This window comes from Curtobacterium sp. VKM Ac-2887, assembly GCF_015350935.1.
Lineage (GTDB): Bacteria > Actinomycetota > Actinomycetes > Actinomycetales > Microbacteriaceae > Curtobacterium.
The window spans coordinates 1-47604 of the sequence record NZ_JADKSB010000022.1 but is presented as its reverse complement, the minus strand read 5'-3'; the positions used below and the strand labels follow the sequence as shown (position 1 = coordinate 47604).

Sequence of the window (47604 nt, the reverse complement as noted above, 5' to 3'; positions counted from 1 at the left end):
GCAAAACCACGACGCAGACCGACGCACCGATCCCGAAGAACAGCGAGCAGGTCGCTTCCAAGCTCGCCTACCTCGCCCGAGCGTTGAAGACCCCGACGATCGGACGGGTCTGGGAAGACCTCGCCGATCGCGCCAGGGACAGCAACTGGGCGCACGAGGAATACCTCGCCGCGGTCCTCGAGCGGCAGGTCGCGGACCGGGAGTCCGCTGGCACGATCATGCGGATCCGGACCGCGCACTTCCCGCAGGTGAAAACGATCGAGGACTTCAACCTCGACCACCTCCCATCGCTCCGACGCGACGTCCTCGCGCACCTGGCGACGTCGACGTTCATCGCGAAACAGGAGAACGTGATCCTGCTCGGCCCGCCCGGACTCGGGAAAACCCATCTCGCGATCGGCCTCGGCGTGAAAGCCGCCCACGCCGGCTACTCGGTCCTGTTCGACACCGCGAACAACTGGATCGCCCGTCTCGCGGCCGCGCACCACAAGGGCCAGCTCGAGGCCGAACTGAAGAAGATCCGCCGCTACAAGCTGATCATCGTCGACGAGATCGGCTACATCCCGTTCGACCAAGACGCCGCGAACCTCTTCTTCCAACTCGTCGCGTCCCGCTACGAACAGGGATCGATCATGGTCACCAGCAACCTGCCATTCAGCCGGTGGGGCGAGACCTTCGGCGACGACGTCGTCGCGTCAGCCATGATCGACCGCCTCGTCCACCATGCCGAGGTCCTCACCCTCTCCGGCGATTCCTACCGCACCCACGGCCGCCGCGACCTCATCAACCAGACCGAGAACAACTAAGCTCAACAACCCCAGAAGGGGTCCGCCCCAGTTCGGCACAAAGGGGTCCGTTCTACTTCGGCGTCAACAGCAGTAGCTTCAGCGAATGGACACCGTAAGCGCGAAGGTACTGGGCACAGGTGCGATCGTGTTCGGGCTCATCTTCATCGTGACGTCCATCGTGCGCTTGAGTCGTCCAGACCTCGACGTCCTGCTCGCGGTTCTGAACATCATCTTCGGCACCCTCTTGATCTACACCGGCTTCAGACTGTGGCGATCCGCTCTTCGCGGAACGAACCGCGACCGATAGGCGATCCTCTTCCGGGCGGTATCCGGACGGTGCTGGTGCCAGGGTGTCGTCCAGGAAACACCCGGGCGGGCGTCCCGCATTGCCGGAAGGGGGCCAGTGTGCCGTTGGCGAGCATGGTCTACCAGACGGCATCCCCACCCCACTTGCCTACGCCGTCGGTTACCCAGCTGTCACTGACGGCACCGATGGTCGGTCGTCAGATGCGGTGAAGAAGTCGCGGTAGCGGACGGGGCCGGCGATGAAGTAACCGTCACCGGGTACCGACCGCACCACACCGTCGACTATCAGTGCCCGGTACGCGTTCAGGATCGTGTGGATGCTCAACCCGGACGTTGCTGCGGCGACTCGGTACGGCGGCAACTGATCACCCTCCACAAGGACGCCATCGGCGATGGCGTCCCGGACGAGCTGCTCCACTCGTTCCTGCAACGACCACCCCGACCGACGATCAGACGACAGCACCACCCGGAACCTCCCTACCGCGCTCACGCCGGCAGGATGTTCATGGCTCATTGGGGTGTCCCTTGTCTGTGAGAAGCGCGGGGTGAGACACCGGATCAGTAGCAGCCCACCCCGCTGACAGCGGGAACCACCCAGCTGCTGTCCACAGTCTGCCTCAACCATGCCCTCGTACCGTGCAGTCGATGACGAAGCCCTCACCGCGCCGCCGGAAGCCCGCCCCGGTTCGCCGGCCGCCCGGGAGCCCGCGCATGCGTTGGTGGCAGTGGGCGCTCATCGGTGCCCTCACTACCGGTACCGCCACGCTGGTCGTCGCAGCGCTGCTGAAGTGACCCCGCTCAGTGCGGTCCGCGGGACGTTGGTGGTTCCCGGGGGCGACGCAACGTTCGGGTCATCCCGCCACCCCCGGGATAGCGCACTCCCCCACCAGCCTCAAGGCAGGAAAGGCAAGTCTCTCGAACGGGAAACGAGTGTCACGCAAGCATCACTGCCGCGGAGCGCTCCGCACAGCATAGAACCGACGTGGTGCCGGCGGCACCTTGCTGTCCGGTTCCCCGGGAGAAGTTCGGGATGTCGGCCACGCACCAAACGCCGCCGACATCCCGCACACGCCACATCCTGACCCGAACAGGGGGCGCACCACCAAGCGTGCGAGCACGCGCATGTGCGGACAAGTCGGCACTACAGAGGACCACTGCTCCGAACCGGGGTGTCTGGCTGTCACCCGAAGACAGCCAGACATTCCCCCAGCGCGACGATGTCGCGGTGTCGGATCCGGCCGCGGTGTTCCCTGTCCGCGTCCGTGAGGCCTACTCAAACACGACTGATGGAACCTAGAGAGCCCCACAACAGGGGGAATAGCCGCCTACCCCTGTCGTAGGGCCGCTCCGGGCCGGCCGGATATCCACCAAGCGCACCTGGCGAAGAAACAGGTCGCGGACAGAACAAGCGGAGCGCCATGCTGACCCGGCATACGACGGGCACCGCGACGGCGGGAGTGGGGATCCTGTGGACACGAGAGCGGAGCTCGAGGAGCTGCGGCGGGATCCCGCGGAGTGGCACCGTCGGGGTATGTACCACCCCGACGAACTCGCACAGCTCGTGCACCGGCGGATCCTGCACGGCCAGGCCGGGATCGTCTACGCCGACTTCTTCACTGCGGCCACGACCGACACCAGCGGCAGCGCAGCAGTGACTGCTCGCAGGACCGCGTAGTACCCCGTCCGACTGACGGCGCCAGGTGGCGTGTTCAGCGAGGAAGCTGATCGCGGGCTGCGCGAACAGTCTCGGACGGCGTCTCCCCGTACTGGGCACGGTAGTAGCCGGAGAACCGGCCGAAGTGCGGGACACCGACCTCAGCCGCGACTGTCATCACCGACCGATACGGGTTCGCGAGCAGCATCTGTCGAGCCCGATGCATCCGCAACAGCCGCACCACAACCGACGGCGACATCCCCAGATCCCGCTCGAACGCCCCCTGCAGACCACGCTTGCTATAGCCGCTCGCCGCCGCGATCTCGGGCGCCGTCAACCGTCCCCGATACCGCGACTCTATACATGCCAGCGCCCGGACCACCGCCGGCTTTTGCGCACCAACATCAATGCCCACTGCTGCGAACTGGCTCGTCGAGGTCGACATGCACCGACCGTAATCCCCGCATCGGGATAGCGCACGGCTACGACGAGCTCATCACGGCGCCGCACAGTTGCCTGGTCAGTCACTACTTCGGCGGCGACCAGCTGCGACCGAACGCCCGCGTGAGGACCACACCCCAATCCGGGTCAGTGATCGTTCCCGTCGACGTGACCGTGCTGAACTCGCCACGCTCATACTGCAACGGTGGCTGGCCCACCCGGTGGGAACCGAGATGCTCGGTGACCGTCCACGTCTTTCTGGACGTCTCCGACGACACCAGCTCGAGCTGCAGACGGTGACCATGCACCGAAACGGTCGACGGGAGCTTCGGGATACGAGGCGGCATGCGCACAGTCCACCCCCTCCCCGGTCCACGTCGCCGCAGACACGCACGAACTCGACCCGCTCGAGCAACTACCCTCGCCAGACCATCAACGATTGGGGATGCACCAAAATCAGCACGCCTAACATGCCCATCAGCTGATCCTCTACCGGCCAGCCTTCAGCACGCCAAACCACGTCCGTTAGCCGATCGGCTACCGGACGTTGAGGAGGACGGTGTGCTCTTCGGATGCAGAGAGGCCTGAACGGCGTGGCCGGTCCACACCCCGCGAGCGTTCGCCCGCGAGTACTTCGGTCACTGTCGCTTCGAGTGACCTCGCACGGCCGCCTGTTTCCTGGAACGCTTGTGCCGAACGGCGCGCGAACGAAGCAGCCGAGAGGGGCAGCCACAGCGGCAGCGACCGAGGTCCCGCCCAGTAGTGAACGCCCTGAGCGAGGAGCATCTCGTCTTCGACTTCCACGAGTTCACCGTCGTAGCCAGTGACATCCATCACACGGCGGAAGAACTCACTCATCGCCACCACGTCTCCGACCGCGTTCACGACCCCGGTCGATCCCGCACGGCCCGCGCCGCCGATCCAGGTCGCCAGATCGGCGACATCGATGACCTGAACGAAACGGCCTTCGCTCATAGGGACGAGAGTCGGTCCGCCACGGCTGAATCGCGCGGGCCAGTACCCAAACCGGTCACTCGGGTCGCCGGGGCCGACGATCAGGCCGGGCCGTGCGATCAGGAGACGAGACCCCACGCGTGCCGCGCTGCTGCGCTCGGCGGCGACCTTGGCGTCCGCGTACTCCGTCAGGTCCACTGGCTCCACGAGCGACGCGGACTCGTCGGCATCCGGTTCGTCGTTCGAGGCGTACACGGAAACCGTCGACACGAGCGTCCAGTGAGCGGCGCCGTCAGCAAGCACGTCGAGGGCCGGCTCGACGAGGTCGGGCTCGCACGAGAGCTCGATCACCTCGTCCCACTCACCACTGACCGGCTCGTAGGCTCCGGCTGCTCGCCGATCTACCTGGATCAGATGCGCACCCTCGGGCACGTCACCTGACTCGCCACGCGCGAGGCAAGTGACATCGGCCCCCTCCGCGACGAGATCTCGAACGATCGCATGCCCCAACCATCCAGTCCCACCCAGCACCAGTGCTCGCATGACCACAGTCAAGCGGGCAAACAACACCTCGGGTCATGTGTCCGCTGCGGGCGAAGCCGAGGCACTGCAATAGCGGATTAACTGCCGGACGAGCGCGGCGTCTGCGCGCGCCTCACCGGTAGCGGATCGGCAGACGGACGCGAGCTCGATGGGATGATCGGCTGATGATTCTTCGAAGTGCTCGCCTCTCGCTGGAGCCGATTTCACCGGACCTCGCCCGGCGGATCATTGAGCGGGATGAGTTGCCTGGAGACGACTGGCACCGCGAGTATCCCTTGGAGGATGAGCTCAACCCGCTGGAGTCCCTCTCGGCTGCTGAACCGACGAACTCACCGTTCACGATGTACTTGGTTCGGCGGGCTGAGGATGGGAGAGCAGTCGGAGGCTTCGGTTTTTTCGGTCCGCCGGATGCGACAGGCCAGGCGGAGTTCGGTTATGGCCTCGTCTCGTCGGCGCGTGGGGCAGGTCTTGCAACCGAAGCGGTTCGGTTGGCGCTCGACCATGCATCTTCGTGGGGTGCTCGCATCGCGGTCGCGGACACCGACCTCGAGAACATCGCGTCGCAACAGGTCTTGATGAAGAACGGTTTCGTCGAGGTCGACCGTGACGAATCCCTGGTCTACCACCGGCGCAGCTTCGCGTCTCGATAGTCGATCCTTGGGTTCAGCCCGTCGACGGGCAACACCTTGTCACGATGCTGCGGGAACGGCCGGGCGGTCAGTGTCGTGACAGCCCGGCCGGAGCCCCAGTGACTGAGCTCAACGCGAGCGTAACCAGAGCAGAGCAGGCGTTGCTAGTGGGCAGCGTCGTACGCGTCCTTCACGGCCTGGCTGATCCGGCCCCGCGGCGCGACGTCGTGGCCGTTCGCTGCCGCCCACTCGCGGATCTTCGCCAGCTCGTCCGGATTGCTGCGCTGCGCAGTCCCGGATCCGCGACCACCACGGCTCGAGACTTTCCGAGCCGCAGCGACGTAGTCCGAGAACACCTCGCGCAGCGCGTCCGCGTTGTCGTCGGACAGATCGATCTCGTAGTGGCTGCCATCGAACGAGAACGTGACGTTCTTGCCGCCGTGCTCGATGGTGTCGCCGGTGAGGTCGTCAATGAGGTGAGTGGTGACTTTCTGTGCCATGCCCTCTTGTGTAGCACTCCGGTGCGAAAAACACGATGTGCGCGCCAGCAACAGAACCGCCATGCTAAGACTCGCGCAAGGCCCTGCGCCCTCGAGATCTCCACCGTTTCCGGACGGTGGAGATCGTGGATATCCCATCATGAAAGGACGCGACGCGATGAGCGACGCCACGCCCTCCCATCCCAACCCCTACAACAGCAACGCGCAGCCCTACCAGCAGTCGCCGGGTCAGTCGGACCGGTACAGCGTCCTCGCGATCGTCGGATTCGTCCTCGCGTTCGTGGTCAGCATTGGCGGGCTGGTCGTGTCGATCATCGCGCTCACGCAGATCAAGCGCACCGGTGAACGTGGCCGCGGGCTCGCTCTCGCCGGCATCATCATCAGCGCCCTGTCGATCGTGCTGTCCATCGTCTTCGCGATCGTCATCTTCGCCGCCGCCGCGAACGCACCGTCCTACAGCTACTGAACCGACAACATCCGCAAGACCCCACAACAGCTCACCGCTACGCCAGGCACCCTCGGCGTGGCGGTGAGCTGTTCTGCGGGCGGATCACTTCGGCGGTGACCAGCTGCGCCCGAACGCCCGCATCAGCACGACACCCCAGTCAGCATCGGTGATCGTGCCCGTCGAGGGGTCCGTGCTGAACGCGCCGCCCTCGTAATGCAGTGGCGGCTGCCCCACCAGGTGCGCGCCGAGCTGCTCAGCGACATGCCACGTCTTCCGCGCCGTCTGCGACGGAACCAACTCAAGCTGCAGCCGGTGCCCGTGCACCGACACCATGGACGGGAGCTTCGGGACACGAGGCGGCATGCGCACAGTCCACCCCACCCTGCCCCGAACCCCCGCAGACACGCACGCGCACACGGGCCGTGCGCCGACCGCTGGGCCAATCCGGCCACATGCGACCAGCCGATCAGTTCCGATAATGGTGCTTCTCGGAACGTCTTGGCGGGGGTGGAAGCGACCAGCCGGCACCGGGTTACGGAATGTCGGCGGTTGTCGGGACGGTGAAGCATGCCTTCAGCAGACACCTCAGTTGATGAACCCGAGAGCCTCCCGATCCCCCGACGAGCCGTGTACGCCATCACTTTGAGCTTCCTGGTCGGCATCTTCTGGATTGGGGGCATGATCGCGGGCAGCCTCCCCGACCAGAGCCGATCGTCAACACCGACGTTTACGTGGATGCCGGAGTGGGGCGTCGCACTAGGCGACACCACGGTGAATGCGTTGCTCACGTACTCCACGGTCACGCTGGTGCTCTACGGCATCTCCATCGGCGGGCAAGCCGCGTTCACCGACAGTGAGCACCGCCGCAGGATCCGTCGGAGCGTCGGAGCATTCGGCGTCCTCCTTGCGGCATCAGCGCTCACACTCGGGACGTTCGCAGTCGCGGCGACCTTCGTTAATCCACACCGTCTGCCGGCGTTGGTCGTGGTGATTCCGATGGTGATCCTCTGCTGGGTGCTCGGCCTCGAGGTCGGCCGCTTCATCGTCCCCGCCCACCATGTTCAACTCGGCGCCGCACGTCAGGCAAGAGACATCACCGTTCAGCGTCTCGGTGCGCTTCCGCGACCAAGCAAAAACATCTGGACCGCCCACTTGGTCACCATCGGCTACGGCGTCGTCGCCGGGATCGTGACCGGGTGCGTCGTGCAACTCATCGTCGGGCGAGGCTTCATGGCGGGGTTCCTCGTCGGAGTGATCGGTACGTCAGCCGGACTGCTGATGCTTCTGCAGATCAACGCCGGCACCATCGAAGCCCCAACCCGTGCAAGCCGGCTCTGGACTCGCGGACTCTCGTTCGCAGGTTACGTTGCCCTTGTGCTCCTCGTGAACACCGGGCTCGCGATCGCGGCACCAGCAGCGACATACGGCTTGCTCGCCGTCACCATCGGTGAGCTACTGCTGCCGGCCCTGTTCCACCGTCCGCCCACTCGACTACCCCAGTGGGTGGTCGAACTCTCCTTGTCAGGGGCGATCGCACGCGTCGCCGCAGACGACCTCACTCGGGGCCTGAAGACCACGCAACGCCGCATCGACGACCTCGAGGCGCTGTAACACGGGAAACGCAGCATGTCTCTGCGTGCACGGGTCGCCGCAGCTCTCCGTGCACTGCGATAGAAGCCGCGAGACGTCCCCTCCCCTAACTGATCGATCGGACTTCTTCCCCGTCCCTGGAGGCGACGTCTTCGTTCGACTCCGCGCTCCGCTTCTCAGTCGTCGACTCCCGGTGGAACGAGTGGTGCCGAGGCAAGATCCGGAGGTTCGCTGACCCGACACAGACCTCGCGAGGTCTTCTGTCCAGCCCTCCGGTCCCTCGTTGCCGAGTCCCTCCCGACAGCAACTACGTCAACGGACCAGAAAGACCTCGCAGGACTGGTCACCAGCTCATCCCTCACGTTCTGTCGTGCGGCATTGCTAGAGGCGACACGGTGCAGCCCTCGCTAACTGGTGATGCTGGCGTTACCTGGAACGCCGGTACCGCTGGTGAAGCCGGTAACGCCGGTAACGCCGGTAACGCCGGAGACTGACGCCGTGGCGGCATCGCCCAGAAAGCGGAGCAGGGGTACGTGTTCCACATGGCGGGTGCTCGGAATGGCGGCTGTGTGCCGCTCTGCGCAGCGATACACCCACTTCAAGGTGATCACCTACGGACTCCCCCGTATGCCCCGCAGCGGCGAATTCGTGCAAACTGGTGACGCCGGCAGTGCAAGTTAGGGCTAACCAGCACCGCCGGTTGCACCATCGCTTCCATCTGCACTGACGCCTGCCCGCACGCCGACCGTGTCAAACTGGTGACACCGGAAACACTGGTACCGCCAGCAATCTGGCGCAGCGCCAGTTAGCGCAAACCGGCCCTGCTGGTAACGGCTTAACCGCCGGTTAAGCCAAACCGGGCACGTTGGCGACGCTGGTCACACCAGCATGCGGAGCAAACCGCTACATTGGACTACAAGCGAGTGTTGACGCGTGCCCAGCCTCGCCAGGACTACCAGCGTCACCAGTTAGCGAGGGTCCCTAACGAAGGAGAATCAGCCTGATGGCTTCCAGCATCGACCGAACCAACCTCCAACGAGTTGTCGCCGTCATCAACAACAAGGGCGGCGTAGGCAAGACGACCCTGTGCGCGAACGTCGCCGGGATCATGGGGGAGGGGAATTGGCGCGTTCTCGTCGTCGACCTTGACCCTCAGGGGAACCTGGGCCTCGACTTTGGCTACCACGGCACTGACCGTGACGACGATGGTGCGGGCCTCTCAAAGGCACTCCTGTATGGGGATCTGCTTCAGCCCATCGAGGTCCGCCCCAACGTTGAGGTCGTCCCGGGTGGACGGCTGGTGGAGTACATCAACACCAGCCTCGCGCAGCAGTTCGGGCAGTCTGGCGAAGCCGCCACTCGGGCCCGGCTCAGCCTCGCGTCGGCGTTAGCGAAGATCGGCGACCAGTACGACCTCATTCTTCTGGATTGCCCGCCCAACACTGACATCATCCAGTCGATCGCGGTGGCCGCAGCCAGATACATCCTCATCCCAGCAAAGGCCGACGAGGCGAGCTACCAGGGGCTAACCCTGACGGCCGAACGCCTCGACAAGGTCATCGACATCAACCCGGAGGTGGATCTTCTAGGTGTGGTGAACTTCGACTCGAGCGCGAGCGAGACGGTGGTCCGTCGTGACTTTGCTGAATCTGTGGTCCAAGCGCTCGGGGGAGAAGAGGCTCGCGCAAGCGTGTTCGAAACGTACGTGCGTCACTCCGGCTCGACGGCGAAGGCAACGCGTGAAAAGCGACTCCTGGTTCACGAGCTCGACAAGAAGGTGAAGACGGGGGAGAAGTGGTACGAGTCCATCAAGCGGGGTGTGAAGCACGTCGCTCCGGGGCCGCAGTCTGCGGGGAGCGTGGCTGACAGCCTCTACGCAGTTACGCAGGAGCTCATCGTTCGTCTCACGGAGAAAGAAGAGGAGGCGGCGCGGGCCGCGGAGGTGTCTGCGAATGTCTGAGGCGAGCGGTCGCGAGATCCCGGCGCCGCCACGGCGTAATGCTGGCGCGTCAACGCTTCTGCGTGCGAACAGGAACCCCCGTGTCACCGCAGAAGAAGAGCAGCCGTCTGCGGGGGAGCGGACCGTGGCGCCGCCGCCTCCACGTCCCGCTCGGCAGCGGCCACAGCAGATGGCATCGCCAGCACCAGAAGGAGCCGATCTCTCCACCAGGGTGGCAGTTCAGGAGCGTTCGTCGGAGCCGACGCCAGTTGTTGCCGAGACCAAGAACCCACCGGTGGCGGAGTCGGGCACGGTATCGGAGTCTGAGACCGAGCCCTCGGGAGCCGTGGCTCCCGAGGTGGCGGAGCCGGCTCGTTCCAGGCCGTCCACGCCGTACACGCGGCGGCTCGGAGAGGCGTCCGAAGACCTCACTGACGACGACATCGTTAAGGTGACGTTCGAGATTCGGAAGGGAGACCGGGAAGCCTTCAACGCCGCTCACGCGGCAGCGAAGCTCTTCGAGGGGTACCCGTTCCCGAAGGACCTCATCGTCGCCATCTACAACGCTGAGACGAAGCGGCTGCAGGACCAGTACAACAACGGTCACCCGTTCCCACGGTCGGGCAAGAAAGCGCCCCGCGGGCGACCGATCCAGTCGGACCGGTAGCGCGAGGGCAGCGTGGGGCGATCGGATGCCGACCGCAGCAGCATGTGCGACGTCCGAGGCAAGATCCCGACACGCCGCGACCGCTACCGCGTGGGTAAGTAGTCCGCGAGCACTGTTGCTGTAGCACCAACTCGGATCGGGGGAGCGCCAGGCATAGTGCGCTCTGCCGGGTGGGACGCAACGAGAACCCGCGCTCGCGCGCGACGCCTGCATTCCAACCTGCCCCGGAGGCACCCATGGGTGACGAGATCTTTAACGACACGGAAGCGACATCGAAGTCCACCGTTGCGGCACCGATCAGCATCGACGAGACCACGTTGCGACTGGTCAACTACGCCGCGAACCTCGAAGGTGCTGACGATGATGCGATGGACGTCGGCTATTCAGCGAGGCTCTGGGCACAGGTTTCCCTGCCATACCGAAACCCGGGCAACATCCCGTACTGGGAGCGCCGCAATGGCAACGTGTCCCTGATGATGCAGCCGGCGCTCCTTCTCGACCACACGACGGGGGAGCGGCACGCTGCGTACCCGTACGGAGTCCTCCCTCGCCAGGCGATGAACTGGATGGCGACCGAGGCCGTCCTCACTCAGAGCAAGGAACTCGAGCTGGGCCGGTCCATGAAAGCGTTCATGGCCAAGATCGGGCTCCACCACGGCGGCCGCGACCACAAGCGTGTCTCCGACGGCCTAAAGCGTCTTTTCGGCGCCAACCTCAGCGTCGAGGGCCTCGAAATTAAGGAAGACGGGCACGGTGAAGCGATTGAGTACTTCCGCATCGCAGACAGCGTTCGCCTCTGGTTCGGCAAGGACGACATGGAGGACAACGCCGGCCTCTGGCAGTCGAAGGTGACCCTCTCTGACCGGTTCTACGACTCCATCGTGAAGTCCCCGGTGCCCATCGACTTGAACGCGATGAAGGCGCTCGGCAAGTCAGCGATGCGCATGGACATCTACCTCTGGCTCACGTATCGGATGTTCTACCTGCGCACACCAACCCGCATCAAGTGGGCCGACCTGAACCTGCAGTTCGGCGCCCAGTACACCCAGCCGCACAAGTTCAAGGCGGCGTTCGAGGGGCACCTGAAGGCCATCAAGATCATCTACCCGGAGGCCCGTGTAGAGCCGACTCAGGAGTACCTCATCCTGCGGCCGTCCAAGCCGCACGTGGAACCTACGAAACCGCGCCGTCAGGTGGAGTAGTAGTCCGCGAGCTCGAAGGGGCGGAGCACCTGATGGGGTGCTCCGCCCCTTCCTCTATGTCGGTGAGGACCAGATACCCACGCGTCGACAACAACGACGCGGCCGGCCGGACCACTGCGTGTATGTGGGTATCTGGTCCTCACTTGCCGTCGTCTCTTCACGGGTACGCCTCACACAGTCGGTGCTTGTTGGCGTGTTGCCGTGGGTATCGGGTCCGCGGCCGTCGGGCGCTGGTCCGGAGCGTGGGTATCTGGTCCGCACAACGACGCGAGAAGCGGAGGCGGACGACGTGGGTATCCGGTCCTTCGCCCAGCCCCGTCGGCCACACCGCAGTGCGTGGGCATCTGGTCCTCGAGCGTGGGTATCCGGTCCCTTCTGTAACTAGCTCAGCAAGTGTTGCTCCTACAGTTATGGAAGACCCGGCGTGAAATGTGGGTATCTAGTCCTCCTCGCCGAGAAAGAGGGATATTGTCGCTCGGTGTGGGTATCTGGTCCATGGCTCGTACCGGGTGCTCGATTCAGTTCGTGGGTATCTGGTCCCCGTGAGCCCATCGATACTCAACGGTGTGGGTATCTAGTCCGCGCGTGCCGCGGCGGGGGCGAGGGGGGACCGGGTATTTGGTCCAGCTGCCGGCGATGGAGGGAAGCGACAGCGAGCGGGAGCGCCTGTCGAGGCTGCGAGGGCAGCTCGTGCATGTCGGTATCTGGTCTTCTAGACAGTGCACTCCAAGAGGAGCCCAGCTTGGTCGCTAAGACGTCGTCCCGGTCTGGAGTGTCTGTTCCTCGGTGGACGTCAACTTCTCGAGTCAAGCCGGCGTCAGCCGACGTGGGTATCTGGTCCTCGGCGGAGGGGGCAGTGACGTTCGACGACGGTCGTCGAGGTGTTCGGGGGAGTGAGGTGCTCAGGCTGACGTTCTCGTTCAATGGAGAGCTCTGGAGCTGGCCGTCTGTGGAAAACGAGGGTGCCCTCTGTACTTACGTTGGTTCGAAGGGTTAATCAGCTACAGGGGAGAACTACAGGAAGAGCTACAGGGGAACGGGCTGCCGCCGGTCGCATCGGCGCGGTTACGCGGATCCGAGAGGGCGCGCATCGATGCTTTCGGACCAGATACCCATGTCGAGCGGACCAGATACCCATGTCCTCCGGACCGGATGCCCACGGAATCGGACCAGATGCCCACGCAAATGCCGTGGGCATCTGGTCCCGATCCTGCTCGGCCTGTGGAGAACTCAGGCGCCAGTGTTCGCTCGTCGTCGTCTGGCTTAGGCGTCTGCCAGCCGGGTGCAGCGAGAGTCATCCGCGACGCGGACGATGTCGATTATGGCTAAGGCGAAGCCGTACGGGAACGGTGCCCCGGTTGAATTCGTTGAGCCAGCTAGTAGCCGGTGGTCGCGGTGAGCCGGCTAGGCATCTGACGTACCGGCACCCTAACGGCGTAGGTGCAAGGAGTGAACGTTCGGCACGGGGCTAGGCGGCGGGACGTTCGCCCATGCGATCGCTGAGGAGTGTGTGGCGTCGAGCGATCTCGACGAATTGGCGAGCAAGCCGGAAGTCGGCGCGGCCGTCGTTGGTGCGTGGGTGCTTCCCGTGCCGGTTCGTGCCGTCGTCGTAGAGGGTGATGGCGTCGGGGGAGGGGCGTCGTCCTGGTCGTTGCCGGCTGGGAGAGGCCATCCATGCCAACTCGCCTTGCCACCAGGCCCAGACCTCACGCTCGACGGCGTAGCGGCGTTCGCGAGCGTGGAGCGTGCCGGCGGCGCCGATGCGGCGGGCAACGTCGTCTCGTGCCCTTAACGGAGCAGCAGCCCATCCCTGACGAGTCCAGCGAGTTAAGCCGTACCGCTGGAGTGTACGGAGGGTCTGAGTGTCGTCGAGAGTGGGAGTGGTTTGGATCTTCGCGTACAGGTTTCCGGTGTGTATCCCCAGGCTTTCTCCGGCAGTGAAAGTGTCATGAGTGCGCGCGTTCTGTTCGTCCGTGAGTCCGGTAAGCAGGTGCGTGCGGTGGGCGGCCCCTGCCCCTCCGGGGCGCGGGTCCGCTTGTGACCGATCTGCCTTCATTTCCCTGTGGAAAGCGTTTTGTGGGTCGATGGACCAGTGGGCTGCGCGAGTGCCTTCGTGAAGGGCGGTGTTGGCAATCCACCCGTCCGCGGCGAGACGTAAAAGGGCCGTTCGGGCAGTTTCCCGTCCGATGCCGCACATGAGGGCCAGGCGGCGGATGTCGGCCTCTACAGAGACGCTGACGGCTTGGAGCGCGAGGATGCTTAGTGCGTCGAGCACGCGTCGGTCTGAGGCGCCGCCTCCGGAGCTCCAGCGACCGGGAGACGCGTTGGCGCGTTCCTGGAGGGCCTCGACGTGGCTGGCGATGGCGCCGGCACGGCCGTCGAAGGTGGGATCATCACCGACGCCGCGAGGGTTTGCAGCAACGTAGCGGACGGCTTTGTCCCATTGGCGTGCGAGGACCCGGCCGGGAGACTGCTCGCCGGTGGTCGGCCGAGGAGCGCGGCAGCTGCCGGCACGGGTGGTGCGGACGTGCTCGAGGCCGGGCTCGTCGCGGAGCGTCAGGACGTCGGCGTACCGCCACCTCGCTGCTGCAGCGCCGACGAGGATCCGCCAGAGGATTGCGGAGGCGTCGCCGGCGGCCGCGTCGTCCTGCAGCGCGGCTTCGCTGCGCGCTGCGAGCGGCCGGCGCGTGCCCGGCAGGTAGAGGCGCCCATGGTGATCCACCGGTAGGGGGCGTCCTGCGGCGAGGGCGGCGTCGGGTGCGGCGGCTGCGGCGAGTTCTCCGATGGCGATCGCCAAGGCGCTCACCTGGTGTGCACGGACGGTCGGCGTCGTGATCGCGTCGATGGTGCCGGCGATCGGGGTCGATCGTCCTCCGTCGCGGTGTGGGCTAAGTGGGGGCCGGAGGCAGCCGGTCGCGGGGTTCGACAGGGGGGCCTTGTCGAGGCTCTTGCAGATGCGAGCGAGGTCGCGGGCGAGGACAGCGACGGTGTCGGCACTGATGCCGTCGACGAGGGCGACCCAGATGTGGCGGCCGCCGGAGGGGCCGGACTGGCAGACCAGGTGCGGCATACCGGCGTCGTCCAGGAGGGCACGGATGGTGCGAGTGTCGGCGTCGACGATCTTGAGTCCGACGTGCTTCGCGTCGAGGTCGAAGCCGAGGTAGCGGTAGCGGTGCTCGTCGTCGGCGAGGTTCATCGCCCACGGCCGTGAGGGGACGTCACTGGTGACGGCGGCTCCGCGGCCCGCATAGGAGTTCTGTACGGCGCCGTACGCGTCGACTGCGGCGACGCGGACTCGATGGCGGGGAGACAGGATACAGGTGAGCGCCCAAGCCGACGTTGTGCCGGCGGCACCGGAAGACGACACGCCGATGGATTCACCCGTGCTAGGCGCAGCAACGTGCGTTACGATGGCGGCACCTCCTCCTCTCGGGGTGGTGGTACGACGAAGGCTCCCGGCTCCAACCGGGCTTCTTCTCTCGGAAGCTCACAACCTGACCTGTTTGGCGACTGATGCAGGTAGTGAGAAACATGACTTGGGGCCTAGCCCCGAACCCCCGCCTCTGGCGGGGGTTCTGTCGTTATACAGCCGGGATAGGCAACTCCACTCGATTAAGCCGTCGGGGGTCCTCAACGAGTGGCATGGCACCGTTTTCGGCGACAAGCGAACGCGCCAGCGCGTCGAGGTAGTAGGCGACTGAGACGCCGCTCGCTTCGGCAGCGTCCTTAAACGCCTGACGGGTCTCAGGAAGCACACGGCCCTGCAGAAGGACCGTCGGGGCGTTCTGCGCTCGGCTGGCGCGGCGTCCAAAGTCGCTCATAGACACACCTTGGCCGGAACATGCATGCGCGCAGCTTTCCGCGGCGGAGTGTCGCGAGACTGCATGCATGCTCCTTCTGTTTTCGGGGTCGGCAACTCAATCGACCGTCGAGCGCGACTCCGTGACGCTGGGTGCCCCGGCCCGTCAGGGCGCTATGTGCAACCAAAGTACTCTATCCGCGCACCTTAAGCGCCGTGAATAGAGCCACAGTTCTGGTAGAGGAAACTTGCGATCGAGCCGTGGAACAGCTCGGGCTCACGGTTGAGCTCCATGCCGTGGGGGCATGGCGCGATCTCCACGAGGGTGGCTGCCGCACCAGGCGCGGCGGCGAAGCGCTTGGACACCTCGAGGGGGACATCGCGGTCGCCAGAGCTGTGCACGAGGAGGATCGGCAGCCCCGCGGGCGGGGTCGGACGCATCCAGCGCATGGGGATGGCCTTCCGGAGGCCAGCAAAGCGCGCAAGACCCGGGATCGTGAGCGTGAGAGCCCCCAGAGACCCAAGGAACCCCGGGAAGCCTGCCTTGGACGCGCCGGCACGCAGGGCAGCGAACCAGTCGAGGGCTGGGCAGACCAGGATCATGGCGTCGATCCGGTCGCGGAGGGTGGAGCGCGCGGCCGCGTGGAGAGCGATCGTCGCGCCCATCGACCACCCGACGAGCACCAGGCGCTCGGCTCCGTGGTTGACAGCGTGACGCATCGCCGCGTCCAGGTCGTGCCACTCGTCTGCGCCGAACGTCGCGGGCAGGCCGCGGCTGTCTTCGATGTCGCCGCGGTATCCGATGACGAGGGAGCTCATTCCGGCGGAGAGGGTGTCGGGTACGGCGCGGAGGATGGCTTGCCGGCCCGAGTGGATCCCGTGCACATGGATGGCCCAGGTGGTGGCGCCGGCGACGGGGAAGTACCACGCCTTCCGGGTGTCGCCGGCGGCGGTGATCGCAACCTCTTCGAAGGAGGACGACACAGATGCTGGCGTGTCGAGGAGGTATCCGCTCCAGACAAGCTTGTCCTCTGCTGCCGGGACGATCGCCGGTTCGCCCAGGATGGTCCGGCGGACGTGGCGGCCGTCGTCGTCGAGCACGTCGCCGACGAGGACGCTGTGCTGGCCGTCGTGGAAGTACACGCGGTACTCACCAGGGCACCGTGTCTGCTCGTCCGATGGGACGGTGATGCTGGCGGAGTCGACGTCGACGTCGACGACGGTGACGGTTCGCTTCGGGCGTGGGTGAATCGCCTTCTTCGCGACCACTACACCCGCGGCGGTGGCGGCCGCGATGACCGTCAGGGTGGCCGCCCCTGCTGCTACACCGATAGCGCCCATGCGGTGACTCCCTTCGCGAGCCGTTCATCGACGCGCTGTAAGTAGCGCTGCTCTTGTTCTGTGACCTCGAGCCGGCCGGCGACAATCTTGTCGCGGAGCTCGATGTACCGCTGCGCGGCAACCACCTCTGCGCTGCCCTGGAGGCGCAGCGGGGGCCTGCCGGCGCTCTGGTCGCGGGCTGACATGACGAGCAGGCGGAGCGAGATCAGGCGCCACCGAAGGACAGTGATGAGCCGGCGCATGGTCCGCCATCCGTGTGCGACACCGATGGCGACGATGCCGGGGTAGAAGAGGCTGTTGAATACGACGAGCATCGCCCGTGAGAACGGGGTCTGCTGTCCGTCGATGAACACTCTGGTGACGTCGACGAGCTCGGCGATGATCGCGAGCACCACGAGCGCAAAGCCGATGATGAACAGGATGTTCACGCCGCGGGGCTGGGGTAGGAGCACGGCGATGGAATCGGCGGCGAACCAGCCCATCGCGACCATGTAAATGACGATGTGCACCCACGTGGCCGGGTACTGCAGGTGCTCGTGGATGTAAGTCGTGGGTTCCCCGTTGTGATCGGGGATCGCGATGAAGGTGACCGTCTCAGCGATGAGGACGGCGATCAGGATTGGCAGGCGTGACCGAGCCTCCGAGCCAGCGTGAGCGCGTGTGGCGTCTCGCAGGAACCAGAACGCCGCAGTGGCTGCGAGTACCTGAATCAGATCGATCGCGTTGACGTCGCCCAAGAGCGCATCGAGGGGTTCGACGGGCCAGACGACGCCCACCGTGGCGATGCCGACGACGGCAAGCGCGGCCGCAAGGAACGCGGGACGTCGTGCTGCGTTACCGATCGCGTTGACGCGGAGGAGCAGGAGTCCAACGGCAGCCCAGAACGCGGCTGGGATCACGCGAAGGCTTCCTCGCTTGCAGACAGCGTGGACTTCTGGAGGCGTTCGAGGAGGAGCATCGCTCCGCGTTCCGCCACGAGCTCTTCGACGTCAACAGCGCCAGCTTCCTCGAGCGAGGTCCGCACCGGAACGCGTGCCCGTGCCGCGGTGATCTCTGCGGTCACGCCGGCATAGCCGCGCTCCATGACCTCGGCGGGCACGTGGCACCCTCCGTGTCCGGCGGCAATGTGCATGAACTCGTGGAGGATCACGAACAGCTGGTAGAGGCGGGGGTCGTCAGGGTGGAAGTACACCCGTCCGGCGTCTGCAGTGTCGAGGTACAGCCCCGTCACGCTCGCGGGGTGGTCACGCGGAGGGAGTGAGTTCAGCGGGTCGATGATGAGCGGCTTACCGAGCCAGGTCGCCACGGCCGTTCGCAGCGTCTCAAAGGTGAGTGGGCCGGTGGGCAGGGCTAGCTTGGCGATGGCGTCCTCAGCAAGCTGGGTGGTGAGTCGTTGCGTTCGGATCTTCTTCATTCGGTACCTCCCCGCTCGTTCGGCGCCGCGGCGCGGATCGCTTCGGCGATCGCTAGGAGCTCGGCTGGGGTTGCTGCGTTGACCGAGCGCGCTGCGATCCCAACACCAGTTTCTGCCAGGGCGATCTCCACTTCCAGCCGTGCGTCGACGAGGTCGACGACGCCGGGGAGTGCGATGCGCAGCAGGTACTCCGAGGGCACGTCGAAGAAGTCCGCGATCGCCCGGAGGTCGTCACTGGTCACGTCTGTGGGCTCACCGGCGAGGAGGCGTTCCCAGTCGGCACCGGCAAGGAGCCGTCCGCGCTTCGCCAGTGCAGCGCGCACCGCGCGGTCGACCGGCGGAGCAGGGGTGCGGGCGACGTGGAGGGCGACAAGCTTCCGGAGCCGGTAGCCGAGCAGCGCGGGCTCCAGGCGTTCGTCCCGGGGAGCGTGCAGCCGCTCCATCTCGGTGATGGCCGGCTCCAGGAGCTCGCCGACTGACACACCGAGCGCTTCCGCGATCGTCTGCACGTCGTTCGTGTTGAACGAGGTCTCGCCGCGGGTGCGCTTGTAGTAGTAGCCGCGGCTGAATCCAGCCTGCGCGATGAGGGCCGGCGTTGTGATCCCGCGCTGGATGCGGAGGTCGTCGACCGCGTCAACGAACGCCCTCGAGAACTCGTTCGGTTCGCCGCTGCCCTGTCTGCCCACGCGATGACCCTATTGGCGTACTGGAGGAACCCTATAAGCCCCAAACAGAGCGTCAAGCAACACTAATAGCTCTAAATAGAGCATAGTGGTCTGTGTACTGGATCCCGTACCGGCGCAGGTCGACGGTCTGCCTGGGCGGGATCCCACAACTTATTAATTTGGAGGCTCTTTTGGAGACTCAGCACGATGTCGAGGGGCACCGCGCCCCTGACCCTGTCCGCAACCTGTTCCGATCGAGCGAAGCGGAAGTCTCCACCAGTGAGGCGGCGCAGAACGGATTCCGCGGCACGCTGAACCGGTTCGGCTTCAAGCTGCAGCCGGGTGCAGCTGAGCGGCACGCGCGGGAGCGCCGCGCAGCCCTCGAGGCTGCGCGAGCGGTGATCCTGCACAGCGCGTTCACCCGCCCGGTGGGAGTGCTGATCGCGAACCCGAAGGGCACCTCCGGGAAGACACCCGCGACCCTGGGGCTGGCGTCGGCGTTCGCGGCGGTGAAGGGCAACGGGATCTGCGCGCTCGAGGTCGCGGATGACTCTGGGACGCTTGCGCTGCGTGCGGAGGGTGTTCCGCAGCTCGACCTCGGCGACCTGGTGCGCGACATCGCATCGATCCGGTCCTCCGGGCAGCTCGCTGGCTACGCCGTGCAGCAGTCCTCGTTCGTTGATGTGTTCGGCTCCCGGCCGGGGGAGTCCCGTCCCGCGTTGACCGCGGACGACGTCGTGGGCGTCTCGCGGGTGATTGACGAGTACTACCGGTTCCGGTTCATGGACTCCGGCAACGTCGTCACGACGGGGCCGTTCCTCGGCGCGATCGACGTCGCCGACGTCCTGGTCGTGCCGGTGATGATGGCCCGCGACTCCGGCCTGAAAGCGATCGAGATGCTCGACGGGCTGATCGCGGCTGGCGGGCACGCTGCCGAGCTCGCTCGGAACGCCGTGATCCTGCGCATGACGGATGGGCGGCCGGAGAACAGCGTCGACCGGGACGACGTCGTTCGCTACCTCGAGGAGCGCGGGGGCGCACGGCAGTTCGACATCCCGTTCGATGCGCACATCGCGGAACGTCGGGACATCACGTGGGCGAAGGTGTCGCAGGCGACGCAGGATGCGTTCACGTTCGCGGCCGCGGAGATCGTCCGCGTCGTGCGAGGCGAGGCCCCCAGCACGGCCGTTGCACGGCCGAGCGAAGCAGTACCCACTGCGGCAACGTCGTCGCAGGATGACGAGGACCCCGACGGGGCCGAGTCCGCGCCGAGCGCTGACGAGGCGCCTACGCCGGCGCCGGTGTCGGCAGCGGCCGCACCGCGGGCGTCGGTGGTGCCGGCAGTGGCGTCGGATCCGCGTGAGGACTGGGTGACGTGCTCGGAGTGCGGCAAGCAGACCCCGCCCTACACGTACTGCTCGTTCTGCAAGCACCAGTTGACCGACAACGGCAACCTGCAGCGCTTCTACAACCGCGGCCGACGCGCCTCCGGGTACGCCGAGCCCGCGGAAGACCTCCCCGAGCAGCTGCGCGCACTCCCGCCCGTCCCCACCGATGACGACTCCGACGACGACTCCGATTCCGGCTCCGGCCGGGTGTCGGCGTAACCCACGAAAGGACCATCCATGTCTGTTCTGCCCATCCCCACCGCCCCGGTGCCGACGCGCGTCGTCGCAGCGTGCTCGGGGAACAACACGAACCCTTTCTGCGGTGTCACGCCGAACTTCGACTGGCTCGGTGACGGCTTCAACGCTGTCTGGGTGCCGGCCCTTGGCGGTGCGCTCGGGATCGCGCTGATCATCCTGGCGTTCTTCTTCATCAAGGCCCTGCTCGGTCTGCGGAAAGCGCTCGATGCGAAGAAGCCGAACGAGGCCGAGCACGCCCGGAACGTCGCGTTCGGGACCGGGCTGGCGATCGCGGGCGTGATCCTCGCCCCGACGCTGTTCGTCGCGATCACGACCGCCGCGCAGCGAGGCGCCTGATGAGCACCCCCGACCAGCACGAGACGAGCACCGGACATCCGAAGCGGGTCAGCGTCCGAAAGGCTGCGCTGATCTTCGCCGCCGCAGTTGTTGCGGCCGCCCTGGTGGTGCTGATCGTCGTGGCATTGCTGCCCCGACCGACGAGCGCTCCCGCCGCGTCCGCCTCTGCGCCGGCGACGACGTCGTCGGCGACGCCGGGTTCGGCGCCGACGGTGGACAGCCTCGGCACCTCAGAACGGCGCACCGTGTCGGGGTGCGTCGCCGGCGCCGACATCACCGGGGAGGACCTGCTGCAGCTGCGACGGACGAAGGACTTCACCGTCGAGGGCGCCGCGGAGTTCCTCGGCGGGTTCCTACAGGTCACATCCGCGGCCGACCCGGAGTGGCGGTCCGGGATCGACCAGGTCGTGAACATCGCCACCACCGGCGCAGCGCACGACCTGCTGCAGAACCAAGTCTCCGAGGGCACCCCGTACGCGGACGCGCAGCAGCACACCGCCGACCTGTCCAAGGGCGCGTTCAAGGTCGTCGACCTCACCACCCACACGGTGACGATCGACATCGCCGCCGCGACGACCACGGACGGCAAGGCCGACGTGCGGAACGGGCAGACCAACTACACGGGCGGGCAGTTCACCCTCACCGCCACGGACGGCGGCTGGGTCGTGTCGGGGGCGTCCGGTGATGGCGACTGGCGGCAGAACGCCACCCAGACCGGCACCACGTTCACTGGAGGCTGCTGATGGCGTGGTGGCAGGACGCCGGCGCGAGCCTCGCGGGCGGGTTGACGGGCATCGTCGCCGGGATCGTCGGCCACGGTGCGAAAGCAGCATCCGACGTGGTGAAAGCGGTCGAGTTCACCAAGGACCCCGCCGGATACATCACGTCGCTGCTGCAGCAGGGTGTGTACGTGGTCGCCACGAAGCTGGTCCCGCCGATGATCGACGCGCTCCACCCCGACTACACGGCGAAGTGGTGGATCTCGTCGTACCGGGTGTCGTTCGGGATGGCGTTCCTCGTCGCCGCGGCACTGCTGGTGATCTCGTTCGTGCAGACCCAGAAGGGCAAGAACTCCGGCAAGGAGCTCGCCGAGACCCTGTTCGTGGCGCTACCCGGGTTCGTGATCGCAGCAGCGTTCGGGCCGCTGGTCGGGCAGCTGGTCGGGAAGGTGTTCGTCCAGCTCGAGGACTCGATCGCGTTGTGGTCGGTGTCGTCGTCGACGAAGGACTACTTCACCGGCCTCGGCGACGCCGCCGCGTCCGACGATGCGCAAGCGTTGTGGGGGACGGCGCTGATCTCGCAGATCACCCTCATCGGGTTGCTGCTCGGGATGATCGTGGTGGTGTTCGTGCTGCTGATCCAGCTCGCCACGATGTACCTCACCGGCGCGCTGATGTCGCTGTTCCTGGTGTGGCTGATCAACCACCGCACCCGGCACCTGGGAAAGATCGGCCCGACGGTGTGGATCGCGTTGAACTTCGCCCACGCCCTGCTGATCCTCCTCGTGGGTATCGTGTTCCGCGCCGTCGGTGGTCTGCAGATGAAGGCAGTGAACGGTGACGCCGGCGACTTCGCCGTGTTCGTCAACCTCGCCCTGCCCGCGGTACTGATTTGCATGATGGTCTTCGCGCCGATGGCGCTGATGAAGATCGCCTCCCCAGCAACCGCCGCAGTCGGCGGCGGCGGGCAGTCCCGTGACGGCGGGCTGAACAGCCCGAACGGGAACTCCGTCCCGCAGATCCCCACCAGCGGTGGGGGTCGTGGCGGTGGCGGTGGCGGTGCGGGGCCGCAGAGCCCCAACGACGCTGCGCAGAACGGCAGCGGCAGCGGCAGCGGGTGGACACCGTCCACCCAGCCCGCACAGGCCAGCGGGGGCGGTGGTTCTACGACGATCAACGCCATCGGCGGTAGCGGCGCTGGGGCTGGTGGTGCGGCGAATCAGGCAGCGCAGTCCGGCGGACGGAAGACCGCGCAGGCGGCCGCGCAGAAGGGCGCCACCACCGCAGCGGGCAAGGCCGCGACCGCCGGCACCGCAGCAACCGGTGTCGGGGCGCCCGTCGCCGTCGGCGCGGTCCTCGCCAATGCTGCCCTCAAAGCTGCCGCATCCGCGGTGCGTGCCGGCCACCAGGCCGCTGAGCAGGCCGGCGACGCCGGCTCCCACGACTAACCCGCTCTGACCATCGAAGGAGTGCTCCTGATGCGTACCGCGAAGCGTTACCCGGCGAACCTGCCGGACCCATCCACCGTCACCGCCGGCACCGTCGTCGCGTCCGAGGGCTGGGGCCTGTGGGGTGAAGGGCAGGGGTGGCGGCAGCGCACCGGCCGGTTCACCGGCCCCACCTGGACTGCCGTGTTCCTCGAAACACCGGCGCTCCGTGCAGTGCGGCGGAAGGTGACCGACCTGGTGCTCCTGCTGTCGGTCGGGTACATCGCCGGTGTGTTCGGGTGGACCGCTGCTCGAGCCGGGCAGCAGATGACCACCCTCGACATTCAGCTGATCGCCGGCTCCGTCATGGCCGTGTTCCTGTCGCTGCTCGTCGTCGGGTGGGGGCGGGTCAGCGTCGACGACCCCCGTGGGGTGCCGCAGGCAGGGGCCGTGCGCTGATGCGGACCTCACTGATCGGCGGCGACGTCACCCACCGTGGCCTCTTCGGCGGACGGATCTCCAAGACCCGGCTCTGGACCCTGACCGTCGCACTGGTTGCCGGGTTCACTGCGGCCGCGTTCTGGCAGCTGTGGGGGCTGATCGCGTTGGCAGTGCTGCCGTTGGTGGCGTGGTTCGTCACGATCGACACCGAGAACAACACCGTCCTGCAGCGGAACATCGACAAACGCTCCTACCGCGACCGGGTGAAGCGTGGCCTGACGACGTTCGTCCCGTACGACACGGACGGGTGGGACGCCCTCACCGACGCGTGGGCGTCCGCACGCGGTCGGAAGGCCCGCCGTGCGGCGGAGCGGCAGATGCACGCGATGCGGCTCACACCCGACGGGGTCGAGGGGATGCTGTGGCTCCGCGAGCGGAACCGAATGCCCGGCATTCAGTGGCACCGGCCGTCGTTCGGGCAGGAGTACCTCGCCGTGGTGTTCAGCACCACCGGGCAGGTCGAGGGCATCGAATCCGACGCCGTCTTCGACGCCTCCGCCGCCGGCTACGAGCAGGTCCTCGCCCAGTTCGGTGCCGCACTGACGCTGCCGAACCGGGTGCAGACGATCTCCCGGATCCTGCCCTCCGACCCCGCCCCGCACGAGGCGTGGCTCGCCGAGCACGGCGACGACAGGGTCCCGGATGAGATCCACGAGTCCTACCGGGAAGTCGTCGACGACATCTCCGCCGCGCAACTGGTCAACCGGCCCATGTTCGTCGTCTGCTGGCCCGTCACGGACCGGTTCGTCGCCCGCGCCGAACGCGCCGGCGACGGCATCGACGGCTGGCTCGCGGTCATGGACCGGGAAATCCGCTCCGTCACCGCGGCGTTCACCGCGGCCCGGTTCCGGAACGTGCACGCCATGACAGCACGGCAAACCGCCGCGGTGCTACGGCACCTGCAGCACCCCGGGTTCCCGATGGACCAAGCCGGAGACATCACCCCCGACCGGGCATGGCTGCCCTCGCAAGAGGACTGGTCCTACATGACCTACGTCGGCGCCCCCGAGGGGCGGCTGTCGCAGTCGCTGTCGCGCACCTGCCGGGTGACGGCGAAGGACGTGAAGATCTCGCACCGCACGTCGCTGTGGATGGCGCCGCTGCTCGGCGAGATGGAACACCAGGTCGTCCGCACGATCAGCTTCCACCTCGAGCTGACCCCGCAGGATCACGCCCTGTTCCTCGCCGAGAAGGACCGTGTGTCCGACATGGCGGACGCGAACCGGCGGGCCCGCGGCGGCGGCATCGAAGACACCACCCTCACCGTCGAGCAGGAAGCCGCGAAACGGCGCATCGCCGACCTCACCCCGGGCACCGGGTACGCCGGCGCGAACTGGGTCGGCTACATCACCGTCACCGCCGGCAGCCGCCAAGAGCTCTCCGACGCCGTCGAGGAGATCACCGCCGCAGCATCGAACGCCGGGATCAGCAAGCTGACCTGGCTCGACCCGCACCAGCAGACCGCCGCCGCGTACACGTGGCCCGTCGGCCGCGGCATCGCACCCACGAACGGCTCCATCAGCACCCGGGTGGAAAAGCTCGCCGCCGGCAAGGAAGCGAAGGAATCGCTGTGACCCTCGATCAGATCTTCTTCGCCGTGTTCGGTGCCGTGTTCTTCCTCGCGTTGGGAACAGCGCTGCTGTCGGCGGTGCGACCGACCATGGGCGCTGCGATCACGTTCCTCACCGCGATCGCGCTCAGCATGCCGGCCGCGACCCTGGTGGGGCCGGTGGCGGGGATCTGCGTGTTGGTGCTGCTCCCGTTGGCGGTGCTGTACGGGTGGTCCTATCGGGCGACGCGACGGCTGCAGCGCCACACCGATGATCAGGAAGCGGCGGAGTCGCGGTGATGGTCATCGGCTGGTCGCTGATCGTCGCCGTGCAGGCGACGTTCGCGCTTGCGGTCATCACCGTCTACCGCCGCGCTGCCCGCCGCTCGAACCGGCACGCGTGGGCGGGGATCGGCTGGGGCGTCCTCGGTGTCGCCGGCCTCGCACTCGGCTCCGCGATCACGCCGCTCGCCGGCGTGCTGCTGATCACCGTGACAGCCGCTTCCGTGTGGTTGCTCCGGCGCCGAATGCGGCAGCTCAACACCCACACCACCTCCACCACCCCCGAACAGACAGGACCAACTCGATGAGCGCGACGACGAACAGCCCGGCCGAGACAGACGAGCCGTACGAGCCGACACGTCGTGCACGTCGCGCAGGTCTCCTATCCGCGAAGCAGCGGGTGAAGCGGAGCATCCGGGCCGCGCCGGTCGTTGTCGACGACGTCACCGACGAGCTCGCCCCCGGGAAAGACGCGCACGGGTTCCCGGTGGCCGTGGATGGCGGGTATCAGCCGAAGCGGCGGAAGCTGCTGACCCGGATCGGCTACTACGGCCCCCTGGTCAAGGGTGCGCCGTCGACGACGCGGCAGGTGGAGATCCTCAACCCGGCACCGATCGCGTCGCCGATGGAGTTCCAGGGGCTCCTGTCGGGCATCGAGACGCTGTCGTCGACGCCTGCGACGAACGACCAGTTCGCCGCGTTCCGCGCTGGGAAGGTCACCAGTGCGAACGTGTGCACCATCGGCGACGTCGGAGTGGGGAAGTCGACGCTGATGAAGTGCGACTACGTGCTCCGCCCCCTGGTGTTGAAGGGCCGACGCGTGGTGGTCATCGACATCAAGCCGTTCACCGGTGACTCCGGGTTCGGGGAGTACACCCCCGTCGCGGCCGCGATCGGGGTCGACCCGATCCGGTTCATCATCGCCGACACCTCCACGTCCGCCGCCCGTGAGGGCGTGACGTTGAACCTGCTCGACAAGCGGCTCCTGCAGACGCAGCTCGTGCCCGGCCCCACGGGCATGGTGCAGATGGTGCAGCAGGCCGCCGCGGTCTTGAACGACAACCTTGAGCTGAACCGGTTCGAGAAGAAAGCCGTCCGCGTCGCCGTCCTGCACGCGCTCCGCTCGGCCGAAGAGAAGCGGCGGTCGGCGAACATCCTCGACGTGCTCGAGCGCCTCGGGAACATGGACGTCCCCGAGTACTCCGGCCTCAGTTCGTTCGTGAAGGACCACCAGGACCTCGCCGGCTACGGCGCCCGGATCCTGCTCGAGCGGATCCCGGAAGAGATGCCCGGCCTGTTCGACGGGGACACGTCCTCATCGGTGGCGCTGGATGACAAGGCGACGTTCTTCGATTTCAGCCAGCTGCCCGAGGACGGGCCCGCACGGTCGATCGGGATGATGCTCGCCAACGCGTGGACGATCGGTGCGATCCGCACCTCCACGGAGCAGCAGCAGACGAACTTCTGCGTCGATGAGGGCTGGTTCCTTGTCGGCGGGCCCATGGGCGCCGTGATCCGGTCGAACTCGAAGCTGTCCCGCGCGCTGGGGCTGTCGAACGTGGTGAACATTCACCACGTCGCCGACATCCCCACCGACGACCCCGCTATCTCGTTCATCAAGGAAGCCGGCACCCTGCACCTGTTCCGGCAAGCACGGCAAGACGACGCGCAGCAGGCCGCGTCGATCGCGGGCCTGCGGACGGGGGCGTCGGACTACCTGATGACGCTGCCGCAGGGACACCACTTCAAGAAGGTCGGCATCGACGCCGAGACCCGCGTCGCGCACATCCGGTCGAGCTTGGAGAAGAAGATCACCGAGACGAACTACGCGATGGGGATGCTCGACGACGAGAACGCGCAGCTGCCGAGCCTGGTGGCAGCATGAGCGCCCGGCAGGTCCGAGACGTTCCCGCATGGGTGGTTTTCACGGTCGTGTTCGGCGCCGTCGTGATCATCCTCGGCGCCGGGCTTGCTCTCGGCATCGCCCGGCAGACGTCGGTGCCCGCACCGGAACGCGCCGCCGTGACGCCGACTGCGCCTGCATCGTCCGCGCCGGCCCCACCGTCGGCGCCGTCGGACACGCCGGAGTCGGCGGCCGCCGGCTTCGTGACCGCGTTCACGGATCACCAGGCGCCGGCGGATGCGTGGGAGAAGACGTTCAGCGGCTACCTCACCGAGCAGGCGAAGACCGCCTACGCCGGCACCGACCGGACCCAGGTTCCCGGAACACGGGTGACGGGGAAAGCAGTCGTCACCGCCGGCGCCTCCGCCGCTCCCGTGCCGGGCAGTGCGGACGATGACGGCGAGTCCGACCCGGTACCCGCGATCGTCGCTGTCCCCACGGACGCCGGTCGGTACACGGTCAACCTGCAGCAGCAGGACGGCCGGTGGCTGGTGGTCTCCGCGCAGCTGCCCAGGAGCGCTCAGTGAACGGGGCCGGGCAGTGAAGGGCGGGATCCTCGCGGCGATTGCGGTGGTCCTCGCCCCGATCCTGCTGATCGTCGGGGGGATCTACTTCGCAGTCGCCGCGTCATCGAACCCGCCCGCCGCGGCCGCAGCCGCATGCGGCACCGCGTCCGGGACGACCGGGACGGTGACCAAGAAGGTGCCGGACAAAGTCGGGCAGTGGGGCCACGACCAGCTGACAGTGGCCGCGCAGCTGATCGCCGCAGCGGAACAGATGCAGGTCAACCAGCAGGCCACGACGATCGTCGTGATGACCGCGATGGGGGAATCGTCCCTGTCGAACCCGAACCACGGTGACGCGGTCGACAACACCACGATCGGGGTGCTGCAGCAGAACGCCGCCTACGGCACCCGCGACCAGCGCCTCGACATCCCCACCGCAGCGAAAGCGTTCCTCACGAAGCTGCTGCAGGTCGACGGGTGGGAGTCGATGGAACCCACCCTCGCCGCGCACGCCGTGCAGGGCAACGCCGACCCGTACCACTACGCCGAGTTCTTCTCCCAAGCCCAAGACGTCGTGAAGGCGCTCACCGGGACGGCCACGACGTCGGGCTGCGACGTCTCCGGGGGCCAGAAGGAGCTCGCGTCGGTGCTGGCGGCGGCGTGGAAGAAGGGCACCTTCACCGACACATACCACCCGCAGATGGTGAAGCAGGAGATCCTCCCGATCGTCGACGGCACCACCAAGCCCGGCTGCCAAGTCGACACCCGCATCCTCCAGATCCTCGTCGCCGCCCTCAACAAGTACGGCTCCGTACAGATCTCCGACATGAACCGACCCTGCGTCGGCATCGGCACGCACTGCACGTCCGGGTCGCTGCACTGCAAAAACCCCGCCGTCGCCGTGGACTTCAATGCCGTCGGCGGGAAGCCGCTCCTCGGCTCCGGCCCGCAGGACATCGAGTTCCTCACCTGGCTCAACACGATCATGCCGAAGGGCTCCCAGGTCGGGCAGGTGCAGTGCCGACCGAACACGCCGCTGTCGAACTTCCGGCAATTCTCCGACCCCTGCTCGCACCAGCACGTCGACCTCGGCAGCACCACGGAAAAGCTCACCCTGTCCGCTGCGAAGGGGAAGTCACGCTCATGACCGCCACCCAGCCGCACCCGGATCCCATCGACCAGGTTCGCCGCGCCGTCGCCGCCTATCAGGCGTCCCGGCAAGCGCGGGATGACGCGATCGCGGACGCCGCGATCGCCGTCGGCCGCGAAGCCGCCGCCGAGGCGTCGGGACTGTCGATGTCCCGCATCCAGCAACTCGTCACCAACCGCAACCAGGGCGCGTCGACGTCGACGCAGGCCCGCTGAACGAAGGAGAACCCATCATGGCTGTCAAGACGATCTGGCCCGTGGAATACACCTGCGGGCACATCGAGAACCGCGACCTGTCCGACAAGCCCGCCGGGAAGCGGGCCGCGTCCGCGAAGTGGTTCGGTGAGCACCTGGTGTGCGGCCGCTGCTTCAAGCAACAGAACGGCTCCGGCGAGTCCGACGCCGACCGCGACGCCCGCCACAAGGAGGAAGCGAAGCAGATCCGTGAGGACGCCAACCGCGACGGCCTGCCGCTGGATCTCGTCGGCACGGAGAAGCAGGTGCCGTGGGCGCTGCGGATCCGCGCGGAGCTGATCCGCGGCGCGTATGAAGCGCTCGTCGAGGGCGGGGAGCTCAGCGACGCCGACTTCGAGGAGCAGGTGCTTCTGCCGGCCCGTCCGCTGGATCGGGCCCGGTGGTGGATCGACAACAAGGACGCCGACGCCGCGGACCTTCCCGAGCTGCTCGCGGATCCCGGCACGATGGACGCCGGCGCATCGACGGAGAACGTCGCATGAGCCACCACACGCATGACACAACCCCAGCAACAGCAGCGATGAGCCCGACGCTGGGGGAGCGGGGCCTGAAGCGATGACCGAGGTGCGGTCAACGCTAGAAACGGTGGCGCTGTTCGCGGTCGTCGTGGCCGCTGCGTACCTCAGCATCCACGTCGGCGCCGTGTTCACCCCGACGGGAACGGAATACTCCTGGAACGTCGTGGACCTGATCGGGCAGTTCATCGACGGCGCGCGCGTGCCCGGTGCGGCCATCCCCATCTTGGCCGTCGTCGTCGCCGCGATCGTGGCGGCCGCGATCGCCGTCGGACGGCTCGGCCGGATCCGCCGCGAGGAGCGGCAGACCGTCCGCCGGATGGCACCACCGTACGAGTACAAGGCGCTGCTGGAGAAGACGCGCCTTGAGCAGGCCCGGGAGGACCTGCACGAGGATGAACCGGACATCGGCCCGGGTCTGCCGATCGGCGCGGTTGCGACCCGCGGCCGCCACAAGGTGTTCCAGTCGTGGGAGGACGCCGGCGTGCACCTGCACGGCACCCGGCGCGGCAAGACCACGTCCGAGGTGGTCCCGCACTGCGCGGTCGCGCCCGGCGGGGTCATGGTGACCTCGAATAAGCCGGACGGGATCCGCGAGATCCTCGCCGCCCGCCACGGTGCCGGCGAGACCTACGTCCTCGACCCGAACCAGGTGGTGCGCCGTTCGTCGACGCCGGACTTCACGTTCAACCTCCTCGCCGACATCCGCACCGACGACGATGCGTATGAGCTCGCGGAGATCTTCGAGGCGTCCACACGGAAGGCGTCGGACCGCGGCGGCGACGCGCAGTTCGACGAGTCGGGGCGGAAGATGCTCGCTGGCTGCTTCCTCGCCGCCGCGCTCGAGAAGCGGCAGCTGCGAGACGTGTACGCGTGGTTGACCCGGGAGAAGGTGACCACCGTCGCCGACATCCTCCGGGGGCACGGCGTGGTCGGTCTCGCGGCGACCCTCGACGGGTTCGCCGAGTGGACGGAAAAGACCCGTTCCGGCATGTACGCCACCGCCCAGCGCATGGCCGGCGCCCTGTCGAACGAAGCGATGATGGCGTGGACAGTGCCCACGACGGGCATCCGGCAGTTCGACCCGGCCACGCTGGCGCAGGGCAAGGACACGCTGGTGTTGCTGTCGAAGAAGGGCGGGTCCGCGGCCGCCTTCGTGACCGCGCTCGTCCGGGCGGTCTGCAAGGCCGCCGAGGAGCAGGCTCACGCCAACGGTGGGCGCCTGCGGGTGCCGCTCGTGGTCGAACTCGACGAGTGCGCGAACGTCGTGAAGTGGCCGGAACTGCCGGAGGTGTACTCGTACTACGGCTCCCTCGGGATCGTGCTCAACGCGTACTTCCAGTCCCCGGCACAGGCGATCGCCACGTACGGGAAAGAAGGATGGGAAGCGATCTGGTCCGCCGCACCGATGCGGGTGTTCGGCGGGGGAGTGGTCGACCAGCCCCGCCTGCAAGAGCTCTCCGCGCTGATCGGTGACTACGAAGAGGTCATCGACAGCACCACCGGCACCACCCGGTTCCGACCGATCCTCACCGCCGGGGCGCTGGGATCGCTCCGGAAGTGGCGGGCGGTCGTCTTCGCCAGCGGCGTCGACCCAATCCTGATCCGCACGAAACCGTGGTTCCGGAACCTCCGGCTCCGCCGGCGCATCAACGGCGGGAAGAAGGCCCTAAATGTCTGAGATCGAGGCAGTCGCCGCCGACGGGGAGGACGACGTCGACACCGGAGTGCCGGCGGAGGGCGGGAACCCGTTCCAGTCGATGTTCTACGACTGGGTGCAGGAACGATTCGCCCGGGTGGAAGTCACCGGGTCAGCGCAGCGGGCGACCTGGTGCCCGGAGTGGTGGAAGCACCCCGAGGTCGTCGACCGGCTGCAGGCGCTGTGGACCGCACACATCGCCGCGGAGGCCGAGCAGGAGGATGAGAACGGGAACATGGCGGCGCTCTCGGACTGGTGGATTCGGCACTGGGACCCGCACCGGTCCGTGCTGTTCGACGCGGCGACCGGACCGTTCCGGGACTGCAGCATGCAGCGCGGCCACCTCTACGACGGTGACCGTCAGCAGGTCAACGCGATCACGCTGGCGAGGCCGCCAGCACAATAGCCCCACCATGAGGACGGGCCCACGCATCTGCGTGGGCCCGTCCTCATGTGTCAGCGGTCTCGATCGACCGCACGACCCGGGGCTGCCGAGGGGGGCAGATCACGTGCCGGCGTCGACGACCCGGTGCCGGACCGCATCGGTCGTCCGTGGGCCTGCTCCCAGGAATCCCGGCGTGCCTGCACGTCGGGCTCCCGGTGGCCACGGATCGCAGCGAGCGTCGTTGTCCGCGTTGCGGCCGGCAGCGACGTCGGCGCTGGCGGCTCGCCACTCGCGGCAAGCTCCGCCGCCCACCGGGTGGTGCGGGCCCGCATGGCGGCCGCGGCGTCGCTGTCGAGCCCGTATGCGGCAAACCGGTCATCACGGATCCGGTCGACCTGCTGCAGCTGCTGGGCGAACATCGCCCGGTCGAATCCGTCGTCCCGGTCCGCGACGAGTCGCAGCAGCTCCTCGTCGGTGTACCGACCGGAGGACCGGATCGCGTCGAGGTCGATGAAGTCACGCGCCTCGAGGCGCGTGTACACGGCGTTGGTCTTCGATGCCACGGCGTCATCCACCGACAGGACCGGGCCGACCTGCAGCCGGGCGGGTTCCGCGCCGCGCCAGTCGTACGCGAAGTCGACGTCGACCTGGCGTCCGTCCGCCGCGGTGACGTTCAGATGCGCGAAGTACTCCGCCCGTCGACGCTCTTCCACGACGTAGCCGGCGTCTGCGAGGACGGTGCTGGCCTCGGTGACGGCGCGGTCGAACTCGGCCGCGTCGTAGCGGTTGGTGAACAGATCGACGTCACGAGTGAGCCGGTCAACGATGCCGTGCTCACGGATCGCTCCCGACCCGGCGAGCACGAACCCGTGCTGATCGGCGCCGCGGAGGATAGTCTGCGCTACCTCGAACTGGAGATCGCGGTCGTCGCTCACGCGGTGAGCTCCGGGAATCGGGACTCCCAGAGCGATCGCACGCGAACGGGAAGGAGCAGCTCATCCCAAGTCCGCAACAGGACGTCGCGGTTTAGCAGCGCCTCCTGCACGGCCGACACCCCCTCGCGGAGGATCGCCTGGTACGCCTTCGTCACGCCCGAGAGCGTGTCGAGGTCGGCGTCAGAGTCGGGACCCCAGTAGACGTCCAACGGGAGCATCAGCACGCCGCTGGAGGGTCCCTGGAGGGCGCCAAGGGACTTGGGGACGTCGTAGGGCTTGATGTCCTGGTACAGGACGCGTGATCCCATCGGTTCCTCCTTCCGAGAGTTCTATTGTCCCGCGCGGGAAGACAGATCGCTAGGTTCCGGTAGCTGTGCGGGACCGCGCGTCCGAATTCAGTGTGCAGGGCCGTGGGCTTCGATCTCACAGCGCCTTGTTGACGGCGGCGACGAGCTTCTCCCACGCCCCTTGCTCGGCGGCCGTGAGCGCGTCAAAGCCGTCGTCGCGGAGGTGGAGTGTGAGCGCTTTGGCGAGCTTCCATTTCGACACGTTCTTGTGCTCGGAGGTGAGGATGTCCATGACGGGCCGATGTGGCTGTGCAGCTGCCGTGCTGATGCTGTCCCAGCCAAGCTCCTTCGCCAGGGAGAGGAGGGTCTCGCGGAGGAGGTCCTCAGTTTCTGCGCCGTGACTGACACCATCGATGAAGTCACCTGCGCGGAGCACGGCTCTCTTGGGTAGCAGTGCAACGAGGGCGTCCTGGGTGGCGGCCTGATCGCCAGCAGTGTCGGAGTCGAGCAGTGCAGCGACGCTGAGGTTCTGGCCGGCGTAGATGGTGCAGAAATACGCCACCTTGCTCGCCGTGCCCGCGGGGATGATGGCGGGACTGTTGCGGAAGGTCGGCTTCCCTGCTTCTCCGGCAGCCTCGTTGAGGGCGTTGAGGTAGAACATGTCCGTAACGCCCTCGCATACAAGATTCTTCTTCTGCGCGAACATGTGCTGCGCGAGCTCGTAGCCGAGCGCTGCTTGTAGCGGGTAGATCGACCGGGGGTCATCGACCTGGAGGCGCGTGTGGACCTTCGTACCGGCTTCGCGGCTGGACATCTCAACGATCCGAACCAGATCGAGTTCGTCTGAACCGACCATGAAGGGGGAGTGGGTCGTGTAGATGATCTGGTTATCGACGCCAAGGAGGGAGACGGTCTTCCGAAACTCCTGTTGCTTCAGGGCGTGCAAGCTCAGCCCTGGCTCATCGAGGAGCAAAATCGCTCCCGCGAGATCGTCGGCGGCCTGGGCTCTGAAGACGACGAAGAAGGAGACAAGCCACCGGAAGCCCTCACTGCGCTGGTCGAGTTCAACCTCGACGCCGAGGTCGTCGACGACCATGACCTTGAGGTACTGGCCGTCAGCAACGATGCGCAGCTGCACGTTGTCGTCGCCCCACACGCGGCGGATGTCCTGCGTGAGCTTCACACCGGCCGCGTTGAGTCGGTACTGCCGGTCATCGAGCTTGCGCTGGTGCTCGGTCAGTGCCTCGTCGTGCTGCTTCCGAACATCGGCGTTGGTTTCGTAACTGGAAGGCTTTACCGGGGCACCCGAGCCGAGCTCCGAGAGCTCGCGCGCTGTGAACCCAAGGAACTTCAACAGGCTCAGGTTCCCGAAGTCGTACTCGGAATCGATGTCGCCTCGTTCCTGCCGGGCGGCAAGGGACTCCAGATCGATTCGCGGACGCACAGTGAAGTAGGTGGAGTAGTAGACCAGCAGTGGCAGCCGCGACCAGATCGCACCGGTGGCCTTTTGCCACCCTCTCGTCTCCTCCACGGCAGCTTCGAGGCGGTCCCAGCGCTCGCTCTCTGGCGAGCCTTCGGGGATGAGCGGTAGCGCGGTGTTCAGCATGGCCGTCACCGCGGCGGCGTGCGCGTTCAGATCCGCACCGGAGTCCACTGCAGTGAGTACGTCGATCTCGTCCAGAAGCGTCTGCGGGGCGCTTTGCGTAGCCAAGTACGCGCGCAGACGAACGAGGTCCTTCGCGACCGCCTTCATTGAAAGCTTTTGCCCGAGGCCGTGGACCGTCCAAGTGCGGGAGCCATCGAGATACCGGTAAACAGTGATGTACACGTCGTCGGCTACCGGTGCGAACTCGGCCGCCGCACGCCGGTCTGCATCCTCGAGGTCGAAGCGTACTTCCGCCACTGGCAGCGCGCTGGGCGTAAGTCTGCCGGTCTGAATCTCGTTCAGCTCAGCGCGCGGGTAGTCACGCAAGTAGTCGAGCTTCGGGGTATCTGGCGATGGGTTGATCGACTGCAGCGCACGCAGGACTGCCGTCTTTCCCGCTTCGTTGACGCCGACGAGGATCGTCTTGTCACGCTCGATCTGGAACAGCGTGCTGTCGCGGATCGATCGATAGTTCGTGAGCTGAGCCTGAGCGAGACGCATGCTGGTCCTTTGCTGAAGTGATCTCAGCATCGTAGGGCGCGCCGCCTCCGAGTCAACGTGCAGGTTAAGCGCATCTCGGGTTTCTCGGCGCTGTCGCCGGCAAGGCCGAAAGACCGAGGTGGCGTCGTCTGTTGCTCGGCTACAGTGCGGCCGTGGGTGTGGATGACGTGATGAAGTCGGGCAGAGCGACCGATCGGTCGACGAGGCTCGGACGCGCACAGCACCGCGCGGAGGAAGTGGCCTTGCTCGTCGCGGGGGAGATGGGCGTGGAAGGTTTCCAAGTGTTCGTGTCGGCTTCGGATGATCCCCCGGGATCGGCACACACGGCGCCAGAGGTCCGCCTGATCGAGGTTGCGATCAGCACGGTCGAGCACCCCGATCCGCGCGTGCTTCGGGGCACCCTTGCTCACGAGCTTGCGCATATCCGGCTCGGTGTGCCGCGGTGGCAACGGTACGTCGGTACGTTCGGGGTTCTTGCTGCAGCGCTGGGGGCGGCGGGCGGCTTGCTGCTGGGCAGTCTTTTCCTGGCGATCGCAGCCGCCCCACACACGAACGTCCTGCTCGTGCACGTGGTGTGCGCGTCGTTTGGGGCGGGCGCGTTCCTTCCGGCTTCTGGGCTGTTGCACCGTCAACTTCTTCAACGTTTGGAGCTTCGCTGCGACATCGAGGCTGCGCATCGCACTGGTGATGCCTGGTTGGCGCTGGAGGAGCTAGACCCGAGCACCGAGCTGTCACCGTCGGCGCTGTTCTTCCAATCAACCCATCCGTCGGCCGACGTACGTGCTGCAGCCATTCGTCTTCACGCGAGGTACCGGCATTGCGTATGCGGGTCGACGGACCCCGCCGAGGGGAAGTAGGCCGATCCAAGTCGCTTGGGGTGCGCGTATGTAGAATCTGACATAACGGCGATTATCGGCGCAGCCAGCGCGAACGCTGCAGGGGAGCCGGTGCAGGGTTTTCCACTTCGAGATACGCCTCGAGCCAAGCGCTCGCGATGGCATGGAGCGCGGCTCGATCGCGGGCGATCACCCAGGCAAAGGAAGATCGCACCGAGGACGATCGCACCGATGGTGATGAGGAGTTCGCCGCCGCTGTGCAGCAGGCTGTCCATGCCGGTGAGCGCTGCGCTGAGGGTTGTCTTTGCGTCATCAAGTTTGCCTACGTCGTTGAGAGCGTCGGATCGGACCTGCGCGTCACGCACGGCGGAGACGCCGGACTGCGTGAGGAAGATCGTGTAGGTGCCGATCAAGCCGGTGAGAGCAACGATCGCGGTGAGCCCCGCGCCGAGGACTGTGCCGGGAAGGGCGCTCCCAGCCGCGACCGCTCTGCTTCGGAGGACCGCGCGGGCTTCAGCTCGCGCGGAGTCGCTTGCGGCCCGATACGCCGTGAGGCGCTGCTCGAACGCCCGCAGATCCGAGTGGACATGCTCAGGGGTTCTCGGAAAGGCTCTGCGCCACCAGCTCAGCACGTGCCGACCCACACCCACCAGGACAGACCACAACACCCCCACGCGAGCATTCTGGCCCCACCCGCCAACCCAACTGCCCGGTCCGCGTTAGCGTTCTCGTTCATTGTCGCGGCTCGGCGGCTTCGGGAGGTCGCGGCTCGTCGTGCTGTCGTCCGGCCGAACGGTCGGCACCTGCCGGCCGTGAGCCTGTTCCCACGCCTCGCGGCGTCGCCGAGCGTCGTCGGCGTTGCGGCCACGGATCGCGGCAAGGCGGTCTTTCCGGTCCGCTGCCTGCTCACGGAGGCTCTGTGACTTGTGCGACGCGACAACACGTTCCTGCAGGTCCTTCCCGACGCCCTCATCGCGTCGACCGACGGGGATGGCGTTGGTTTCCTCGAGGGGTACGTTGTGGCGGTCGCGGAAGGTGTCGGTTTCCGCGGCAAGGCGCACCCACGCCGCTCGCCGGTCGGGTTCGGCGGGAACGGAGCCGAGCTCCGCTGTCCATGCGGGCCTTTCGGCGGCGATCGCTTCACCGCGTTCCATGAGACGGGCACGGAGGTGGTCGTGGCGTTCCTGGAGCTCGTCCCGCCACACCTGCGGGAGGTGGGGCGACCGGATGGGAGCAGCGTCGGCGATCCACGTCGGGACCGTCGACTCCATGGCGAGCTGTGGGTGTTCCTGTTTCCACTGCTTCGTGAGGGCAGTGATGCGGGAGCCGAGCGCTGCTGGGACGTTGTCGACGTCGTCGACGGGACGTTCTGTCCATGCCCGGTAGAGCACGTCGGCTGGGTCGAGCCCGGCCCGCTCCGCGCGGCGCATTGCGGTGACGGTGACACCCCAGGTGTCCTCGCCACCGAGGGTGTTGGTGACGTCGAGGCCGAGCGCTTGTTCCGCGGCTGCGGTGAAGCGGATCCGGTCGGCCTGCTGGGTGAGGTCGGCGTACTGGTCGGCGAGGGTCACGATGCGATCCGCGTCGCGGTGGGTGATCCGCAGCTGTTCGTGTGCGGTGAGGTTCGGGTCGACGTTCCCGGCGATCTTCGCCAGGACGTCGCGCATGTCCTGCCCGGGTTCCGTGATCACTGCGAAGGTGTTGCTGTGGCGGCCGCGGGTTCCGCCGACGTAGGCGGCGTTCCGGCTGGTGGAGGCGTCGACGATTTGCCACATGGTGTCGCCGGTGTTGCCCTGCTCACCGTGGGTGGTGCGGGCGTACCCGAGTTGCGTGTGGTCCTTGACGTAGTCGGCGGGCAGGCGAAGCTTGCCGCCGTGGCCGGCGTGCACGACGTCGAGGGAGCCGTCGTCATGGACACGCTTCACCGTCCACCGGTCCCCGTTCTTCACGAACTCCCGGCCCCGGTGCATGCGCTGCTTGTAGTCGTTCTTCCGGCTCACGATCCGGTCGCCGACGTGCGCGTCGAAGCCGTCCATGAGGGCCGCCCTGCGGCGCCCGTGGACCTCGCCGGTGGTGAAGCGGTACGCCTGCGCACGGGCGTTGAGCTCGGCGATCTGCGCACGGGTGGGGGCGGCCATGAGGGCGTCGAGCCCCTGGTCGATGTCCTGCTGCCAGCCGTTGAAGACGTGGTCGGCCATCTTGTCCGCGTCGCCACCGACGACCCGTTGGTTGGCGAGATGCCACGCCCACGGGTCCTTCACCGTCGGGTCGCGCAGCAGCAGCGTCGCGGCGGCTTCATCGGGGTTACTGAACCGGTGGAGCTCGTCCAGGTAGGTCGCGCCCACCTCATGCTCGAGGAGGCGGAGCATGCCGCCGGAGGCGACGGCGTCGAGCTGCTTGTCGTCGCCGATGAACCGGACGTGCGCGCCGGTGAGCTCCGCGATGCGGACGACCTTGGCGAGGTTGACCGTGCCGGCCATGCCGGCTTCGTCGACCACGATCACGTCACCGCGGCGGAGGTCGATGTCGCCGGTGATCGACTTCGCCTCGAGCAGCTGCTCGAGAGTGGTGCCGACGAGGAACTTGTCGAGGGTGACGGCCTTGATGCCGACGGCGTCGGACATGACCGCGGCCGCCGCGGCGGACGGGGTCAGACCGATCATGCGGCCGCCGTCGGCTTCGATGGCACGCGCGGCGACCTTCAACGCGGTCGTCTTCCCGGTGCCTGCGGGCCCGACACCGACCATGACCCGGACCGGGTCGCACGCGAACGCGGCGGCGAGGGCGGCCTGCCCGTCGTCGAGGTGCGCGCCGTGTTCCGCCCGTGCGGCGGCGAACGTTTCCGCGCGGACGGGGCCGATGGTGCGGTCCTTTGCGGCGTCGAGGATGATCGCTTCCGCGTCGAACACGGCCTGCGAGGAGAACACCACGGCACCCTTGGAGGCGTATGGGGAGGATCCGTCGCGCATCGCGACGGGCTGGAACGCGCCGTGCGCCGGCGGCGGGGTCAGGCGGATGGAGTGGCCGTCGATGACGGTCTTCGTGATGACCGCGGCACCGGTCTTGCCGTCCAGGCCCGGCATGCCGCGGTGTTCGTTCACCCACTGCTCGGCGGCGATCTGCACGTTGTTGACGCCCCACGTGGACCGATCCTCGGACACCTTCGCGAGGATCGCCCGTGCGGCGTCCTCCGGGTCGAACGGGGTCTCCTGGTCAGAGCCGAGACCGCGGCCGAGGAGCGCACCGACCTCGAGGTCCTGACGTCGGGTGCTCTTCCGGGCGGCGGTGAACCAGGTCTTCGCGACCTCGGCGACGGGGCGGCTGTGCTCCTTCTTCGGCCGCGTCGCGAGCACCGCCTGCTGGGCGATCTTGCGCCTCGTGGCACGGTCAGGTGAACGGCCGTGGTCGCGTCGGTAGTCCCGCTCGAGGTCCGCGGCGACCTTCCGGGAGTCACGCGATCTAGTGGACGATTCGGCGATCAGGTCGTCGCTGACGCCCGCGAGCTCCACTACCGGGGGGTCACCGGCGCGGAGGACACGGGCGCGGGTGGTGGCGCCGGTCAGTTCGCAGACGTAGTCCATGACGGCACGGTTGTGGATCGCCGCGGCGGCCATCGCCTGCCGGTGCAGCAGCTTCGAATCCAGGGTCCGCCACTTCCCGTCCGAGCCAAGGACACGGTTCGCGACGACGACGTGGTCGTGGAGCTGCGGGTCCCCGGAGCGGGAGTCATGGTGGCGGAACTTCGTCGCGATCAGCCCACCCTCGACGTCGAGCTGGCGGACGCCGTTCACGCCGGCGCGGGTGGCGATCGCGTTCTCCTCAAGCCACGCGATCGAGTCAGCGATCGCGCGCTCCTGGGCCTGCTCGATGAGCCGTGCGGTGGCGTGGTCGTCCTGCGCGATCGCGGCAGCCCACGCGATCGACACCGACTTCGGCGGCGAGAACGTCAGGTCGATCCCCGAGACGGTGTTCCGGTCGGAGCGGGTCGCGGCGGTGATGAACTTCCCGAGTTCTTCGCCGTCTGCAGGCGGTCGGCCGTTCGCCTCGCGGAACGCCTGCGCACCGACAGCGGTGCGCAACTGCGCGCGTTCCGACGCGTCGGGCTCCCGGTGCCGGGTGCGCTCGAACCGGTCCTCGGCCTCCTTGATCGCGGCCGCAAGCTTCGTCGACGACGCCGACATGCGGTGCGGCGCCCGGCCCAGCCGGGCGTCCTTCTCCGCGTCCTCGTAGCTCTTCCCCGCCTCCATAGCGCTCGCGACCATCGCCTCCGCGTCCGGGTGCAGACCTTCACCGAAGAGGGCCTTCATCTGCGCCTCGGAGACCTCACCGGCCATGCCGAGCAGACCGATCCCGCCACCGACCCACTGCCCCGGAGGGTTCCCCTCGACGGTGTAGTAGTCGCCGATCTCCCGGCCCTGCGCACGCCGCACGTCGCCGGTCGCGACCTCCGACGTGTAGTACGTGTAGCCGTCACCCGTGGACAGAACGTGCAAGCTCATCGTCATCAGCAGCCCCCCAGAGCGGGACGGTATGCGGCGGCGAACATGCGGCAAGGGTACCCCACTCATTCATAATGCCAATGGTGTGACAGCTAGTGGACCGAAGGATGAGGGGAACTTGCACGCGAGCTAGAGTGAGCGCGGATGCTGGTTGAGACCACGAAAACCAGATGCTTCGACGGCTGAGGAACGAAGACTGTCGTTGCAGCTGGTTGGGAGTGCGTCGAGGGCAGCATCCGAGCCAGAACCGCAGTCCGGTTCTGGCTCGGATGAACACGGCCCGGCGACCGCCGGTCCGCTTCCGGCCGCTCACGGTCGGTGTAGTGGCCGTTAGGTCGTGACAGGGCGGCCGGGCGGATGATTGGGAGAGATCGACATGGCCGAGAACCGGAAGTCAGCGAAGCAGACCGCTGCCCGTAAGGCGGCGCGGGAACAGGCAGCGCAGCGCGCCGCGGAGTTCCGCCGCCGGCAGGAGCAGCTTGAAGAACTCGCGGTCGAATACTTCGTTGCCGTCGACGCAGTCGCGGGCATCGAGGCGGCCGCGGAAGAGCGCATCGCCGCGATCCGTGCCGAGACCGAGCAGCAGGTCGAAGCGTCCCGCGCGGAAGCCGCCGACATCGTCGGGCAGATGCTCGACACCAAGGTCACCCGCGACGAGGTCGCCGAACGCCTGGGCCTGCCCGTGCGCGAGGTGAAGCGCCCCAAGCGGGGCACGGCCACGTCCACTGCTGAGCGGCCGGACGAATTGCCGGCGGTCGATGACAGCGCACGAGCGGACGAGTGCGACGTCGATCGCGGCGAAGACGCGGCCGCGTGATCATGACTCTCGCCGCGTGCGGTTTCGCCGGGCCGCTCAGGTAGCGGGGCGCACGGTGGCTGCCCGCTCAGCAATGATCGTGAGCTGCGACGCGTTCGGCTGCGATCGCGTCATCATTCCGATCGCGACGGCCGACGACACCAGCAGTCGCGCCGAAGCACGATCGTTCGCACGCGAACACGGATGGTCGACCGCGGACACCTCCAGCAGCTACACCGATCTCTGCCCCACACACGCGGCCACCCCACGCGTCGGGTAACGCACGCGGCTGGGCTGCGTTCACCAGAGGGTCGGTGTGTCCGACTCGATCCCGGTCTTGTGCGCGGCGATCGCGGCGGGATCCCAGCCGTGCTCGCGGAACGCCTCCCGGAGCGCACGCGACAACCGCACCCGCTCCGCACGAGCGATGCCCGCAGTGCGGATCGCGGTCGACCCGTTGCGGTGCCGTCCGCGCTGCACCCGCTCGAGCATGTTCCCCCGATGCGTCCCTGGCGCCAGGTGCGACCACCTTGTGTCGACGTCGACGTGCACACACAACGGCACGTCACACGCGTGCAGCAGCAACACCTCCGGCAGAAGCGCGACACCGGTCAGGTGCTCGTACAGCCATCGCTGCGGCCGCATCGCCCGTTGCCCGCCGTCGGGTTGTGGCAACCAGAAGCGGCCGTAGCCGTCGTCCCCGATCGCGCCGGTCCAGATCCAACAGTCCGCCGGTCCCGGCCCTTTGACCACATGCGACCAGAACCGTTCCGGAGCGGTCGACGGCGGGCTGGTCACGTGTCGGCCCCGCCCCGGTCCTGTTCGGCGTCAAGGTGCGCGAGCCCGGCTGCGAGTGCGGCGTCGACTGTCATGGCCTTGGCGGCGACGCGACGGACGTACTCGCGGAGTACCGGGTCCGTGACCTGATGGCCTGCAGCGCCGAGCGCCGCGTCCGCGAACTGCACCCGCCGATCCACCTCGGCCGCGGACACACCACCACGATCACCACTCATGCGCGCCCCGCAGAACCGGACGGTTCAGCGTCGTCAGGATCCACCCAGTGCAGCAGCCGCATCGACGCACCCTGGTAGCGGCCCTTGTTCGCATGGACCGCGCAGTCATGGTTGTCGTGGTCGTACGCAGCCCGGTAGTACCGGTCGGCGTCAAAGTCCGCAGCGTTGAACGCGTTCCACGCCGCGTCCACCTCCGCCTGCCGTGACTCATACCCCCACCGTTGCCCCTGCCGGAAGATCGCCCACTCCCGCGCGGTGAACTCCCCCATCGGGATCTCACCCGCACCGCGATCCGCGGGCGGCGCTGCCAACTCGTCGAGATCCGCCGGCGCCGCGAACACGTCCGCAACCAACGGCTGAGGCTCCCGTGTCTCCGCTTGCCGTGCGAACGTGAACGTGGGCTGCACTGACATCAGGACGCGAGACCGCGGAGCGGTTCCGGGACGGCCGAGCACACCGCCCACACGTCGGCGTCGTAGGCGCGGAGCTCGTCGCCGTTGATCAGCTCGATTCGGCCGTCGGCGGTGAGGCCGTGGAGGGCGCCGGTGACGAGTTCGTGCTGCCACTCCCCCTCGAGCGGGAACCAACGGATCAGCCCGATGATCTCCCCTGCTGGGATGTCGAAGCCCTGTACGCGGACTCGCTTCCGCCCGGCACTCACCCCGGTGCTCCCTGATCGTTGCTGGACGGATGCTGGTACTCAACCCATACTCGGTGGGAGGGTGCGGCCTCGATGCGGTGCCGCCATGCGGCGGTTTCGGCGCGTTCGGCCGCGGTCACGTCGAGGCGTGCAAGGACGTCGATGTGCTGCAGCACCTCCCGGCGGAACTGCTCCGCGTCGTGCACCCGGATGTGCGGCGGCCGCGCACGAGCAGACGCACGCTGCAGCTCCCGCGACACCGGCGGAGAACGCAGCCACTCGACGTCGTCGCTTGTCACCATCGTTCTAGTGTCCCTGCTCATGCGCGGGCGCCGGCGTACTGCGGGAACATCCGGTCGATCGCTGCATCGTTGCGGGCGGCGCGGTCGTGCTCGCCGCGGGTCTGGGAGATCTCCGCGAACGTCGGACCCGACGCAGACGGTTCCGCGGGCGCGGGTCGACGACACATCTCGGCGTAGTACCGGTCGGCATCATGCTCGGCATGCTCGAGGCGGGCCCGCAGCGAGGCGACCTCAGCCATGAGCGCCGGGGCGGCCATTTGGAACCCAACCATGAACCCAGCCTCGTAGACCTGCCGCTGCTCGGCGGACAGTTCCCACTCTCGGATGCTCTCGGTCGGGTCCGCGGTGGCGGCGTCAATCGCGCGGAACGCCGCCACGGTGTCGCCGGCGTAGAGCTCGTCGACGGCAGCACGGGTCTCCGGCTGGATGACGTCGGGACGGACGGTGGTCGGACGCTCGAGGGTCATCGTCATCACGCGGCCATGCTCGAGGCGAGGGCGTCGATCTTGTCGGGGCGGAACCCGCTCCAGGAACCGGTCTCTGTGTCGGTGACGACGATCGGGGCGTTCATGCCGAGGGTGGTCTTCCACTCTTCGATCTGCGCCTGGTCGACGTCTTCGAGGTGCAGCTCGGTGTACTCGATGCCGGCGGATGCGAGAGCACGCTCCGTGGCCTTGCACATGCCGCAGAACCCGGACTTGGTATACACCGTGATGTTCAACGAAATCACCTTTTCGTAAAGTTTGTGATGCCGGGTAACTGCTCCCCGTTGCATGCTTCTATTCTATAACGCGCGAGCCTATATGGGTACCCTTTTCCGCACATTCTTCGGCCTTTTTCTACCGGACGGCACTACTGTTGGCAGGTTGTTGCATATGCATTATCTGGCACCAACGCTTGACGTTTACGAACGCACGGCTGGGACATCGATAACGGCGGGAGGGCTGGTTATCCCCTGGCGCATTAACGTCGTGCTGCTATTACCGTCACCCGGTAGGAATAGCGTGCTGCGCATTCTCTAACTGTGTTGTCCCGGCTGGCCGCGGAGCGGCGGTCTTCCGCCTGCTGCGCGGCCGCCGGCCGAACGATCACGCCCGGATGCTGCTGGTCGCGGTGGTGGCCACGGTGACGTCGTCGTGGTCGCACTCCCAGAACACAGACCGCACCTCGTCAGTGATCGCGTCGGGGAGCTGCTCGTTCGTCCATGCCGTCGACGGGAACGACACGGTGACGGTGACCGTCGTCATGGGTTCGGTGGAGGACGGCCCGTGGCCGGCGCCACCCCACTCGTACTGCCACGCGATCGCGACCTGTCCGACGGGCCCGCCGTGGTAACGGTCGAACACGGCCCGGTGCTCATCGTCGGTGTGACCTGGGTTGCGGGTGCAGGTCCACTGAGTGCCGGCGACATCGTACGTCGACGCACCACACACAGGCACGCGGGGGTCGACGTCCGCGCCGGGTGCCATGTCCGCGGCCGGGGCCTGCGGGTCGGTCTGCTCGTCGTCGAGGTGGGTGGGGCGTTCGTAGGTGATGAACATGCGGGGTGGTCCTCTCTAGGCTGCGGTGTGGGTGCCCGCCTTGGTCAGCGGGGACTACCGTGGGAAAGGGGCCGCGTCGCCGTCGAAGTCGGCGGCGCGGCCCTCCCCGCTACTGGCGTGCGGGTGCCGTGGTGAGGTTGACGCGTTCGAGCACGAACCGGACCGCGGACCATGCCGACAGGTTCCGGTACGGCCACCCGCGGCCGCCGGCGCTGAACTCCTCGGCTCGGCCGTCGGTGAGGTCGCGGTGGCGATCGTTGAGGGTGCCGTGCTCATCGCAGAGGACCAGGTGCCGCATGCTGCTGTCCTCGCGGACCACGCGTTGCGCGGCCAGGTGGCCCGCAGGCGAGTAGCCCCGGGTGATGATGATGCCGTCACAGGAGTAGCGGACTTCGGTCGGCATCTCGTCAGCGTCGCCCACGACGAGGGTCGTGCCGTTGTCGTCGTAGCTGTCGGTCTGGCCGTTGAACGAACGCCCCTCGAACCGGCCGGTGATGGCCTGAACCTGCTGATGCGTGGGGCCGTCGTCGTAGGTGACGTTGATCCACGCGGCCGCGGTGCCGGTGGCGCAACGAACGGAGAACTTCACGCCCGGGAACCGGTTGCGGAGCTCCTTCCGGAGCAGGGCGGCGACGGCCTTCGTGGGGAGGATGGTGGTAGTCATGGGGTGCCGGTTCCTTCGGGATCGGTTGTGGGAGAGTGATTCGGGCGGCCGGGACCAACTTCGATTTGGTCCCGGCCGCTTTGTCACTCGTCGCTGTCGTGGGTGAAGGTGTCGACGAACGTCGTGAAGTGCGGACCTGTCACGGTGGCGGTGTGGGTCAGCTGGTAGCCCTGGCGGGCGCGGACCCGGAGGTCTTCGTCGCGTTCCGCGATCTTCGCCAGTTGGCGGGGAATGTGGTCCTCGTCCACGACCGGAACGATGGTGGTGACTGTGTCGATGTGCTGCATTGGGTTCCTTTCTCCCTCTTGTTGTTTTGCCTGGAAGGCGGCTTGTCGCCGCTAGGACGGGAGGGTGCAGTGCAACCCGAAGGGCGGAGGGGGAGAGAATTCCGGCGCGAAATAAGCGAAGCGCGTGCCGAAAATCTTGGAAGATCCGGCCGCGTGAGCGGCTTGCGCGGAACCCGGACGTCCGTACGCTGACGAAGGCTTCACGGCAAACCAACGGCCCGCAGGGCCTGACAGTGCCGGCGCAGCCGGTTCCACCCGGAGCGCAGCGGCTCCCGGCCTCCGGCCGGAAGTCCTGAACGTGGCGAGATCTCCGGCATGTCCGGCAGTGCACTGCGGGGTGCTGCTGGCAGCATCCGGGTATGGGATCTCGACGACGCGGCGGTAGGAAGAACCGGGACAGGGACCGGGATACCTCGGTCGACGCTCCGCTCGAGCAGACGACCATGCCCGCTCCCCTGCCGGTGGCCACCGCTGATCCCGATGCTGGGTTGGGCACGCCGGCACCGATCGTGGTGTCGAACGCGTTCTGGGTGCAGTTCGCCGTCTTTGAGCCGTGTGATGTCGCCGGCTGCACCGATCAGGTGGCGCCGGAGGCGTGGGAGCTGCTCGATCTCGACACCGAGGAAGAGCCGCCGGCGCGGTTCTGCGACGACCACCAGATCGCCTGGGTCACTCGTCCCCGTGACACGACGTCGATCAGCGGGGGTCCCGTTTCCCTCTGAGCGCTCTTGATCGCGGCGCCGCTCTGCGGTGTCGTCGCGGTGCGAGCTCCGTCGAGCAGCGCCGGGGTCGGGAGGGGTGCAGTTCAAAGCCCTTGCCGCCGTGCCCGGAGGGTGCGGCGCGGCCCACGGACACCCAGGCGGCCCGATGGGATATTTCCGGGCCGGGATGGGACACGATCCGGGGCCGGTGGGCGTGAGGGCCGCTGGCTGCGACCCTCACGCCGCTTCACCTAATCGGCCGCGGTGGCCTCGTCGCCGTCCTAGTCAGTGTCGGGCTGGATGCCCGCGGCGATCTTCTCCACGTTGGTCAGCCGGTGACCCCAGGCAGCCAACTGGTTCAGGTACGCCGCGCCCTCCGCGGTCGGTAGCGCCACCAGTTCCGGTCCGCCGCGTTCTCGAAGGCGGACAGCACCACGGCGAGAGCGACGTGCGGAGCCTTCGCGGGGCGCTGCTCCACCCACAGCGCCACCGTGTCCGCGCCGTACCCGGTGCCGGATTCGATGTTTAGGAGGTCCCGGACGCCGCCGCTGTTGTCGGCGCGCATCGTCCACCCGTGGCGGGTGCCCGCGACGGCGGCGAACATCGTCCAGTCCTTCGGCAGCGCCTTGCGCTGCAGGAGGGTGCGGACGAACTCGGTCCGGAGGGTGTCGGCTGCGTCCCACGCCTTGTTGCCCTTGATCAGTTCACGACACGCCTGCTTCTCAGCCTCCTTCTGCTCGGCGGCTTCTTCCTCGGTCAGTTCCGCCGCGGGCGTGCTGCCGGTGAAGAACCCGCGGTACTTCAGGTGGTGCTCGCTCGGGGTCGTGCACACCGGCACCGCGGCGTGCTCACCCCAGGCCTGCAGGACGACGGCGTGACCGGCGCAGCCGCTCGCGTGCGCGTCCGCATCGAGGACCGGACGGTCCTCGGCGTCGTCTGCCGCGTCGGTCAGTTCGTGCAGGTGTTTGTACTCGTCCTCACTCGTGATGACGCGGACGCCCTTGGCTTTGCATGGGCCTGGTCGAGGAGGCCGCACCAATGAGGCACTCCATGCCGCGGCTAATCCTCACCGTCAGCCGCATCGTGCACGCTTACGGCTGTTGCGAGGCGACCCAGGAATACCACGCACGGGACTGCTGCAGGTTGGGTTGACTCGTTGGTTTAGGCCGCGAGTGCTGCCTGTGGGTTGATGATTGCTTCGTACT

54 protein-coding genes are annotated in these 47604 nt (G+C 67.2%); 28 read left to right on the top strand and 26 right to left on the bottom strand.

From position 1 onward, the window contains the following. Nucleotides 1–29 precede the first annotated feature (29 nt). Nucleotides 30–806 (top strand): IS21-like element helper ATPase IstB, encoded by a 777-nt coding sequence (istB, locus tag ITJ69_RS18015; protein WP_194673574.1) that lies wholly within the window; start codon nt 30–32, stop codon nt 804–806. An 85-nt stretch (nt 807–891) separates the two neighbouring features. After that, the gene (locus ITJ69_RS18010; RefSeq protein ID WP_194673573.1) at nt 892–1095 is read left to right on the top strand and encodes a hypothetical protein; all 204 of its coding nucleotides are present in this window, start codon (nt 892–894) and stop codon (nt 1093–1095) included. A 159-nt stretch (nt 1096–1254) separates the two neighbouring features. Here the strand turns inward: ITJ69_RS18010 and ITJ69_RS18005 are convergent, their stop codons facing one another. Further along, nucleotides 1255–1608 (bottom strand): GntR family transcriptional regulator, encoded by a 354-nt coding sequence (locus ITJ69_RS18005; RefSeq protein ID WP_228506078.1) that lies wholly within the window; start codon nt 1606–1608, stop codon nt 1255–1257. Nucleotides 1609–1739: 131 nt separating this feature from the next. Between ITJ69_RS18005 and ITJ69_RS18000 the strand changes: the two genes are divergently transcribed. Both ITJ69_RS18000 and ITJ69_RS17995 read left to right on the top strand, forming a co-directional pair. Next, nucleotides 1740–1886, top strand: coding sequence for a hypothetical protein (locus tag ITJ69_RS18000; protein ID WP_194673571.1), 147 nt, complete (start codon nt 1740–1742; stop codon nt 1884–1886). Between the two features lie 739 nt (nt 1887–2625). Further along, nucleotides 2626–2769, top strand: coding sequence for a hypothetical protein (locus ITJ69_RS17995; RefSeq protein WP_194673570.1), 144 nt, complete (start codon nt 2626–2628; stop codon nt 2767–2769). Nucleotides 2770–2803: 34 nt separating this feature from the next. On the opposite strand, the gene ITJ69_RS17990 is transcribed toward ITJ69_RS17995, so the two are convergent. Beyond that, entirely contained in the window at nt 2804–3193 is a 390-nt protein-coding gene (locus ITJ69_RS17990; RefSeq protein ID WP_194673569.1) for a helix-turn-helix domain-containing protein, read from the bottom strand. Between the two features lie 533 nt (nt 3194–3726). Next, a complete protein-coding gene (locus ITJ69_RS17985) occupies nt 3727–4686 on the bottom strand; it encodes an NAD-dependent epimerase/dehydratase family protein (RefSeq protein WP_194673568.1) in 960 nt (319 codons plus the stop codon). Nucleotides 4687–4850: 164 nt separating this feature from the next. Between ITJ69_RS17985 and ITJ69_RS17980 the strand changes: the two genes are divergently transcribed. Further along, the gene (locus tag ITJ69_RS17980; RefSeq protein ID WP_194673567.1) at nt 4851–5336 is read left to right on the top strand and encodes a GNAT family N-acetyltransferase; all 486 of its coding nucleotides are present in this window, start codon (nt 4851–4853) and stop codon (nt 5334–5336) included. 143 nt (nt 5337–5479) lie between these two features. On the opposite strand, the gene ITJ69_RS17975 is transcribed toward ITJ69_RS17980, so the two are convergent. Beyond that, nucleotides 5480–5815, bottom strand: coding sequence for a histone-like nucleoid-structuring protein Lsr2 (locus tag ITJ69_RS17975; protein WP_194673566.1), 336 nt, complete (start codon nt 5813–5815; stop codon nt 5480–5482). A 157-nt stretch (nt 5816–5972) separates the two neighbouring features. Between ITJ69_RS17975 and ITJ69_RS17970 the strand changes: the two genes are divergently transcribed. Beyond that, entirely contained in the window at nt 5973–6281 is a 309-nt protein-coding gene (locus tag ITJ69_RS17970) for a DUF4190 domain-containing protein (RefSeq protein WP_194673565.1), read from the top strand. A gap of 84 nt (nt 6282–6365) precedes the next feature. Here ITJ69_RS17970 and ITJ69_RS17965 read toward each other — a convergent pair whose 3' ends face one another. Further along, on the bottom strand, nt 6366–6596 hold the full coding sequence (locus ITJ69_RS17965) for a hypothetical protein (protein WP_194673564.1): 231 nt from the start codon (nt 6594–6596) through the stop codon (nt 6366–6368). Nucleotides 6597–6830: 234 nt separating this feature from the next. On the opposite strand from ITJ69_RS17965, the gene ITJ69_RS17960 reads away from it, so the two are divergent. Next, nucleotides 6831–7874, top strand: a complete 1044-nt coding sequence (locus ITJ69_RS17960) for a hypothetical protein (RefSeq protein WP_228506070.1) — start codon at nt 6831–6833, stop codon at nt 7872–7874. 386 nt (nt 7875–8260) lie between these two features. On the opposite strand, the gene ITJ69_RS20590 is transcribed toward ITJ69_RS17960, so the two are convergent. Continuing rightward, nucleotides 8261–8464, bottom strand: a complete 204-nt coding sequence (locus ITJ69_RS20590) for a hypothetical protein (RefSeq protein ID WP_228506068.1) — start codon at nt 8462–8464, stop codon at nt 8261–8263. A gap of 392 nt (nt 8465–8856) precedes the next feature. On the opposite strand from ITJ69_RS20590, the gene ITJ69_RS17955 reads away from it, so the two are divergent. The 3 genes from ITJ69_RS17955 (at nt 8857) to ITJ69_RS17945 (ending at nt 11661) form a co-directional block, all read left to right on the top strand. Further along, nucleotides 8857–9813: a ParA family protein gene (locus ITJ69_RS17955; protein WP_194673562.1), complete on the top strand. Its 957-nt coding sequence runs from the start codon at nt 8857–8859 to the stop codon at nt 9811–9813. Nucleotides 9814–10087: 274 nt separating this feature from the next. Then, a complete protein-coding gene (locus tag ITJ69_RS17950; RefSeq protein WP_194673561.1) occupies nt 10088–10459 on the top strand; it encodes a hypothetical protein in 372 nt (123 codons plus the stop codon). Nucleotides 10460–10695: 236 nt separating this feature from the next. Next, nucleotides 10696–11661: a replication protein RepA gene (locus tag ITJ69_RS17945; RefSeq protein WP_194673560.1), complete on the top strand. Its 966-nt coding sequence runs from the start codon at nt 10696–10698 to the stop codon at nt 11659–11661. Between the two features lie 1468 nt (nt 11662–13129). Here ITJ69_RS17945 and ITJ69_RS17940 read toward each other — a convergent pair. From ITJ69_RS17940 to ITJ69_RS17920, 5 genes are all read right to left on the bottom strand, one after another. Then, the gene (locus ITJ69_RS17940) at nt 13130–14857 is read right to left on the bottom strand and encodes a hypothetical protein (RefSeq protein WP_194673559.1); all 1728 of its coding nucleotides are present in this window, start codon (nt 14855–14857) and stop codon (nt 13130–13132) included. Nucleotides 14858–15667: 810 nt separating this feature from the next. Beyond that, nucleotides 15668–16801 (bottom strand): alpha/beta hydrolase, encoded by a 1134-nt coding sequence (locus tag ITJ69_RS17935; RefSeq protein ID WP_194673558.1) that lies wholly within the window; start codon nt 16799–16801, stop codon nt 15668–15670. Continuing rightward, on the bottom strand, nt 16783–17700 hold the full coding sequence (locus ITJ69_RS17930) for a hypothetical protein (RefSeq protein ID WP_194673557.1): 918 nt from the start codon (nt 17698–17700) through the stop codon (nt 16783–16785). Before ITJ69_RS17930 ends, ITJ69_RS17935 begins: the two co-directional genes overlap by 19 nt. After that, nucleotides 17697–18215: a hypothetical protein gene (locus tag ITJ69_RS17925; protein WP_194673556.1), complete on the bottom strand. Its 519-nt coding sequence runs from the start codon at nt 18213–18215 to the stop codon at nt 17697–17699. Before ITJ69_RS17925 ends, ITJ69_RS17930 begins: the two co-directional genes overlap by 4 nt. Beyond that, nucleotides 18212–18901 carry a helix-turn-helix domain-containing protein gene (locus ITJ69_RS17920; protein WP_194673555.1) on the bottom strand — a complete coding sequence of 230 codons (690 nt, stop codon included), beginning with the start codon at nt 18899–18901 and terminating at the stop codon, nt 18212–18214. Before ITJ69_RS17920 ends, ITJ69_RS17925 begins: the two co-directional genes overlap by 4 nt. Before the next feature lie 170 nt (nt 18902–19071). Here ITJ69_RS17920 and ITJ69_RS17915 point away from each other — a divergent pair, with 170 nt between their 5' ends. The 15 genes from ITJ69_RS17915 to ITJ69_RS17845 all read left to right on the top strand — a co-directional run bounded on the left by ITJ69_RS17915 (nt 19072) and on the right by ITJ69_RS17845 (nt 31773). Further along, nucleotides 19072–20487 carry a MinD/ParA family ATP-binding protein gene (locus tag ITJ69_RS17915; RefSeq protein ID WP_194673554.1) on the top strand — a complete coding sequence of 472 codons (1416 nt, stop codon included), beginning with the start codon at nt 19072–19074 and terminating at the stop codon, nt 20485–20487. Between the two features lie 18 nt (nt 20488–20505). Beyond that, complete coding sequence (locus ITJ69_RS17910) at nt 20506–20862, top strand: hypothetical protein (RefSeq protein ID WP_131847254.1); 357 nt, start codon at nt 20506–20508, stop codon at nt 20860–20862. Then, nucleotides 20862–21605 carry a hypothetical protein gene (locus ITJ69_RS17905; protein WP_194673553.1) on the top strand — a complete coding sequence of 248 codons (744 nt, stop codon included), beginning with the start codon at nt 20862–20864 and terminating at the stop codon, nt 21603–21605. Before ITJ69_RS17910 ends, ITJ69_RS17905 begins: the two co-directional genes overlap by 1 nt. Then, nucleotides 21605–23029 carry a hypothetical protein gene (locus ITJ69_RS17900; protein WP_194673552.1) on the top strand — a complete coding sequence of 475 codons (1425 nt, stop codon included), beginning with the start codon at nt 21605–21607 and terminating at the stop codon, nt 23027–23029. Before ITJ69_RS17905 ends, ITJ69_RS17900 begins: the two co-directional genes overlap by 1 nt. 30 nt (nt 23030–23059) lie before the next feature. Continuing rightward, nucleotides 23060–23467: a hypothetical protein gene (locus ITJ69_RS17895; RefSeq protein WP_194673551.1), complete on the top strand. Its 408-nt coding sequence runs from the start codon at nt 23060–23062 to the stop codon at nt 23465–23467. Next, entirely contained in the window at nt 23467–25083 is a 1617-nt protein-coding gene (locus ITJ69_RS17890) for a hypothetical protein (RefSeq protein ID WP_194673550.1), read from the top strand. The genes ITJ69_RS17895 and ITJ69_RS17890 overlap by 1 nt, the downstream gene beginning before the upstream one ends. After that, a complete protein-coding gene (locus ITJ69_RS17885; RefSeq protein ID WP_194673549.1) occupies nt 25080–25358 on the top strand; it encodes a hypothetical protein in 279 nt (92 codons plus the stop codon). The genes ITJ69_RS17890 and ITJ69_RS17885 overlap by 4 nt, the downstream gene beginning before the upstream one ends. Then, nucleotides 25355–25648: a hypothetical protein gene (locus ITJ69_RS17880; protein WP_228506066.1), complete on the top strand. Its 294-nt coding sequence runs from the start codon at nt 25355–25357 to the stop codon at nt 25646–25648. Before ITJ69_RS17885 ends, ITJ69_RS17880 begins: the two co-directional genes overlap by 4 nt. Nucleotides 25649–25740: 92 nt before the next feature. Then, complete coding sequence (locus ITJ69_RS17875) at nt 25741–27225, top strand: polynucleotide 5'-hydroxyl-kinase (protein WP_228506064.1); 1485 nt, start codon at nt 25741–25743, stop codon at nt 27223–27225. After that, entirely contained in the window at nt 27222–27770 is a 549-nt protein-coding gene (locus ITJ69_RS17870; RefSeq protein WP_194673546.1) for a hypothetical protein, read from the top strand. Before ITJ69_RS17875 ends, ITJ69_RS17870 begins: the two co-directional genes overlap by 4 nt. Before the next feature lie 13 nt (nt 27771–27783). Continuing rightward, a complete protein-coding gene (locus ITJ69_RS17865) occupies nt 27784–28896 on the top strand; it encodes a hypothetical protein (RefSeq protein WP_194673545.1) in 1113 nt (370 codons plus the stop codon). Continuing rightward, a complete protein-coding gene (locus ITJ69_RS17860) occupies nt 28893–29114 on the top strand; it encodes a hypothetical protein (RefSeq protein WP_194673544.1) in 222 nt (73 codons plus the stop codon). Before ITJ69_RS17865 ends, ITJ69_RS17860 begins: the two co-directional genes overlap by 4 nt. A gap of 17 nt (nt 29115–29131) precedes the next feature. Beyond that, nucleotides 29132–29635 (top strand): hypothetical protein, encoded by a 504-nt coding sequence (locus ITJ69_RS17855; protein WP_194673543.1) that lies wholly within the window; start codon nt 29132–29134, stop codon nt 29633–29635. A 103-nt stretch (nt 29636–29738) separates the two neighbouring features. Then, nucleotides 29739–31349 (top strand): type IV secretory system conjugative DNA transfer family protein, encoded by a 1611-nt coding sequence (locus tag ITJ69_RS17850; protein WP_194673542.1) that lies wholly within the window; start codon nt 29739–29741, stop codon nt 31347–31349. Then, on the top strand, nt 31342–31773 hold the full coding sequence (locus ITJ69_RS17845; protein WP_194673541.1) for a DUF4913 domain-containing protein: 432 nt from the start codon (nt 31342–31344) through the stop codon (nt 31771–31773). The genes ITJ69_RS17850 and ITJ69_RS17845 overlap by 8 nt, the downstream gene beginning before the upstream one ends. A 50-nt stretch (nt 31774–31823) precedes the next feature. On the opposite strand, the gene ITJ69_RS17840 is transcribed toward ITJ69_RS17845, so the two are convergent. From ITJ69_RS17840 to ITJ69_RS17830, 3 genes are all read right to left on the bottom strand, one after another. Continuing rightward, nucleotides 31824–32687 (bottom strand): nucleotidyl transferase AbiEii/AbiGii toxin family protein, encoded by an 864-nt coding sequence (locus ITJ69_RS17840; protein ID WP_194673540.1) that lies wholly within the window; start codon nt 32685–32687, stop codon nt 31824–31826. Then, entirely contained in the window at nt 32684–32995 is a 312-nt protein-coding gene (locus ITJ69_RS17835; protein WP_194673539.1) for a transcriptional regulator, read from the bottom strand. Before ITJ69_RS17835 ends, ITJ69_RS17840 begins: the two co-directional genes overlap by 4 nt. Before the next feature lie 115 nt (nt 32996–33110). After that, a complete protein-coding gene (locus tag ITJ69_RS17830; protein ID WP_194673538.1) occupies nt 33111–35120 on the bottom strand; it encodes an AAA family ATPase in 2010 nt (669 codons plus the stop codon). A gap of 152 nt (nt 35121–35272) precedes the next feature. Between ITJ69_RS17830 and ITJ69_RS17825 the strand changes: the two genes are divergently transcribed. Then, a complete protein-coding gene (locus tag ITJ69_RS17825) occupies nt 35273–35977 on the top strand; it encodes a hypothetical protein (RefSeq protein ID WP_194673537.1) in 705 nt (234 codons plus the stop codon). A gap of 698 nt (nt 35978–36675) precedes the next feature. Here the strand turns inward: ITJ69_RS17825 and mobF are convergent. After that, nucleotides 36676–40455, bottom strand: a complete 3780-nt coding sequence (gene mobF, locus ITJ69_RS17820; protein WP_194673536.1) for a MobF family relaxase — start codon at nt 40453–40455, stop codon at nt 36676–36678. A gap of 376 nt (nt 40456–40831) precedes the next feature. Between mobF and ITJ69_RS17815 the strand changes: the two genes are divergently transcribed. Beyond that, nucleotides 40832–41272: a hypothetical protein gene (locus ITJ69_RS17815; RefSeq protein ID WP_194673535.1), complete on the top strand. Its 441-nt coding sequence runs from the start codon at nt 40832–40834 to the stop codon at nt 41270–41272. A gap of 279 nt (nt 41273–41551) precedes the next feature. Here the strand turns inward: ITJ69_RS17815 and ITJ69_RS17810 are convergent, their stop codons facing one another. From ITJ69_RS17810 to ITJ69_RS17765, 10 genes are all read right to left on the bottom strand, one after another. Next, a complete protein-coding gene (locus ITJ69_RS17810) occupies nt 41552–41896 on the bottom strand; it encodes a hypothetical protein (protein ID WP_228506062.1) in 345 nt (114 codons plus the stop codon). Nucleotides 41897–42045: 149 nt separating this feature from the next. Further along, the gene (locus tag ITJ69_RS17805; RefSeq protein ID WP_228506060.1) at nt 42046–42216 is read right to left on the bottom strand and encodes a hypothetical protein; all 171 of its coding nucleotides are present in this window, start codon (nt 42214–42216) and stop codon (nt 42046–42048) included. A gap of 44 nt (nt 42217–42260) precedes the next feature. Next, nucleotides 42261–42617, bottom strand: a complete 357-nt coding sequence (locus tag ITJ69_RS17800; RefSeq protein ID WP_194673532.1) for a hypothetical protein — start codon at nt 42615–42617, stop codon at nt 42261–42263. A 59-nt stretch (nt 42618–42676) separates the two neighbouring features. Further along, nucleotides 42677–42925, bottom strand: coding sequence for a hypothetical protein (locus ITJ69_RS17795; RefSeq protein WP_194673531.1), 249 nt, complete (start codon nt 42923–42925; stop codon nt 42677–42679). Continuing rightward, the gene (locus ITJ69_RS17790; protein WP_194673530.1) at nt 42922–43206 is read right to left on the bottom strand and encodes a hypothetical protein; all 285 of its coding nucleotides are present in this window, start codon (nt 43204–43206) and stop codon (nt 42922–42924) included. Before ITJ69_RS17790 ends, ITJ69_RS17795 begins: the two co-directional genes overlap by 4 nt. A 17-nt stretch (nt 43207–43223) precedes the next feature. Beyond that, nucleotides 43224–43682 carry a hypothetical protein gene (locus tag ITJ69_RS17785; RefSeq protein ID WP_194673529.1) on the bottom strand — a complete coding sequence of 153 codons (459 nt, stop codon included), beginning with the start codon at nt 43680–43682 and terminating at the stop codon, nt 43224–43226. Then, nucleotides 43679–43927: a glutaredoxin domain-containing protein gene (locus ITJ69_RS17780; RefSeq protein WP_194673528.1), complete on the bottom strand. Its 249-nt coding sequence runs from the start codon at nt 43925–43927 to the stop codon at nt 43679–43681. Before ITJ69_RS17780 ends, ITJ69_RS17785 begins: the two co-directional genes overlap by 4 nt. A gap of 367 nt (nt 43928–44294) precedes the next feature. Next, on the bottom strand, nt 44295–44747 hold the full coding sequence (locus ITJ69_RS17775; protein WP_194673527.1) for a hypothetical protein: 453 nt from the start codon (nt 44745–44747) through the stop codon (nt 44295–44297). Between the two features lie 109 nt (nt 44748–44856). Next, complete coding sequence (locus tag ITJ69_RS17770) at nt 44857–45411, bottom strand: LPD29 domain-containing protein (protein ID WP_194673526.1); 555 nt, start codon at nt 45409–45411, stop codon at nt 44857–44859. Nucleotides 45412–45494: 83 nt separating this feature from the next. Then, nucleotides 45495–45698: a hypothetical protein gene (locus ITJ69_RS17765; RefSeq protein ID WP_194673525.1), complete on the bottom strand. Its 204-nt coding sequence runs from the start codon at nt 45696–45698 to the stop codon at nt 45495–45497. Nucleotides 45699–46141: 443 nt separating this feature from the next. Here ITJ69_RS17765 and ITJ69_RS17760 point away from each other — a divergent pair, with 443 nt between their 5' ends. Beyond that, complete coding sequence (locus ITJ69_RS17760) at nt 46142–46420, top strand: hypothetical protein (RefSeq protein WP_194673524.1); 279 nt, start codon at nt 46142–46144, stop codon at nt 46418–46420. A 337-nt stretch (nt 46421–46757) separates the two neighbouring features. Here the strand turns inward: ITJ69_RS17760 and ITJ69_RS17755 are convergent, their stop codons facing one another. After that, nucleotides 46758–47435 (bottom strand): hypothetical protein, encoded by a 678-nt coding sequence (locus tag ITJ69_RS17755; RefSeq protein ID WP_194673523.1) that lies wholly within the window; start codon nt 47433–47435, stop codon nt 46758–46760. Nucleotides 47436–47604: the final 169 nt, after the last annotated feature.

Coding starts and splice junctions, on each gene's coding strand:
- ITJ69_RS18010 (WP_194673573.1), top strand. CDS start 892: ATGGACACCGTAAGCGCGAAGGTACTGGGCACAGGTGCGATCGTGTTC.
- ITJ69_RS18005 (WP_228506078.1), bottom strand. CDS start 1,608: ATGAGCCATGAACATCCTGCCGGCGTGAGCGCGGTAGGGAGGTTCCGG.
- ITJ69_RS18000 (WP_194673571.1), top strand. CDS start 1,740: ATGACGAAGCCCTCACCGCGCCGCCGGAAGCCCGCCCCGGTTCGCCGG.
- ITJ69_RS17995 (WP_194673570.1), top strand. CDS start 2,626: ATGTACCACCCCGACGAACTCGCACAGCTCGTGCACCGGCGGATCCTG.
- ITJ69_RS17990 (WP_194673569.1), bottom strand. CDS start 3,193: ATGTCGACCTCGACGAGCCAGTTCGCAGCAGTGGGCATTGATGTTGGT.
- ITJ69_RS17985 (WP_194673568.1), bottom strand. CDS start 4,686: ATGCGAGCACTGGTGCTGGGTGGGACTGGATGGTTGGGGCATGCGATC.
- ITJ69_RS17980 (WP_194673567.1), top strand. CDS start 4,851: ATGATTCTTCGAAGTGCTCGCCTCTCGCTGGAGCCGATTTCACCGGAC.
- ITJ69_RS17975 (WP_194673566.1), bottom strand. CDS start 5,815: ATGGCACAGAAAGTCACCACTCACCTCATTGACGACCTCACCGGCGAC.
- ITJ69_RS17970 (WP_194673565.1), top strand. CDS start 5,973: ATGAGCGACGCCACGCCCTCCCATCCCAACCCCTACAACAGCAACGCG.
- ITJ69_RS17965 (WP_194673564.1), bottom strand. CDS start 6,596: ATGGTGTCGGTGCACGGGCACCGGCTGCAGCTTGAGTTGGTTCCGTCG.
- ITJ69_RS17960 (WP_228506070.1), top strand. CDS start 6,831: ATGCCTTCAGCAGACACCTCAGTTGATGAACCCGAGAGCCTCCCGATC.
- ITJ69_RS17955 (WP_194673562.1), top strand. CDS start 8,857: ATGGCTTCCAGCATCGACCGAACCAACCTCCAACGAGTTGTCGCCGTC.
- ITJ69_RS17945 (WP_194673560.1), top strand. CDS start 10,696: ATGGGTGACGAGATCTTTAACGACACGGAAGCGACATCGAAGTCCACC.
- ITJ69_RS17940 (WP_194673559.1), bottom strand. CDS start 14,857: ATGAACCTCGCCGACGACGAGCACCGCTACCGCTACCTCGGCTTCGAC.
- ITJ69_RS17935 (WP_194673558.1), bottom strand. CDS start 16,801: ATGGGCGCTATCGGTGTAGCAGCAGGGGCGGCCACCCTGACGGTCATC.
- ITJ69_RS17925 (WP_194673556.1), bottom strand. CDS start 18,215: ATGAAGAAGATCCGAACGCAACGACTCACCACCCAGCTTGCTGAGGAC.
- ITJ69_RS17910 (WP_131847254.1), top strand. CDS start 20,506: ATGTCTGTTCTGCCCATCCCCACCGCCCCGGTGCCGACGCGCGTCGTC.
- ITJ69_RS17905 (WP_194673553.1), top strand. CDS start 20,862: ATGAGCACCCCCGACCAGCACGAGACGAGCACCGGACATCCGAAGCGG.
- ITJ69_RS17900 (WP_194673552.1), top strand. CDS start 21,605: ATGGCGTGGTGGCAGGACGCCGGCGCGAGCCTCGCGGGCGGGTTGACG.
- ITJ69_RS17895 (WP_194673551.1), top strand. CDS start 23,060: ATGCGTACCGCGAAGCGTTACCCGGCGAACCTGCCGGACCCATCCACC.
- ITJ69_RS17890 (WP_194673550.1), top strand. CDS start 23,467: ATGCGGACCTCACTGATCGGCGGCGACGTCACCCACCGTGGCCTCTTC.
- ITJ69_RS17870 (WP_194673546.1), top strand. CDS start 27,222: ATGAGCGCCCGGCAGGTCCGAGACGTTCCCGCATGGGTGGTTTTCACG.
- ITJ69_RS17860 (WP_194673544.1), top strand. CDS start 28,893: ATGACCGCCACCCAGCCGCACCCGGATCCCATCGACCAGGTTCGCCGC.
- ITJ69_RS17855 (WP_194673543.1), top strand. CDS start 29,132: ATGGCTGTCAAGACGATCTGGCCCGTGGAATACACCTGCGGGCACATC.
- ITJ69_RS17845 (WP_194673541.1), top strand. CDS start 31,342: ATGTCTGAGATCGAGGCAGTCGCCGCCGACGGGGAGGACGACGTCGAC.
- ITJ69_RS17835 (WP_194673539.1), bottom strand. CDS start 32,995: ATGGGATCACGCGTCCTGTACCAGGACATCAAGCCCTACGACGTCCCC.
- ITJ69_RS17830 (WP_194673538.1), bottom strand. CDS start 35,120: ATGCGTCTCGCTCAGGCTCAGCTCACGAACTATCGATCGATCCGCGAC.
- mobF (WP_194673536.1), bottom strand. CDS start 40,455: ATGAGCTTGCACGTTCTGTCCACGGGTGACGGCTACACGTACTACACG.
- ITJ69_RS17815 (WP_194673535.1), top strand. CDS start 40,832: ATGGCCGAGAACCGGAAGTCAGCGAAGCAGACCGCTGCCCGTAAGGCG.
- ITJ69_RS17810 (WP_228506062.1), bottom strand. CDS start 41,896: ATGCGGCCGCAGCGATGGCTGTACGAGCACCTGACCGGTGTCGCGCTT.
- ITJ69_RS17790 (WP_194673530.1), bottom strand. CDS start 43,206: ATGGTGACAAGCGACGACGTCGAGTGGCTGCGTTCTCCGCCGGTGTCG.
- ITJ69_RS17775 (WP_194673527.1), bottom strand. CDS start 44,747: ATGTTCATCACCTACGAACGCCCCACCCACCTCGACGACGAGCAGACC.
- ITJ69_RS17770 (WP_194673526.1), bottom strand. CDS start 45,411: ATGACTACCACCATCCTCCCCACGAAGGCCGTCGCCGCCCTGCTCCGG.
- ITJ69_RS17765 (WP_194673525.1), bottom strand. CDS start 45,698: ATGCAGCACATCGACACAGTCACCACCATCGTTCCGGTCGTGGACGAG.
- ITJ69_RS17760 (WP_194673524.1), top strand. CDS start 46,142: ATGCCCGCTCCCCTGCCGGTGGCCACCGCTGATCCCGATGCTGGGTTG.